Annotated in this window: 43 protein-coding genes and 1 tRNA gene (2 of these 44 running past the window's edge); 20 read left to right on the forward strand and 24 right to left on the reverse strand. The window is 55.7% G+C overall.

Features of this window, described 5'->3' with window-relative positions; genetic code table 11:
* Nucleotides 1-361, reverse strand: partial view of a YccF domain-containing protein gene (locus tag N1030_RS13465; protein WP_265825993.1) — the 5' portion only. It extends 59 nt beyond the left edge of the window; 361 of the gene's 420 nt are visible here — the first part of the coding sequence; it begins with the start codon at nt 359-361; its stop codon lies beyond the left edge, outside the window.
* 496 nt (nt 362-857) lie between these two features.
* Between N1030_RS13465 and N1030_RS13470 the strand changes: the two genes are divergently transcribed.
* From N1030_RS13470 to N1030_RS13485, 4 genes are all read left to right on the forward strand, one after another.
* Nucleotides 858-3,335, forward strand: a complete 2,478-nt coding sequence (locus N1030_RS13470) for an acetate--CoA ligase family protein (RefSeq protein WP_420842813.1) — start codon at nt 858-860, stop codon at nt 3,333-3,335.
* Between the two features lie 195 nt (nt 3,336-3,530).
* Complete coding sequence (locus tag N1030_RS13475; RefSeq protein WP_265825994.1) at nt 3,531-3,944, forward strand: hypothetical protein; 414 nt, start codon at nt 3,531-3,533, stop codon at nt 3,942-3,944.
* A gap of 450 nt (nt 3,945-4,394) precedes the next feature.
* Entirely contained in the window at nt 4,395-5,744 is a 1,350-nt protein-coding gene (gene gdhA, locus N1030_RS13480) for an NADP-specific glutamate dehydrogenase (protein ID WP_265825995.1), read from the forward strand.
* Nucleotides 5,745-6,051: 307 nt separating this feature from the next.
* Nucleotides 6,052-6,127: transfer RNA gene (locus N1030_RS13485), tRNA-Ala, on the forward strand.
* A 142-nt stretch (nt 6,128-6,269) separates the two neighbouring features.
* Here N1030_RS13485 and N1030_RS13490 read toward each other — a convergent pair.
* Nucleotides 6,270-6,848, reverse strand: a complete 579-nt coding sequence (locus tag N1030_RS13490) for a hypothetical protein (protein WP_265825996.1) — start codon at nt 6,846-6,848, stop codon at nt 6,270-6,272.
* Nucleotides 6,849-6,924: 76 nt separating this feature from the next.
* The gene (locus N1030_RS13495) at nt 6,925-8,811 is read right to left on the reverse strand and encodes an alkaline phosphatase family protein (RefSeq protein ID WP_265825997.1); all 1,887 of its coding nucleotides are present in this window, start codon (nt 8,809-8,811) and stop codon (nt 6,925-6,927) included.
* 667 nt (nt 8,812-9,478) lie between these two features.
* On the opposite strand from N1030_RS13495, the gene N1030_RS13500 reads away from it, so the two are divergent.
* Complete coding sequence (locus N1030_RS13500) at nt 9,479-11,032, forward strand: BCCT family transporter (RefSeq protein WP_265825998.1); 1,554 nt, start codon at nt 9,479-9,481, stop codon at nt 11,030-11,032.
* A gap of 364 nt (nt 11,033-11,396) precedes the next feature.
* Here the strand turns inward: N1030_RS13500 and N1030_RS13505 are convergent, their stop codons facing one another.
* Complete coding sequence (locus tag N1030_RS13505) at nt 11,397-12,905, reverse strand: sigma-54 interaction domain-containing protein (protein WP_265825999.1); 1,509 nt, start codon at nt 12,903-12,905, stop codon at nt 11,397-11,399.
* A gap of 397 nt (nt 12,906-13,302) precedes the next feature.
* Between N1030_RS13505 and N1030_RS13510 the strand changes: the two genes are divergently transcribed.
* From N1030_RS13510 to N1030_RS13530, 5 genes are all read left to right on the forward strand, one after another.
* The gene (locus tag N1030_RS13510) at nt 13,303-13,728 is read left to right on the forward strand and encodes an OsmC family protein (protein WP_265826000.1); all 426 of its coding nucleotides are present in this window, start codon (nt 13,303-13,305) and stop codon (nt 13,726-13,728) included.
* A gap of 32 nt (nt 13,729-13,760) precedes the next feature.
* Complete coding sequence (gene lpdA, locus N1030_RS13515; RefSeq protein WP_265826001.1) at nt 13,761-15,179, forward strand: dihydrolipoyl dehydrogenase; 1,419 nt, start codon at nt 13,761-13,763, stop codon at nt 15,177-15,179.
* A gap of 36 nt (nt 15,180-15,215) precedes the next feature.
* Nucleotides 15,216-15,605: a glycine cleavage system protein GcvH gene (gene gcvH / locus N1030_RS13520; protein WP_265826002.1), complete on the forward strand. Its 390-nt coding sequence runs from the start codon at nt 15,216-15,218 to the stop codon at nt 15,603-15,605.
* A gap of 498 nt (nt 15,606-16,103) precedes the next feature.
* Nucleotides 16,104-17,069 carry a DMT family transporter gene (locus tag N1030_RS13525; protein WP_265826003.1) on the forward strand — a complete coding sequence of 322 codons (966 nt, stop codon included), beginning with the start codon at nt 16,104-16,106 and terminating at the stop codon, nt 17,067-17,069.
* 16 nt (nt 17,070-17,085) lie between these two features.
* Nucleotides 17,086-17,904: a YitT family protein gene (locus tag N1030_RS13530; RefSeq protein ID WP_265826004.1), complete on the forward strand. Its 819-nt coding sequence runs from the start codon at nt 17,086-17,088 to the stop codon at nt 17,902-17,904.
* Between the two features lie 85 nt (nt 17,905-17,989).
* Here the strand turns inward: N1030_RS13530 and N1030_RS13535 are convergent, their stop codons facing one another.
* Together N1030_RS13535 and N1030_RS13540 are read right to left on the reverse strand one after the other, a co-directional pair.
* Complete coding sequence (locus N1030_RS13535; RefSeq protein WP_265826005.1) at nt 17,990-19,072, reverse strand: MerR family transcriptional regulator; 1,083 nt, start codon at nt 19,070-19,072, stop codon at nt 17,990-17,992.
* 481 nt (nt 19,073-19,553) lie between these two features.
* Entirely contained in the window at nt 19,554-21,167 is a 1,614-nt protein-coding gene (locus N1030_RS13540) for a glycosyltransferase (protein WP_265826006.1), read from the reverse strand.
* Between the two features lie 667 nt (nt 21,168-21,834).
* Here N1030_RS13540 and N1030_RS13545 point away from each other — a divergent pair.
* The 4 genes from N1030_RS13545 to N1030_RS13560 all read left to right on the forward strand — a co-directional run bounded on the left by N1030_RS13545 (nt 21,835) and on the right by N1030_RS13560 (nt 25,341).
* Nucleotides 21,835-21,981 (forward strand): hypothetical protein, encoded by a 147-nt coding sequence (locus tag N1030_RS13545; protein ID WP_265826007.1) that lies wholly within the window; start codon nt 21,835-21,837, stop codon nt 21,979-21,981.
* A gap of 109 nt (nt 21,982-22,090) precedes the next feature.
* Entirely contained in the window at nt 22,091-22,216 is a 126-nt protein-coding gene (locus tag N1030_RS13550; RefSeq protein WP_265826008.1) for a hypothetical protein, read from the forward strand.
* Between the two features lie 300 nt (nt 22,217-22,516).
* On the forward strand, nt 22,517-24,613 hold the full coding sequence (locus N1030_RS13555) for an acyltransferase family protein (protein WP_265826009.1): 2,097 nt from the start codon (nt 22,517-22,519) through the stop codon (nt 24,611-24,613).
* A 122-nt stretch (nt 24,614-24,735) separates the two neighbouring features.
* Nucleotides 24,736-25,341: a tetratricopeptide repeat protein gene (locus N1030_RS13560; protein ID WP_265826010.1), complete on the forward strand. Its 606-nt coding sequence runs from the start codon at nt 24,736-24,738 to the stop codon at nt 25,339-25,341.
* 363 nt (nt 25,342-25,704) lie between these two features.
* Here the strand turns inward: N1030_RS13560 and N1030_RS13565 are convergent, their stop codons facing one another.
* The 3 genes from N1030_RS13565 to N1030_RS13575 form a co-directional block, all read right to left on the reverse strand.
* On the reverse strand, nt 25,705-27,141 hold the full coding sequence (locus N1030_RS13565; RefSeq protein WP_265826011.1) for an HD-GYP domain-containing protein: 1,437 nt from the start codon (nt 27,139-27,141) through the stop codon (nt 25,705-25,707).
* Nucleotides 27,142-27,369: 228 nt separating this feature from the next.
* The gene (locus N1030_RS13570; protein WP_265826012.1) at nt 27,370-27,903 is read right to left on the reverse strand and encodes a cyclic nucleotide-binding domain-containing protein; all 534 of its coding nucleotides are present in this window, start codon (nt 27,901-27,903) and stop codon (nt 27,370-27,372) included.
* The gene (locus N1030_RS13575) at nt 27,878-30,397 is read right to left on the reverse strand and encodes an ABC transporter ATP-binding protein/permease (RefSeq protein ID WP_265826013.1); all 2,520 of its coding nucleotides are present in this window, start codon (nt 30,395-30,397) and stop codon (nt 27,878-27,880) included. Before N1030_RS13575 ends, N1030_RS13570 begins: the two co-directional genes overlap by 26 nt.
* 132 nt (nt 30,398-30,529) lie before the next feature.
* Here N1030_RS13575 and N1030_RS13580 point away from each other — a divergent pair, with 132 nt between their 5' ends.
* From N1030_RS13580 to N1030_RS13590, 3 genes are read left to right on the forward strand one after another with little or no spacing between them, the layout of a single operon-like run.
* A complete protein-coding gene (locus tag N1030_RS13580; protein ID WP_265826014.1) occupies nt 30,530-32,776 on the forward strand; it encodes a SpoIIE family protein phosphatase in 2,247 nt (748 codons plus the stop codon).
* Nucleotides 32,777-32,804: 28 nt separating this feature from the next.
* On the forward strand, nt 32,805-33,233 hold the full coding sequence (locus N1030_RS13585) for an ATP-binding protein (protein WP_265826015.1): 429 nt from the start codon (nt 32,805-32,807) through the stop codon (nt 33,231-33,233).
* A complete protein-coding gene (locus N1030_RS13590; RefSeq protein WP_265826016.1) occupies nt 33,224-33,556 on the forward strand; it encodes an STAS domain-containing protein in 333 nt (110 codons plus the stop codon). The genes N1030_RS13585 and N1030_RS13590 overlap by 10 nt, the downstream gene beginning before the upstream one ends.
* 81 nt (nt 33,557-33,637) lie before the next feature.
* Here the strand turns inward: N1030_RS13590 and N1030_RS13595 are convergent, their stop codons facing one another.
* From N1030_RS13595 to N1030_RS13660, 14 genes are all read right to left on the reverse strand, one after another.
* Nucleotides 33,638-35,593: a peptide transporter gene (locus N1030_RS13595; RefSeq protein WP_265826017.1), complete on the reverse strand. Its 1,956-nt coding sequence runs from the start codon at nt 35,591-35,593 to the stop codon at nt 33,638-33,640.
* A 35-nt stretch (nt 35,594-35,628) separates the two neighbouring features.
* Nucleotides 35,629-37,605 (reverse strand): DUF6785 family protein, encoded by a 1,977-nt coding sequence (locus N1030_RS13600; RefSeq protein WP_265826018.1) that lies wholly within the window; start codon nt 37,603-37,605, stop codon nt 35,629-35,631.
* On the reverse strand, nt 37,602-42,773 hold the full coding sequence (locus N1030_RS13605) for an FtsX-like permease family protein (protein ID WP_265826019.1): 5,172 nt from the start codon (nt 42,771-42,773) through the stop codon (nt 37,602-37,604). The genes N1030_RS13600 and N1030_RS13605 overlap by 4 nt, the downstream gene beginning before the upstream one ends.
* A complete protein-coding gene (locus tag N1030_RS13610) occupies nt 42,770-43,555 on the reverse strand; it encodes an ABC transporter ATP-binding protein (RefSeq protein ID WP_265826020.1) in 786 nt (261 codons plus the stop codon). Before N1030_RS13610 ends, N1030_RS13605 begins: the two co-directional genes overlap by 4 nt.
* Before the next feature lie 25 nt (nt 43,556-43,580).
* The gene (locus N1030_RS13615; protein ID WP_265826021.1) at nt 43,581-44,435 is read right to left on the reverse strand and encodes a class I SAM-dependent methyltransferase; all 855 of its coding nucleotides are present in this window, start codon (nt 44,433-44,435) and stop codon (nt 43,581-43,583) included.
* A gap of 85 nt (nt 44,436-44,520) precedes the next feature.
* The gene (locus tag N1030_RS13620; protein ID WP_265826022.1) at nt 44,521-45,252 is read right to left on the reverse strand and encodes an ABC transporter permease; all 732 of its coding nucleotides are present in this window, start codon (nt 45,250-45,252) and stop codon (nt 44,521-44,523) included.
* A gap of 82 nt (nt 45,253-45,334) precedes the next feature.
* The gene (locus tag N1030_RS13625) at nt 45,335-46,126 is read right to left on the reverse strand and encodes a polysaccharide deacetylase family protein (protein ID WP_265826023.1); all 792 of its coding nucleotides are present in this window, start codon (nt 46,124-46,126) and stop codon (nt 45,335-45,337) included.
* Nucleotides 46,123-47,361: a glycosyltransferase family protein gene (locus N1030_RS13630; RefSeq protein WP_265826024.1), complete on the reverse strand. Its 1,239-nt coding sequence runs from the start codon at nt 47,359-47,361 to the stop codon at nt 46,123-46,125. Before N1030_RS13630 ends, N1030_RS13625 begins: the two co-directional genes overlap by 4 nt.
* A complete protein-coding gene (locus tag N1030_RS13635) occupies nt 47,361-47,981 on the reverse strand; it encodes a histidine phosphatase family protein (RefSeq protein WP_265826025.1) in 621 nt (206 codons plus the stop codon). Before N1030_RS13635 ends, N1030_RS13630 begins: the two co-directional genes overlap by 1 nt.
* Complete coding sequence (locus N1030_RS13640) at nt 47,978-49,126, reverse strand: glycosyltransferase family 4 protein (protein ID WP_265826026.1); 1,149 nt, start codon at nt 49,124-49,126, stop codon at nt 47,978-47,980. The genes N1030_RS13635 and N1030_RS13640 overlap by 4 nt, the downstream gene beginning before the upstream one ends.
* A gap of 32 nt (nt 49,127-49,158) precedes the next feature.
* Complete coding sequence (locus N1030_RS13645; RefSeq protein WP_265826027.1) at nt 49,159-50,421, reverse strand: glycosyltransferase; 1,263 nt, start codon at nt 50,419-50,421, stop codon at nt 49,159-49,161.
* 3 nt (nt 50,422-50,424) lie between these two features.
* Entirely contained in the window at nt 50,425-51,609 is a 1,185-nt protein-coding gene (locus N1030_RS13650; RefSeq protein ID WP_265826028.1) for a glycosyltransferase family protein, read from the reverse strand.
* 218 nt (nt 51,610-51,827) lie between these two features.
* A complete protein-coding gene (locus tag N1030_RS13655; protein WP_265826029.1) occupies nt 51,828-52,943 on the reverse strand; it encodes a radical SAM protein in 1,116 nt (371 codons plus the stop codon).
* A 132-nt stretch (nt 52,944-53,075) separates the two neighbouring features.
* On the reverse strand, nt 53,076-54,551 hold the full coding sequence (locus tag N1030_RS13660; protein WP_265826030.1) for a PP2C family protein-serine/threonine phosphatase: 1,476 nt from the start codon (nt 54,549-54,551) through the stop codon (nt 53,076-53,078).
* 177 nt (nt 54,552-54,728) lie between these two features.
* On the opposite strand from N1030_RS13660, the gene N1030_RS13665 reads away from it, so the two are divergent.
* The 3 genes from N1030_RS13665 to N1030_RS13675 all read left to right on the forward strand — a co-directional run bounded on the left by N1030_RS13665 (nt 54,729) and on the right by N1030_RS13675 (nt 56,746).
* On the forward strand, nt 54,729-55,376 hold the full coding sequence (locus N1030_RS13665; protein WP_265826031.1) for a hypothetical protein: 648 nt from the start codon (nt 54,729-54,731) through the stop codon (nt 55,374-55,376).
* A 75-nt stretch (nt 55,377-55,451) separates the two neighbouring features.
* Nucleotides 55,452-55,847, forward strand: a complete 396-nt coding sequence (locus tag N1030_RS13670; RefSeq protein ID WP_265826032.1) for a PqqD family protein — start codon at nt 55,452-55,454, stop codon at nt 55,845-55,847.
* On the forward strand, nt 55,847-56,746 hold the full coding sequence (locus N1030_RS13675) for a hypothetical protein (protein ID WP_265826033.1): 900 nt from the start codon (nt 55,847-55,849) through the stop codon (nt 56,744-56,746). Before N1030_RS13670 ends, N1030_RS13675 begins: the two co-directional genes overlap by 1 nt.
* A gap of 498 nt (nt 56,747-57,244) precedes the next feature.
* On the opposite strand, the gene N1030_RS13685 is transcribed toward N1030_RS13675, so the two are convergent.
* Nucleotides 57,245-57,671 carry the 3' portion of an acyltransferase gene (locus N1030_RS13685; RefSeq protein WP_265826034.1) on the reverse strand. It continues 161 nt past the right edge of the window, so 427 of the gene's 588 nt are visible here — the last part of the coding sequence; the start codon falls outside the window, past its right edge; it ends in the stop codon at nt 57,245-57,247.

A 57,671-nucleotide genomic window follows, 5' to 3' on the forward strand; every position in this document is an offset into this window, starting at 1 on the left:
AGATGGCCGCCAGCTTGAGATGCTGGAAGCCGAAGGGAATGCCGATGATGGTGATGAAGTTCAGCAGGGCCGCAAACAGGTGACCTATGGCCAGCCAGATTCCGCCGAAGATGAACCAGACCACGTTGCCGAGCAGCCCGAGTGCGCCGGTGCCGATGTCGTCACGGCCGGTAATGTACTCGCGCCGCACCACTTCCTTGCCGAAAGGCCAGAAGGCGAAGGTGCCGATGACAAAGCAGGCCTTGGCCCACGGAATGCCTATGATGCTGATCAGCATGATCAGACCGGCAAAGTACCAGCCTATGCCCATCCACAGGCCGCCAAGAATGAACCAGAGAATATTCAGTAATAACCGTATCATGTATTCGCTCGTGAAAAAGGTTTGCTGCGGAGGGCCAGGTTCTGACGGTCTGCCATGGATTGATGGCCGGACAGATCGCCGCATGACCGGAAGAGGCGCTGTTGCCCCGCAGTGCGTTGTGTAAAAAGTATCGGTCCTTACCGGCTATGGCAAGAGAAACGCTATGGTCCGGTATAGGGGTGGTGCTGCGTTGCTCTTCAAAGTCGGGGTGGGTGTCTGAAGAGATGTGGCAGCGGAGCAGGTTTCACGTTACAAGAAGTGGAGAAAACGGGACAGCGTTGTGATACTGTCGGGAGTAGCCCGTTATTATGCCGTGAGTACCTCAGGCAGCGTGTGTATCCCGTTCATTGAGGTGCATGCAGGGGAAGCCCTTCAGCGCTTGTCCGTGCCTCTGATCCGTACGGATAATGAGAGCAGCGAGGCAGGGGGGCACCTGCGCAAGCGTATCTGAATAAACAATACTGCGTCCATATGACGCAATGACAGGAAAATCGTGATGTGGGGAAAATCCGTATTCGCCCAGCGTTGGGATGAGCGTCTGCGCAAGGTGCAGACCAATGTTGATCTGCCGAGCATGGAAGGCGTTCTCCGTCGTGCGGCGGACGAAGGCCGCTCTGCCCTGTTCGAGCACGAGGTCTACCAGTTCCTGAAGCATCTGGGGTCTGAAACGCCCCCGCGCACCCTGCTGCTGCCCGTCACGGCCATGCCGGACGACGAGGAGCTGATGAGCATGCCCGGCGACAAGGTGGTGCTGAAGATCGTTTCGCCCACCATCGTGCACAAGACCGAGGTGGTCGGCGTGCGCATTGTGCCCAAGGAGCCGGACAAGATCCGCGCCACCTGCCGCAGAATGCTCTATGAGGTGTCCGAGAAGTACGCGACGCTCATCGAGCGGCATCCGGCCAGCGCGCCGGAAAAGTACCGCGGTCTTTCCGGCGATGCCCTGCTCACCGCCATTTCCCTTGATATCGTGGGTGTGCTGCTGGTGCAGTTCATGCCGCCGGACAGCGACGCCTTTGGCAACGAGCTTATCGTGGGCCTGCGCAATACCCGGGAGTTCGGTATGGTGCTTACCGCTGGCTTGGGCGGCACGGATACCGAGCTCTATGCCGAACATTTCCGCAAGGATCGTGCGCTGGTTTCCGCAGCCACGGCCAATCTGGACGGCATCACGTTTTTCGAACTGTTCTCGCGCACCGTTTCCTACAAGAAGCTGGCGGGACTCACCCGCAGCCAGCCCCGCATGGTCACGGACGAGCAGCTGGTGGAGTGCTTTTCCGCACTGATCAAGGTGGCCAACCACTTCTCGCCGCATAATCCTGATGCGCCCTTTGTCATCGACGAGCTGGAAGTGAACCCCTTCGCCTTCAGCGACTACCGCATGGTGCCGCTGGACGGCCTGTGCGCCTTCTCCGAGCCCAAGGCGGCGGGCGTGCCGCGTCCCATCGCAAAGATAGACGCCCTGCTGCACCCCAAGAGCATCGGCATTATCGGCGTATCACCCACGCGCATGAACTTCGGGCGTATCATCCTCAATAATATCCTCAAGGCGGGATTCCCAGCCGAAAACATGTGCTGCATCCATCCCTCTGCGGAGAGCGTGGACGGCGTGCGCTGCGTTTCCGGTCTGGACAGGCTGGAGAAGCCGCTGGACTTCTTCGTGGTGGCTGTGGGCGCGGATATGGTGCCCGATCTGGTGGACCAGATCGTGGAGCGCAATGCCGCGCAGTCTGTGCTGCTCATCCCCGGCGGGCTGGGCGAGACCGAAGAGAGCCGCGAACGCGCCGAGGAGATCATTGCCAAGATCGCTGCGGCGCACACCACGGAATCCGGCGGTCCCGTGTTCTGCGGCGGCAACTCCATGGGCATCATTTCGCATCCCGGCAAGTATGACACGTGGTTCCTGTCGGAAGAGAAGCTGCCCAAGCAGCGCGGCACCTATCATCGCAACATGGCCTTCATCAGCCAGAGCGGCGCGTTCATGGGCACCCGCGTGAGCCAGTGGCCCTCGCTGGACCCTGCGTATCTTGTCTCCGTGGGCAACCAGACGGACCTGACGCTGGGCGATTTCATGGCCTATTTCAAGGACAGGCCGGACGTGGACGTCATCGGCGTGTATGCCGAGGGCTTCAACGATCTGGACGGTCTTGCCTTTGCGCGGTCTGTGCGCGCTGCCGTGGACGCGGGCAAGGAGGTTGTCTTTTACAAGGCCGGACGCACGCCCGAAGGACGCCTTGCGACCTCGGGGCATACGGCATCGCTGGCCGGAGACTACACCGTGTGCGAAGCCTGCCTGACGCAGGCGGGTGCCATGGTTGCCAAGAATATCGGACAGTTTGAAGACTTGTTGCGGCTGGCCTCGCGCCTGCACGGCAAGCCCATTGCGGGCAACCGCATTGCGGGCTTCTCCAGCGCGGGGTTTGAGGCCGTGGGCATTGCGGACTATGTGCAGACCGACGATTACCAGATGCAACTGGCGGAGTTCTCTCCCGCCACGCAGGAGCAGCTGACCGAGCTGGTGCGCCGCAAGCGTCTGGAAAGCCTCGTGACCGTGAAGAATCCTCTGGATATCAATCCCGGAGCCGATGACGAGGTGTTTGCCTCGGTCATCCGTCTGCTGGACAAGGACTCCCGCGTAGATGCGGTGGTGGCCGGTCTTGTGCCCATTACGCCCGCCATGCATTCGCTTATCGCGCCTGCGGCCTGCGGCGTGAAGCCGGACGGCGACCTGCCGGACTCCTCCTGCGATTGCAACACGCCGGATAAGGCCCGTATCGTGGACGAGCTTGCCGCAATGTGCTCAAGCCTCAAGAAGCCGCTGGTGCTGGTGGTGGACGGCGGTCGTATCTTCGATCCCTTCAAGGATGCGCTGGAAGCCCTTGGCTACCCCGTGTTCCGCTGCGTGGACAGGGCCATGGAGTCTCTCTCGCTGTACATCAAGGCGCGGCTGACCACGGCGCTGGGGAGACGGTAGGCAGCTTCTCACACGTCTCGGGCTGATTGATCTTGCGCCCCGCCGGAAAATGTCCGGCGGGGCTTTTTTTCTGCGATTCTCAGTACATAATTGTCGAGGGTGATTGTGCGAACCTGTTCTTGCTGCTAATTGTTACGGTATCTGTGTGCAGGTATTGGCAGTTTTCTGCCCATCATATCACCCAAGGAGCTTCAGATGCTGTTGCACCGCTTTGTATCCGTTGTCGTCGTCGCGTTGTTGCTTGCGGTTATTGTTCCGAATCTTGCGCACGCCACAAAGGCGGAAGACAAGACCATGACCAAGGAAGTGCTGAACGAGGCCGAGGCAAAGTTTGATGCCTTTGAGGCCATAGCCAAGGAATGGAAGAAGGCTCCGCAGGGCAGCGCCGAGGCTGACGTGCTTGTGCAGAAGGGCTCGGACGCCCTGGCTGTGCTGGAAAGCTATGTTCAGGAAAAGCTGGCCGTGTTCGAGTCCCGCGAGGCGTGGTACGCCCAGCAGGGCAAGGACTACAAGCAGGGGCTGGACTTCATGAAGAACAACATCAAAAAGCTCAAGGGCTACCTTGATGCTGCCAAGGATACGGAGTTCTATCAGAACCTGAATCCGTAGCAGGCAGGCATGGCGCAAACCACAGGGGGCGCGGAGGTTCTCTCCGCGCCCTTTCTGCGTATTGATGGCCAGGGGTGACGTTGTGCTGTAGTGCGGAACAATGGTTCCGTTTTCTGAACACACCGGCTCTGCGTAATGTCCGTGGAGCCTATGGCCTCTTGTCTGCGGCTAGGTTTGAACTGCCCGCAGGCCTCGGTGCGTAGCTGCGAAAGGTACTACAAACTGTGACAGCAATGCTAAATTCGGATAGAGTGTGTAGTGGTGCGCTCCGCCGTTTTGCACAAATTTAGTAATAACGCTTAAATTCCTGAACTTTTCATCAGTCCCTATTCCATAACTTTCAAAAATGGGGCAGGGTGAGGGCTACATATTTTTTGAACGCACAGTACGACCCCGTTGCCGATCGTATTGCCGCAATCTGTCTGTGTCTACTGCAAGGAGCTATATTGTATGGAGATTCTTGAACTCATCAAGGCGAGGGACCCGCAGGAACGGGAGTTTCATCAGGCCGTGAGCGAGGTGGTGGAATCCATCAAGCCCGTGCTTGACCGCAATCCCGAATACCGCAGCGCCAACATTGTGGAGCGCATTGTGGAACCCGAGCGGGTCATCATGTTCCGCGTGCCGTGGGTGGATGATCAGGGGCAGGTGCACGTGAACCGCGGTTTCCGTGTGGAAATGAACAGCGCCATCGGTCCCTACAAGGGCGGGCTGCGTTTTCACCCTTCGGTGAACCTCGGCATTCTGAAGTTCCTCGCGTTCGAACAGATTTTCAAGAACGCCCTCACCACGCTGCCCATGGGCGGCGGCAAGGGTGGGTCGGACTTTGATCCCAAGGGCAAGACGCCCATGGAGATCCAGCGTTTCTGTCAGAGTTTCATGATCGAACTTTCCCGCCATATCGGCCCGAACACCGACGTTCCCGCCGGTGACATCGGCGTGGGCGCGCGTGAAATTGGCTATATGTTCGGCATGTACAAGAAGCTGCGCAACGAGTTTACCGGCGTGCTTACCGGTAAGCGCCTGAACTGGGGTGGCAGCCTTATCCGTCCGGAAGCCACCGGCTATGGCGCGGTCTACTTTGCGGCGGAAATGCTCAACGTGGACGGCAAGACGCTGGAAGGCACCACCAGCCTTGTTTCCGGCTCCGGCAACGTGGCCCAGTTCACCATGGAAAAGCTGCTTGAGCTTGGCAGCAAGCCCGTGACCTTCTCCGATTCTTCCGGCTACATCTACGACGAAAAGGGCGTGGATCGCGAGAAGCTGGAATTCATCATGCATCTGAAGAACGTGCGTTTCGGCCGTGTGAAGGAGTACGCGGAGCGGTACCCCGAAGCCGTGTATACGCCTCTGGATCCCTCGCTGGATTACAATCCCCTGTGGAACCACAAGGCCGACTGTGCCTTCCCAAGTGCCACCCAGAACGAGATCAACGGCAAGGACGCCGCCAACCTTGTGAAGAACGGTGTGCGCGTGGTTTCCGAAGGCGCGAACATGCCTACCACCCCCGATGGCGTGGATATCTTCCTCGACTCCCATCTGCTTTATGGCCCCGGCAAGGCGGCCAACGCGGGCGGCGTGTCCGTTTCTGGTCTGGAAATGACCCAGAACTCCATGCGTATGGCATGGACCCGTGAGGAAGTGGACCAGCGTCTGCAGATCATCATGCACACCATCCACAAGATGTGCCTTGATACCGCAGAGCAGTACGGCACTCCGCGCAACTACGTGAACGGCGCGAACATCGCCGGTTTCGTGAAGGTGGCGGACGCCATGCTCGATCATGGCGTTGTCGGCTAACATGTTCATGCACCAGACTGTCAGGCCCCGCCGGAAACGGCGGGGCTTTTTATTTAAGGCCGAGGCCTGTGACAGGGTGATGCCCTGTGCAGCCCCATGGTTCGTGGTGTCCGCCCCGCAACAGGCTGGTTCTGTTGCACGTTTGTTCAGTTAAAGCTCGTGTTATGCCGTATTGTGCGGATTGATCCCCTGCGCTGGCCCCGTATCCGTGATCGTGCCGCGCCACTAAAAAGAAAAAACATGCATGTTTTGATTTTTTCCTGTTGACATCGGAGGGCCTCTTCGCTAGTTACCTCTTCCACAGCGTGGGGCTGTAGCTCAGTTGGGAGAGCGCTTGAATGGCATTCAAGAGGTCATCGGTTCAATCCCGTTCAGCTCCACCACGCAAGCAAAAGCGGTTAGGTTTAACACCTAACCGCTTTTTTCGTTGTGGGTAACAGGGATGGTTAGCCGACTCCAGTTGTTACATGCCAAAAGAAAAGCGGGGCCGGGCCCCGCTTTTCATGTGCTGCAGCAGTAAGCGCATTATGCGCAGTCGTGCTTATCCCACGGTTCACGGTTGTCGCGAGCCAGAGCACCTTCCATGCGTATGAGCGCTTCTTTCAGCTTGGTGGTTTCGTCCAGCTTCATGTTGGGGCTTTTCAGTGCCTGGTACAGAATGGCACCGCAGCATTCGGTAGTGATGGGGAAGTCGGTGATGTAAGCCAGTGTGGGAACGATGTCCTTGGCGCAGGCGGCGCGTGCAACAGCGCCGGCCTTGGTGTTGATGCCGGAACCCTGCAGAACCAGAGCACCCTTGGCGACAACGGCGATGACGGTCTTGCGGTCTGCGGCGTCAACGATGGTTGCCAGCGCTGCGTCCAGAGCTGCAGTGTCTGCATTACCAAGGTCGATAAGACCCAGCGCCACGCCGCCTTCAATGGCAGCTGCAACGTCCTGAGGCTGCAGGGCGGTAACGGTCTCAGGAGCAACAGCAGCGTCGATTACGTCGCCAGCTGCGAAGTTTGCGAACTGTGCGCCCTTCTTGAGCAGCTTTTCAATGGAGGAGCCTGCGCCCAGTTCGGCGGCAGGTGCAAGTACGATAAGAGCTTTCTTCTCGGCCATGATGATATCCTTGCAGGTATGTGCAGATGTGCCCCGTGCGGCAGCAATGTGAGTGCCGCACGGAGCGCGGTGATGTTTACTTTACCAGGTTGGGATCTTCCATGATCTGGTACATGATGCCGCCTTCGGCATCGTCCGGAATGGGGTTGCCCGTGGCGTAGCAGATGGTAGGTACGATATCGGCCAGCCAGCGGGGACGTTCGTACTTGAAGTTCTTCTTGATGTTGGGGCCCTTGAACAGAAGGATGTTCTTGAGGCTGCCACACCCGGATTCGCCGGTGGGGAATCCATAGCCGTGTTCTGCCATGTATTCGGGCTTCAGTGCGTAGACAACGTCGCCAGCCTGAGCGCCGCCCATGCCGAAGACAGTGGCATCTTCTCTGCGTACCGCCAGCAGCACAGGACGTTCGCCGGTTTCAGGATGCTTGAAGTCGAGCAGGGCGTCGATGATCTGATCGCGCACCTTTTCATAATCTTCAGCTTCTACAATGCCGCCGGGATACTTGTCCTTCAGGTTTACGTACACGAACATGTAGCGCTGGGGCACAGCCACGGACTTGGAAACGTCCAGCACGTAGTTGTAGCCTTCGGACTCTTCGTAGATTTCCCAGTAATTGTCAGAATTCTTGGGTTCGTAGTGGCACAGACCCTTGGCCTTCAAGGCTTCGGCCGTATTCAGGATGGGGCCGATGGGGGTGGCGCCGTGGTCGGAGCACAGGCACACGAGAGTCTCGTCGCCGAAGATTTCCATCATCTTGCCGAGCATGCGGTCTTCGATCTGGTAGATCTTGCGTTCCATGTCGTAGGCACGATTGCGAACTTCTTCGTCCTTGCTGTCCATGTCGCCCAGCCAACCGTGGTAGAACCAGTCGATGGGGTGGGAGTGCATGTAGAAAAGATCCCAGTCGGCATTGGCCTTGAGCAGGCTGGAGGCGACGCGCACAAGCCAGTCGGAATGGAACTGGGCCAGTTCAACAACGCTGTCCATGTCGAGGATGCCGTGCATGAAGCCCACAAGGCCGATGTCGTTGGCGATGACGTCTTCGGAGAAGTCGATGTCGGCAGCGGCTTCGGCAGGAGCGATGAATCCACGGTGGCCGGAAATGCCGGTAACATACAGCTTGAACTCTTCAGCATCATCGGAAAGGTTGATGAGCTTGCAACGGAAGGTGCCCTTTTCGTTGCGGCCGTCTTCCTTGACCGTGAAGTCATGAACCACGGGGCCGCTCCACTGCCCTGCAGTGATGGTGAAGAAGGCCTTGGAGTAGTCCTTTTCGGGGCACAGGGCGAAGGTGTCAAAACCGTCGTCGCCGCTTTCCCAGCACAGGCCGTACCAGGTTTGGTTTTCCAACGGGAACATGGATTCCTTGAAGGGCATGTCCACGACGAATTCCAGCGGCTCATCGCATTCGGGCAGGTTTTGCCAGCCGCGGGCCTTGTCGAAGCTTGCCTGCACGCCCATGGGGAAGAAGTCGTTGGAGATGACGCTTTCGGAAGCAAGGAACTCGCGGTGCGCGTTGCCTTCTTCCATCCAGCGGGTTTCCGCAGGAGAAATGCCTTCGCCCATCACCATGACGCCATTCTTCATTTTGCTGGGCCATGCCATGGGGTAGTTCACCACGATGCACTTCTTGCCATCCTTGTCCCAGCGATCCCAGATGGTCTGCGCGGTCAGGATTTCAGAACCGAATGCCTGTACGGTTTGCTTGTGCTCGAGGCTTCTGCCTTCAACGTAGTAATAATAGTCTTCCACACCGTGGGTGCGGGGATAGGCACCGGTGCAGATGGTTGCCCAAGAAGGCGGGGTTACCGTAGGGAGGTTGTAACCCTCAGTCATATAGCTGCCCGTTTCCATGAACTTCTTGAAGTTGGGCAGAGCACCTTCGGCAACGAGTGCCTCAAGGCGCTTGGGAATGGCGCAGTCAAAGCCCAGAAGGGCCGCGCGCTTAGCTTTGACAGTCATGAATTGACTCCTGTGTGATTATGAGAAGCGTCTGAGCGCAGGTCCAGCTGGCTGCATAATTACAAAAACAGTGCCACACTTGTTTCTTCAATGTTTTCGATGGAATGAGTGTGTTTGGCGGAAGGGTGGCAAGCTATGGCGACAACCCTGTCCCCATATGTCTGAGCGGTATTTCACAAGGCAGGCAGTCTTCTGTTAATATGATACGGTCACTGTTGTGGCTGCCATGGAGAGACTATGCGTATGCGACACAGGGGCGACAGTTATGACGCCTTTGCGCTCCGTGGGCTGGGCGCGGGACTGGTTGCGGGGGGATAAGGGATGAAGGGAGGCGCTGGAATGGATGGAGCAGGAGGCGGCAATCCGGATTTCTGTGTCCGAAAGATCGGACACAGCGACAGCGCTGACGTGCGACAGTTCCCGCAAGCGAAGGGATTGAGGTTCCTGTTCAGGGAAAACTATTGCAGGATAGTGGGTTACGTGTTTTTTGTGAAAAACGGCACAAATTCTGCTTATTGCCAGCTCATGGATAGTCTGATGCGCTCGTCCAGCTGAGCAAAACGGAGTACTATGCAGCCGAAACACACGGTACCGGCAGGGTTTTTGCCCTGTCGTAGCCTGAAACGGACAGCCCCCCTGAACATCCCAATTTGAGGAGCTGACACGTATGTCTACGAATCATAACGGTGAAGAAGCGAATCTTCGTCCGGATAAATACATTCTCATTCCCGCTACCGCGGTACTTATTGCAATTATCGCCTGCTCCATTCTGTTCACGGAAGCTTGTGAACAGTTTTTGAAGACTACTTATGCCGCTTTTACGCACACCACCGGCACTTGGTACCTTTGGGTGACTTTGCTGATGATACTGCTTTCCGGCTACTTCATTTTCAGTAGGTACGGCGAAATCAAGTTCGGTGAAGCGGATGAAAAACCTGAGTTCAACAACTATTCATGGATCGCAATGATGTTCTGTTCCGGCGTTGCCGGTGCAGTCATGTTCTGGTCCATTGCCGAACCGCTCTACAATCTGGCTTATCCTCCCATGTTTGCAGAGCCCCTTTCTCGCCAGTCCTATGAATGGGCCATGTCCTATGTGCTGTTACACTGGGGACCTGTTACCTGGCCCTGGTACATGGTGACTGCACTGCCCATCTGCTACATGTTCTACAAGCGCAAGAAGCCGGTTCTGCGCATCAGCTCTGCTGCTGAGCCTGTTCTTGGCGAGAAGACCAACGGCGGCATCGGCAAGGCAATTGAAGTGTTCTTCATTATCGGTCTCATGTTTTCCAACGCCGCGGTCATGGGCGTTTCCGTGCCGATTGTGAACCATGCTCTTGCAGTTACGTTGGGTATTGAACCGTCCTTCACGCTGGAACTGATTATCCTGGGTATCAGCGCTGTTATCTTCACTGCCTCGGTTTCTCTCGGCCTGAAGAAGGGCATCAAGCTGCTTTCCGATGCCAACGTGATCATCGCGCTGCTGATGGTTGCATTCTGCTTCGTAACCGGCCCGACGGTTTTCATTGTCGATAACTTCACCAGTTCTTTCGGACATATGCTGAATAATTTCTTCGGCATGATTTTCTGGACTGATCCCTACACCTCCGGTTCCTTTCCGCAGGACTGGACCATTTTCTACGCTCTGTGGATGGCTTCCTACGGTCCCTTCATGGGCCTGTTCATTGCGCGAATCTCCCGTGGACGTACTGTTCGTCAGGTTGTTGCCATGGGCCTTGCAGGCGGCATTGCCGGCTCGTACATGATTCACGCTGTGTTCGGTGGCTACACCCTCTTTGCACAGCTGAACGGCATTGTTGATGCCGTGGGTGTGCTCAACGCCAGCGGCGGCCCTGCTGCGTTGGTTTCCGTGCTGCAGTCTCTGCCCGCCGGTGCCGTTGTGCTCGTCGGCTACTGCGTATTTTCCACCATCTTTCTTGCAACCAGTGTAGACTCATGCGCCTATGTCATCTCCTGTGCGGCAACTACCAAGCTGACCCTTGGTGCTGAACCCACCCGCGGTCACCGCTTCTACTGGGCGGCTGTTCAGGCCGGTCTTGCTCTTGCTGCCATTACCATGGGCGGTTTGGGGCCGGTTCGCGTGTTTGCAAACTTCTCCGGTGCGTTGATGCTTATTCCCATCGCGCTTGTGGTTGTCTCGTGGTTCAAGATGGTCCGCGAGGACAAGGCGCTTGAGAATATTTGCAAAGAAAGCAAATAGCAGAAGTTTGACGAGTCGATAGAGAACTGTTCCGGCTGCGGAGCTGTTCCCTGCCGCCGGAAATTCCGTATGGTTGGAGCCTGTCTGTTATCAGATCGGTGGTGTGACCCGGAACGCTGAACAGGAATCAGCTTTCTGTACAGTGTGGATGAAGGTGCAGAAAGCGTTTCTTAGCATACCCCGCATGGGCGCGGTGCCCGCTGGCCATGAGGGAGAATGTGTACAGCTGTTTCGACATGCTAATGTGATTCGCTGCTGAAAATAGGCCGGCATGGCGCATAGTGCGTCATGCCGGCCTTGTTCATTTTGAGTGAGGGGTAAACCGTTCCTGTTCCGGTTGGCATGCAGGTCGGGTTGGAGCTGATCAGTTCGCGTTATGTCGGCCGATGTTGTATTTTTTTAGTTTGCGCTGAAGAGTGCGAATGGTAACGCCGAGCATGTCTGCAGTTTTCCCCTTTTTCCAGTTGTTTTGCTCGAGGGCAAAGAGGATTCGCTGCATTTCAATCTTGCTCTTGGCATCAGAAAGGGAGCCGTCAGCCGGCGGTGCAGGGGTATAGACTTGACCCGGTGTATCTGCAGAGCTGGTTTGCACAGCATCATTGGTCTTCGTAGGGGTTGAAGCGCTGTGCTCTTCCTGCGGGGTAAGCGGCGCAAAGTCGAAGATGTCGGGACAGGGGGTTTCCGATGCGAGAACCAGTTCGCCAAAGGCCCAGTAGTTTTCCAGCGTGTTTTGCAATTCACGCACGTTGCCGGGCCAGCTGTATTTTACAAGGCGCTGCATGACGTTTCTGGGGACGGGCTTGGTAATTCCCTTCTTGCGGGCATAGTCGGCCACAAGCAGGGGGATGTCTGAACGGCGCTCCCGCAAGGGCGGCAGGACAATGGGCAACACGTGAATGCGGTAGTAGAAGTCGGCCCGCATGGCCTTTTTCTTCACCAGTTCGCTTAAATTCTGGTTTGTTGCTGAAACAAGACGGAAATTGGATGTCCTGACATCGTTCGAGCCGACCGGCGTATAGGATTTGCCCTCAAGCGCACGGAGCAGTTTAACCTGCAGGTTCAAGGGCAAGTCGGCTATTTCGTCGAGAAAGAGGGTGCCGTCATCTGCAGCAGCCAGATATCCTGGGCGATTGGTGGTGGCGCCGGAGAAGGCCCCTTTGACATGGCCGAAGAACTCGCTTTCCAGCAACTGTTCCGGAATGGCCGCACAGTTAACCGGAATATATCTGCCCTTTACGCTGGCCATCTCATGGATGGTCTGTGCGGCAAGGTCTTTGCCTACGCCTGTTTCGCCATACAGAATGACACTCATGTTGGTTTTGGCAGCCTTGAGCAGCAGGCTGTATACTTTCTGCATGGCCTCACTGGTGCCGACTATGCGATTGAGTCCCCCTGTGCTGGTAACAGACGTACGTAGCAGCGTGTTTTCCTGTCTCAGTTTATGTTCGCGAGCTTTCTGTGCGGTGACGTCCATCATGATCCCTTCAAGGTAGATGCACTTTCCAGCCTCATCAAACACCCCTTCGCCTTGGTCCCATATCCAGCGAATCTCATCAGAGGGTAGGCGAACCCTGTAGTAGGTTTCGTAACTCTTCCGTTCCTTGATGGCTTCATGGATGATTGTGCGCATCAGGGCCAGATCTTCCTCATGCGTCATGCGTTCAACCGTATTGGTCGGGTTGCTCATCACCTCTTCAACGGTCATATCCAGGATCTTCTTGCACCCTTTGCTGGTAAAGATCATCCGGTATTCGTAGCTGCGCTCGACAACGCAGCGATAGGCCATGCCCGGAAGATGGTTGAGCAGTCTCGTGTGACTGGCTTCAATCTCGTTCAGGCGCTGTTGTAGAATCTCGTATGCTTTTCTTTCCATGCCTACTTCTCTGTTCTTTGGTCTGACCAGAAGGATGCATATAGCGCGCCGTTTTGCGGACATTTCTGTCCTGTTATGTAACGGCTTGAAATTGTGCAGTTTGGTGTTGAGCAGAGGCGTGGGAGTGTGCGCAGGAAGGAATTGGGATCGAAAAAAGGCGACATGGGTGTCGCGGCACTGCTCGGTGCGACGCATGCATGACTGTCTGATTCCGTCTCCAATCCTGCATGCGACATGCGTGTCGCTCTCTATGGAGATTCAATAAGTGCAAGTCAAGAAGAATAATCACTTCTCCTATTAACATGCTGTTTTTATTGAATCTGAATTGCTTGGTATGGACTATGCTTTTAAGGCCCGAATGGACGGCTTGTCCAAATAATTACGAGGGAGAGCTCAAATGGCCCAAGTCATTGTTTCATACGACCGCGAAGGCGAAAAGCAGACTATTCACACCGGCTCCAAGATTCTTGGTGATCTGGATATCAAATACGATGGCGTGCCGGAAGACGAACGCGGCGGTACTGCAAAGCAGCTGCTGGCTTCTTCCGCCCTGTATTGTTTCTGCGGTGCGCTGGGCAAGGCGCTGGAAACCCGCGGGGCAAAGTACGAGCGCATCACCGGTACCGCTACGCTTGAGACCGGCGTGGATGATAAAAAGCGTGCCCGTGTGGTGGGTATAGCTCTGGCCGTGACCGTGTACATGGACGAAGAGTTCGAGTTCATCTTTGACCGTGTGGAAAAGATTATGCAGCAGGGATGTCTGGTTACTGCCTCTCTGCATGAGGCCTTTCCCATCACCTACAAGCTATATCACGAATTTTAACCGGCTCGCCGCCTCAGCAAACAGGAGAAGCAATGCCATCTATTACGATCATTGGTGCGGGCCCGGGCGGCCACATCGCCGCGTTTGACGCTGCCCGTCGGGGGGCAGCTGTCACGCTGGTCGAGAAAGGCGAAGTGGGGGGAACCTGTCTGAACACAGGCTGCATTCCCACCAAGACCATCAAGGCTTCGGCAGAAGCGCTTGAGACTGCCGGGCGTCTTGCCGAGTTTGGCATCCGTACAGGTGTGGAATCCGTTGGATATCAGGCAGATATGCCGGCCATTGTTGCGCGCAAGGAGCGGGTACGCAAAATTCTGTGTGGTGGTCTGGAAAAGACTTGTGCCGCCCTTAAAATCCGGCTTGTGCGTGGTGCCGCAGAATTGGGGGCCAACCGCAGCGTGCTGGTGCACACGGAAGAAGGAACTGAACAGATACATAGTGATGCCGTCATCATCGCTACGGGGTCCAAAATCCTCGATCTGCCTTCACTTCCTGTGGACCACAAACATATCATCAACAGCGACGATGCGCTGAATCTGGACCACGTTCCCGCCCGTATGATCATCGTGGGCGGCGGGGTTATCGGTTGCGAGCTGGCCTTCATCTACCGCGCTTTCGGTGCGGAGGTAACCATAATTGAAGGTCTGAATCGTCTGTTGCCCATTCCCTCCGTGGATGAAGAGATGAGCCGCCTGCTGCTGCGGGAGGCCAAGAAGCATGGCATTCGCGTGGAACTGGCACGCACTGTGAAGCAGGCAACGGTTGAGAATGGTGTCGTGCAGTGTGTTCTCAGTCCTTCTCCCTTCGTGGAAGGCGTTACCGGTCCTGATGCTACGGTTGAGACGGATATGGTGCTTGTGGCCGTGGGGCGTTCTCCCAATACTGAAGGACTCAAGCTGGCAGAAGCTGGTGTGGAAACTGACAACCGCGGCTGGATCAAGGCTGACTTGAGAATGCGCACCTCCGTGGAAGGGGTTTACGCCATTGGTGACGCGCTCGGACCTGCGCGTATCATGCTGGCGCATGTGGCTTCCGCAGAAGGTCTTTGTGCCGTTGCAAACTGCTTTGGCGAAGAAAGAGAGCTGGACTACAATGTGATTCCGGCCGGTATCTTCACTTCTCCCGAAATGGGGACTGTGGGGCTTTCTGAAACGGAAGCTGCACAGGCCGGCATCGAGTTTCGCTCTCAGGTTTTCCAGTTCCGGGAACTGGGCAAGGCGCAGGCCATGGGCGAACTGCCGGGGTTATTCAAGCTGATCTGCGAAAAGGAAAGCGGCAAGATCATCGGTGCCCACATTGCAGGGGCGCACGCAACCGACCTTATAGCGGAAGCGGCGCTTGCCATGGAAAAAGGCCTCACTGCAGCCGATCTGGCCCACACCATCCATGCGCACCCCACGTTGGCCGAAGGGCTCTACGAGGCCGCAGAAGGATGGCTGAGAGGCCGTTAATCCATTCCCCCTATTGAGTACAGCAAAGGAACCATCATGAGCGAACTTACCTATCCTGAAGATATTCTCTATCACGCCGAGCACACCTGGGTGCGTATTGCGGATGACAATACCGCCGTTGTGGGTATTACCGATTTTGCCCAGGACCAGTTGGGAGAAGTGGCCTTTGTGGACCTGCCTTCCGTTGGTTCTGCTTTTGCCGCAGGCGATGAATTCGGCACAGTTGAGTCAATCAAGGCTGTCAGCAGTCTCCATATGCCTGTTTCCGGCACGGTTACTGCTGTGAATGAAGCCCTTGGCAGTGATCCGTCGCATGTGAATACCTCCCCTTATGGTGAAGGCTGGATGCTGCGCATTACTGTTGCGGCAGATGCCGACCGTTCCCACTTGATGAATGATCAGGATTATGCCGGGCAGCTCAAGTAGCTGGGCGGTTTCCGAACGATACTCCCAAGACTGAGGTCCCCCGTCCCTCCGGGTGGGACGGCCTTGCGCCAGAGCGGCTTCCTGTGCAGGAAGCCGCTTTCGTTTTGTCAGCTTCTGGGAACGGTCCGCGGTGTCGTGTTTTGCTGGGGGCAAACGTAACTCGCTTGAATAGTGATCTCTCTTTGGCTGTCGCTGCGACAATGGTGTCGCCTTTTGAATCGCCCCAGAGATTTTTTCAGGCATAATTCCATTAATAACAGATAGATGCGTGTTTGGCGCGACATGTGCTCTATGCCGGTTGGCCCGCAGGGACGTGCGCTTGTGCAGAAGTGCAGCGCGGACCGTAGAGGGCCGGAGCAGGTAGGAGTGTGCACTGTGCGCATTCCCTGTGGTGGTCTGCTTCATTGTTCACTACCCCCGCATGGGGCCAAGCCGGTATTCTGCCGGAACGGGCAGCGCCTGACGTCGGAAAGTCACGTAGACCCGTAGGATTAGTTTATGCACTGGAATACATTTAAGACGACGCAGTTTGCAGGCTACCTTTTTATCATTCTCAGTATCATTAACTGGAGCGGCAATTTTGTTGCTTCGCGGGGTATGGCCGACATGGGTAGCCCGGGGGCGCTCAACTTGTTGCGGTGGGGGCTTGCCACAGTGCTTTTTGCTCCTTTCGGCATTCGCGCCCTGTGGCGGGAGCGGGCCGAGGTTTTGCGACTTTTCATGCCGCTTTCAGTGATTGCGCTTTCAGGTATTTCTCTCTTTGATACCTTGATCTTCTTGGCCGGCCATACCTCTGAAGCCTTGAATATGTCCCTGATTTCGACGCTGTCTCCATTGTTGACGGCTCTGACGGCACAATGCTTTCTGCGGCAGCGGTTTCACGGCAGGATGTATGTGGGGATAGCCGTAAGCTTTCTGGGGGTCTGTCTGCTGGTAACCAATGGCAATCTTCTGCGGCTGGGATCAATGGAATTCGCAGCGGGAGATATCATCATTCTGGCTACGGCTTTGATGAGCGCCATTTATAATCACACCATCAAACTGGTTGCCGACAGGATAAGTCAGGCTACGCTGCTGATGGCTAGTTGTTTGCTGGGAACAATCTATTTGGTGCCGGTGGTGTTATGGGAAGGCGGTGGCAGTTTCAACTTGCCCGATATGACTTCCACACTTATCTGGTCACTGTTATATCTGGCGATATTTGCATCCCTTCTCTGTTACCTGCTGTGGAACATGGCTGTGCAGGTGCTGGGGGCAACCAAGACCGCCATGTTTTACTATACCCTGCCGCCCGTCAGTGGATTTGCGGCATGGGTGGTGCTTGGCGAACCGGTGGGTATGGACCAGCTTCTCAGCGGTGCAATTATTCTTGCTGGCATACTCATCGCGCTTTATGCTGAAAAGCCCAAATGGTTGAAGGTAAGGTTGGCAACTCATGAGCAGCTTGCTGAGAACGCTGAGTAATTCTTTGGTGTGGAACATGTTTTTGCTGATGCTTGGAGCCTTTGTCTTCATCGTCGGCTACAATGGCATTGCCGCGCACTATAATTTTGTTCCGGGTGCGCTTTACGGTCTTGCCGTGGTGGCAAACGATGCTGTGTCCGCAGTGTCGCTTGCCAAGTGGTATCTCATGTTTAACGTACCGTTGTTTGCGGCGGCGTGGACTGGGGTGAGTAAGCGTTTTTTCTTCCTCAACCTTTTGACCATGGGTGCCATTGCATTGATGACATCTCATGTGCAGCTTGATCTGGGTATACGGGACGGTATGAACGCGGCAATTGCCGCAGGTGCACTCATGGGAGCAGGTAGCGGAATTATCCTTCGGTCATATGGCGGGGGAGGTGGCCTTGATGTGCTTGCCGTCATCCTGAACCGCAAATACGGCGTTCGCTTTGGGGTGTTCTACTTTGCTGTTAATGGTGCCGTGATGCTGTTTGCCCTCTCCCGCTACTCTTCTGATACGATAGTTTCCTCCCTTGTCATGCTGTTCATCAGTTCCATTGTCACTGAATACGTATTGTCGTTGTTCAACCAGCGTAAGGCGGTGCGCGTAATTACCCGAAAGGGAGACGCCATGGTCCGGCAACTGACGGAAACGAGCAAGTTTCACGCTACGGTTATTCCGGCACGGGGCGGGTACTCTGGTGCGCCCATGGACATGGTGTATTCCATAACGGACAACTTGCGGCTGCGGGCTTTGGAAGAAATAATCTTTGCCGTGGACCCCGAGGCCGTGCTGGTGGTGGAGAATACCTTCAGCGTGCTTGGGGGGAGCATTGCCTCCAGAAAGACCTACTGATCAGGTTGAGCAGCAAGAATCTTGAAAGGAAAAGCGGGAGCCGGACTATTTCCGGCTCCCGCTATTTTTTGGGCTATTCCCGTTTTTACCGTTCGACCTTGATAAGGACTTCCGTGACGAACTGTTCGCTATTTCTCGTGGACCAATAGTCGGCTACGTAGCGTTCATAGGACTCATCCGCGAAGGCATATGAGTAGTGTTCCGCCCACTTGAACATCTTTTTGTAGGTTTCCCCGATGTTTTCATGGGGGCCTATGTGATAGCAGCTGGCCATCATGCATTCTCCGAAACTGGTCAGGGATTCGACCGGAGCCGAGTGCAGGGGTTTTTGCAGAATGCGAACATGCTTGGGGTGTTCATCCAGCCTTTTCTTGAGCGATAGGAAATTGATGACAACCGGACCCGTTACTTCAATGTTCAGGCTGTCAATGTAGTTGGTCCACTCAATGTTTATAATGCTACCCTTGAAGTCGTTATTAAATACCTGTTTCTGCTGAACATATTCTGTGGTTTCAATATATTTTATCGAAACCTCCCTGCTGTTGTTGGCCATTACGATCTCTGCTTCGGTAATAAGATCATGCCAGTCTTTTATGGAAATATACTGCTTTTGAATTTCATTTTTAAGTCTCTTAAGTTCTTTTATTTTACTTATAAATGAATGTTTTAATGTGTTGTATGAAGAGTTGGATTCAATTCCTTCGATAAAGAAACGCATTTCATCGAGAGTGAATCCCATCTGTTTGTAATATTTGATGATGGGAACTGTGAGTATGGCGTCGCGCGTGTAGTATCGGTAGTTGTTATGGTCGTGTCGAATTGGAGTTATGAGGTTGATATCATCATAATAACGTAGCGTTTTTTTTGAGACATTGCAGATGCGGCTGACGTCTCCTATGGAATATTTCGCTTTGCAGGTCATGATGTTCCTCTGCTGTGTCAGTAGATGTAGTATGGATAACTGTGCGTACTGATGACATGTGTATGTGATGGAATATTTGCTTGCCTGTTGAGAGGGGGCTGCGTAGCGTCTCTCCCGCTCATAATGTCGCGTTTGTGTATTTGCATAACGTGTTCCAAAAAGTTTTATCAGGGGGAGCGCCACTTGTGAGCATGGCTGCGCCAGCCGTTGGAAATTGTGGCGACAAGATTGCGCGTGAGGCGTCATGGCTTGCCTCTTCTTTCAACAGGTAAGCAGGCATGCAGTGTTTTGTGCTTCGGGCTGCACACGTTCAAGTGCCGTCATGGGAGATGATGAAAAGAGGCTTGCGATAAGAATGATCGCAAGCCTTGTTGTTTGAGAGAGCTGCCAGCCCGTTGGTTATGCGTTTCCTTTGTTTTGCTGTATGGCTGTGGTTGTCGTGGTGTCGAATATTCACAGAATGCTGGTATGCTGCTGACGTCTCGCATGTGTCCGATAAGTTCTTGGTATATATGGGGAGTGGCTGTGCTCTGTCTTAGAAGATGAACAATTAATGGCTGAGTTTGAAAGCTCCCGGTGAGAGTCCAAACAGAGCGCGGAAGCATCTGAATTATTTTTTGGGGGTAGCGTTGCGTGACAATAGAAAGGCCCTGCTTTTTGTGAAGCAGGGCCTGTGACGTTGACGGTTTCGTAAAGCGTGCCGCCTTACAGGAGGCCGTGGATCCTGCTACAATGGGTAATTATTTCGAGTCACTTGCCAGTTTTTGAAAGTGGGCAAGCTGTTTTCAAATCGGTAGTAGAATTTTACATCGTTCCCCAGCGAATTGCCGTATGACGCTCTGGACTGGCTGGCAAAACCTGTGGACCGGTAGTGACAGCAGGTAACCTGCCCAACATAGCGGACTTTGTATCCCAGGAGGCGCAGATCAAGGTGGAAAGCCACATCGTCCAGTTGGCTGGGGGAGAAGCGGATATCGAATTCCGGCAATTTCTCGAGGCATTCCCTGCGGATCAGGTGGCAACAACCCATGATGGAATCAACATCCTTGCGCACATTGTACAATCCGTTGTCCAGGGTGTGCAGTGGAGTGCTCAGGCTTAGTCGGAATAGGCCGGGGCGTGCTATGGAAACGTCGCGATACAGATACTGCAGCGTGTTGTTGCCGGGGTTGGTTACTTTGCACCCTACGGCCCCAATTTGAGGGTCTTCGTCAATTGCTGTCACCAGCGCCGCCAGCCACTCTTTATCAATGGTCACATCGTCATCAAGGAAGGCAACCAGCTCAGTCTTTTCGTCACTCAGGGCGTGCTGGACAATGTAGTTGCGGGCAGCCGGAGCACCGACATTTACAGGGAGTACGATGGACTCCAGCTGAGTTGTCATGAAAAGTGATTTTGCCTCTTCAACAACTTGCTGGCTGTGGTCTGTGCATCCATTAAGCAGCACAATGCAACGAGCCGAACCAATGTTCGAGGCACGCAGGCTGTCGAGTGTTTGTTTCAGCAGGTCTGCTTTGTTGTACGAGTAAATGGCAATGACAATATTTCGCCCGGCAAAGGCATTTGGAATAACTGCAAAGGGCTTGGCAAGTTCGTCTCGAAGAAGCCGGATCGGCTTTTGCGACGGAGCGATTTGTAACGAGGTTTCCAGCAGGGCGCTGGCTGTATCGGTGTCCTTTAATGAAAGGCTGCTTATGGCTAGGGCATTAAGTAGAAATTCATTGTTGCAGTCAGGTACCGGCAGTGTGGGAAGGTAGGTTAGCGCTTCTTCGGCCCTGCCGGCTCTTGCTGCCAAATAGGCGAGGCGTTGCGACCATAGCGGTTTCAGTTCCGCGTGCGGGGTAAAGGATGGGAGCCAGTCATGCGAGCTGTTGCCCTGCTCCAGATCCATTTCATAGAGGGCGATGCCAAGATAAACGTTTCCTGCGTTGGCAGAAAGTTCCCGCAGAAGTCTGGCGCGTGCCTTGTCAGGATTTCCGGCGCTGACAAGCCGTTCCACAGATTGCATAAAGCTGGCGTTGGGGGTCAAATGCGACAAAATTTTAAGGCGCATTTTCAAAGCGGGAGACGGGGCAATCTGCTGCATAACGTTCCCTACGGAAGCGTTGAACGGGTCAATTTTATGCAGGCATTTTACCAGATGGACAAAGCAGGTAATTGCCTCGGAGTGCTTAGCCAGTTTTTCATCGGCAGCAAACCGGTTGAAGAAATACGCGCCCAAAAATTCGTCTAATTCAAAGCAGGAATAATGGGTTTTGTAGTGCTGACAGACCTCATCCAGTGTCAGTGCATTTAGCTCTGGAGAAAGCCCTGGCGGAATATACTGAAAGTCTGTCGTCATACTTGTTTCCTTGACGTGGGGGTTGGCGGGATTGCGTACTGTCTATTTCGTCTGACCCTATCTATTTTTGGGCTGGTTGGCAAAAGGGCGACTTGGCGTAGCAAATATTGATACAAAGGTGTAACTCCCTGCTCAAACTGAACAGGGTGTCGTTTTGTTTCTTAAGCGATTGAAGATAGGGGGGGCACCACTTTTGAGCATAGCTGCGCCAGTCGTTGGAAATGGTGGCGACAAGAGTGCGCTTGAGGGTTGTGGTTTGCCTATTCTTTCAACAGGTAAGCAGGCATGCAGTGTTTTGTGCTTCGGGCTGCACACGTTCAAGTTCCGTCATGGGAGAAAATGAAAAGAGGCTTACGATAAGAATGATCTCAAGCCTTGTTGTTTGAGAGGACTGCCAGCCCGTTGGTTGTGCGTTCCTTCGCAGTTTCTCATAGGAATACCGAAACAAGTCTTTTTGTAGGGTTGCATGGCATTCAAGAGGTCATCGGTTCGATCCCGTTCAGCTCCGCCACGCAAGCAAAAGCGGTTAGGTTTAACACCTAACCGCTTTTTTCGTGTTGTCGAATGTTCACTGAATGTCAGTGCCTACTGGCGAGTCGTGTTTTTCATGTATGTGCTTGGGATCTGTGGGAGCTGGCGATACACCACCACTGAAGGCTGGACATGTATGGATTCCTCCATTGACAGGGGCGACATCCCGGACGCCCTGCGTCTTTTCAGACCGATGTCGGGAGAGGCCGCCATAGTCATCTTTCCGATTATCGTATTCTTTTTCGCATGCAGTGCCGAGATCATTTACGTTCTCATTTCCTAAAGCTACAGCGAGGGGACGCTGCCTTTCAGGATATACCTGCTCCTCCTCCTCCTCCTCCTCCTTCTTCTTCAGTGGCATTATGGTGTCGCTCGGAAAATAAAGACTCATCATGATCCAGACCATCGTTTGTCTGGCTTGTAACGGTACAATCGGCATTGACCTCGTCAAGGCGCTCGGTTACTCGGGTGTAGCCGCAGCAACGGTTCTTACCGTACTGCCCATCGCCATCCCCTGACACTGCGTGATGGTAAAAAAGATAACTGGCACCAAGTTCAAGGACGTCATCCCCCTCACTCGTCTGATTAAGCACTTCCTAGTGTCGTCTTTGCTAGCGATTCCCCTTCTCTCGGTGGGGTACTTCATGCAGGCGCAGCCCCTTACCCGGCTCATCATCTATTCGGCGATCAGTGCACCGTCCGCCTTGCTCTGTTGGAGCAAGCGGGTATAGGACGCATCAAACGCCATAAACAGAATCAGGCAACTCGCGGGAGCAAGATAAACGCCCCGGCTTTGCAGAGAGATAAACAGTACCGACATGTCATCCTTGAAATACAGACCAGAAATTGACGGGCTGCGCGCCATAGCGGTCATGCTTGTCGTCATCTACCACGCAGGAATCACCTTGGGTGGGGTGGATATCTTTCCCGGCGGCTTTCTCGGGGTGGACGTCTTCTTTGTCATTTCGGGCTACCTGATCACAAAGATCATCAACCGCGAACTCGACGCTGGCAACTTCTCGATAATCCGCTTTTATGAACGCCGCGCACGCCGCATCATTCCGGCGCTGACGGCCGTTCTCTTTGTAACAGGCATCCTGTGCTGGCACTTCCTGCCTCCGGAGCCCTTTGTCGAATACGGAAAGAGCCTGCTCTCCACAGTTTCCTTTGTGGCGAACATTTTCTTCTACCTTCAGGACAGCTACTCTGCCGAAGCAAGCAACCTTAAACCGCTGCTACACATGTGGAGTCTGGGTGTTGAAGAGCAGTTCTACCTCTTTTACCCCCTGCTGTTGATGCTCATTGCCAAAATGAAAAAAGGCAACAGGGGCGTATTCATACTCTTCGCCCTCTCTCTTGCCGCCTGCGAATACCTCAGTCATGTCGACAACGATTTCAATTTCTTCATGCTCCCCACGCGTGCGTGGGAACTACTTGCAGGCGGAATGGCGGCCATATATGAAAACGAACTCAAAAGGATGGTCGCCTCGAGGAGTATACGGCACTGGCTGCTGATAGGAGCGCTGCTGACTATAACGCTTTCTTCCATTTTTCTGTCGGAATCGTCGCGTCTGCCCTCCCTGCAAGCCGTATTTTTGGTTGGTTTCACTGCCTGCCTCATCATTTTTGCAGACTCCGCCACCATTGCCGGCAGGATCATAGCCAACCCCGTTGCCGTATTCATAGGTTTACGGTCGTATTCTCTCTATCTGTGGCACCAGCCTCTCTTTGCGGTTAGCAGAACCGCACTGGGCAGAAACCTGCATAACAGCGAATCGCTCGCCCTGATCGGACTCTGCCTGCTCCTTTCCGACCTGAGTTACAGGTTTGTGGAAACGCCGTTCAGAAGTCCAAAGGGGTATTCGCGGAAAAGCATTTTCGTCATCACAGCTGCAAGCTGTCTCGCATCCGTACTGTTCGGAACGGTCATTATCGCCAACAAAGGGCTGGATATGCGCTTCCCCGCCGTGAAGAATTTTCTGGCGGACTATGACTTCGGCTACGATGCCTACAAAAGAGACGGATACCTTTCCCTTGCCAAACAAAGCGGCATAGATACCTCCAAAGCTCCCGCACTGTTCTCCTTCAACAATGCTGAAGGATACACGCTGGTCACCCTGGGCGATTCCCATATACGCACCCTGAACGCCCCCATCATTACGGGGCGAGACAACTTGCCCTATATATCAGCTTTAGCGCCAATGGATGTCAGCAGCGGCCTCTTTGTACTGGGGTTGGATGTTGCACGGGATATAAACGTTCCGCAGCAGACCCTTGGCATTGAGAAGAAGAACGTGGAGCGCCTTGAGCGCATACGCGGCCTGCACAATCCCATAGTCATCATCGGCAGCCGCCTGCCCCTGTATCTTTCCGCAATGCGTTTCGATAACAAGGAAGGGGGAATCGAGGAGGGAGACGATCACTTCGGCATCACCATAGACACGCCATCAGGCAAACGAAGAGCAACCACGGCGGAAGTGGTTGCTGCCATGCGGCAGACCGTGGATCAGCTTCTGAACATGAACTGCAAGGTCATACTGCTCTATCCCATTCCTGAAGCAGGATGGAATGTTCCGGCTAAGATCATGCTGGAAACCCGCAGTCTTTCGGCGGATGCAACCAGAGCCTACCTTTCCGACAAAACAAGAGTGGCAACGCGCTACAGTGTTTTCAAAGATAGAACCCACGAAGCATACGAGGTTCTGAACGCCGTCGGAGATAACGAAAACCTTCTGAGGGTCTTTCCGGAAGACGTATTCTGCGACGGGCAACTCTGCTACAGCTATGGAGAAACAACGTACTACAGAGACGATGACCATCTCTCCTATCAGGGCGCTCAACGTCTGCTTGATCATATCGCCATGAAGATGCAGGGCCAGTGGCCCCGTCTGCAGAGCTATGCCGCAAAAGAATAACTTCCGTCGAATGGTCCGAAGAACCGAGGTCACCTCTTTGGTGGCTCTTGAATACGGGGTGCTTCAGTGGCGTTTATGCGACTAATGCGATCATAATGATAGCTAGATCGAGGGGGTAACGAATGAAAATGAGAACGTGTTTTGCGTTGGTTCTGATAGTGTTGTTGGCAGCATGCGCAGGCCTTAACCCTAATCCCGGAGAGCGTTCAGTTGATATGGCCTGGGTGACGGGAGAATTTGAAAGGGCTTATGCGGAAACGAAACCCAGAGCCGAAGCCGGAGAGCCTTGGGCGCAGCTGCGTCTTGGGATTTTTTATGAAAATGGATGGGGTGTGCCTATTGACGCCAAGATGGCGGAATATTGGTATAAAAAGGCTGCCGCGCAAAAAGCGACGGGCGACTGGGCGGATGGTAATTTAGCTGCAGCCCATGGGCAGGCGGGGTATTTTAATCAGAATAGCGATGCAGTCATCGCCGAGTATAATTTGGCGAATCTCTACTATCGTGGAGAAGGTGGTGTAAAACAGGATCTTGTGACGGCATATGTTCTTATTAAAAATGTATTGTCGCAGAGCAAGGGGGAGTCTGTATTCTTTTGTTGTGAGTTTGACGGAGGGAGATATTTTATTCAGGAACAGTTTCTTAAATTAGATAATGCAATACATATTCAGTTAACTGAAGAGCAGCTAGTGCAGGCAGAGAAGAAAATTAAGGAAATCGAAAAATAGCCTTTCTTTTTCAGATGCTGGAAGATTCCTTCGGGCTTTATGTGCCATCCATTGTCTTAAGCTGCGATCCTTTTATTTGGGATGAACACTCAGGGCACATAGTCTCCGCTGTTCGGTAAAAAAGCATTCACTCAAAAATCATCGATGATTTCAGCGAATACGCAATCCCCACCTTAAATGGCATTCAAGAGGTCATCGGTTCAATCCCGTTCAGCTCCACAACACAAAAAGCGGTCATGTCGAAAGGCATGACCGCTTTTTTGTGTTGTCGAATGCTCGCTGGTATCAGCGGGAGGAGCTGTATGTCAGAGGGGCTGGCGCTTCTGCGGCATTATTGTGGTGTTTTCGTTGTTCAGTGCATTTCTACTGATCTTCAATAAGCCTGAATCGCGCCTGTAGATATGGAGGGGTGATCGGGCAGAACTCGATGGACTCATCTTTGAAAAGGTGTTCCACATCCATAAAGGCCGCTACCACAACCGGATCAAAGTGTTTCCCGGTTTCAGCTTTAATCAGCTCGATTGTTCTCTCGTGAGTCCAGGGTGTCTTGTAGGGTCTTTTGCTGCGCAGAGCATCGTATACATCGGCAAGGGCGACGATTCGTGCGGAAAGCGGGATATTTTCACCGCTTGTGCCGTGGGGGTAGCCGGTACCGTCCCACTTTTCATGATGATAAAGGGCAATGTCTGCAGCTAGAGCCAGATAAGAGTCTTTGCCAAACTCCTTGATAAAGGTTTCGTTACCGAGGTTCAGAATATTTCCGGCAACGGTAGTATGTTGTTTGACAGTTTCAAACTCCTCTTCTGTCAACTTGGCGGGTTTTGACAGAATTTCCACGGGGATGGATGTTTTTCCAATGTCATGAAGAATGGAGGCCAGAGCGATTTCGTTAACGTAGTTTTCTTTGGTGGCTAAGTATGACGCATATGGCCCTTTTTCTTTAAGTCTGGAAGCGATTATGTGTGTTAAATTTTGGATGCGTTTGAGGTGTAAGCCGGTATCTGGATCATAACTTTCTGCGAGAATTGCAAGAGATTGAATGGAAACTTCCTGTGTAACACGAATTTCATGTGTTTTCTTGTCAACCAATTTTTCAAGATTCATATTGATCAATCTGATTTTTTCTTCAGTTAGATCGTTTTTATAACTAATATTCCAAGCTTTTATGAGAACAGAAAAAACAATTGTAAAAATTAATAATGATATCAAAGCGCCAATCAGCGCTTCTTTTATCAAAAGGTTGTCAAGTTCATCTTTTCTAGCTGTAAGATCGTAATAGAGTTCGAATGCACCAATAAATTTTCCTTCGTTGAGTATGGGGATATAAATTTCTGCTACGTCTCTTGAGACTGTTCTACCTTCAAGTGTTTGCTTATCCTTTGTTACAATTTTGGAAAAATTATTTCCATTCGCAACTATAAGATGAAAGTAGTCGTGGGTATTGATCTCGTTAATGTCTTCAGCGTCTGTTGAATATAGTATCTTTCCTTTTTTGTCGAAGATTTTTACTTTTTCCAATCCAAATTCGACTGCAAGGTTTTTGACCATGTTGTCAACACCATGGCGCAGTTCGATTGTATTTTCAGAAGATATTGTAACAAACTTTGAAGCCCAGTAATTAGCTGTCTTTTCTGCTTCTTCTTCAGAGTAGTTTAAGAGTTTTTCGCTGAAGAATGGCAGAACGACGTAGAAACTACGCAAGGGATAGGCAATTGTTGTAATAATGCCAATGAATAAGAGGAGAATGATCTCCGGATGCCTTTTCAGAGTCTTTAGGATGTCTGTGCGTTTATTCTTCATGTGATTATCTTGAACCTAACAGCTGGCAGGTAGGAACGATTCAGTAAAGAGCATTGTTCATGTGTTATAACGTGCATGAATCGTTAGGTCTATGCGCTCATTATGAGTAGGATTCTCTTAGTACCTATTCCCTGTTGCAATCCTTCATGATTTCAGTTTGTTGCGCTGTTTTGATAACGGTTCCGTCAGGATTGTGTTCAGTAAGCAGCATCAATACGTCGGGATTTGTCAAATCAGGCTTATGCTGAGCTCGGTTGTGGATGCGTCGCCTTCCTGCTGTTTTTGCAGGCGCTTTTCTTCCCATGCGATGACCCTGTTGGTCAGCCCTTTCAGGAATTGCGTGGCAATTTCGGGCTTCTGTATAAGGTCGGTCAGAATCTTCTTTCGCGGCAGCACAAGACAGATCGTCGGGGTGGCCGCCCTTGCCGTAAAGAGCCGCCGGACATCGGCAACAAGGGCCATGGCGCCGAAGAACTGCCCTGCCTCTATGCTGCCGCAAGGCACCTTGCCTTCGGGGTCGGCTGCCGTCTTCCTGTAAAGGTGCAGCGTGCCGGAGATGATGATGTAGGCCTTGTCATCCACCTCTTCTTGTCTGAAGAGAGGGTCGTTCGTCTGGTAGCGGATGCGTTTGCACAGATAGGCATAGGCCCGCTGCGACTCCAGCGGCAAAGCGGAGAAGAGCGGAATGTCGCGCAGCAGCTCGAGATTCTTGTCGAATTCGCATTCTACGCAAACGTTATCCTGATTTGTGGATAAGCTCATACAGCGCTCCTCTCTTGTTCAGCAGCTCTTCATAGCCGCCTTGTTCGATGATCTTGCCAGCCTTCAGAACGGCCACCTTGTCATACCCCTTCAGTGTGTCGAGGCGGTGAATAACGGAAATGACGCTCGCCTTGCCCTTCCACTTCTGCTCCAGCAGGTTCTGAATCCGTGCCTGCGATGCGTTGTCCAGGGCTGATGTGGCTTCATCCAGAATGAGTATGGGCGGTTCCTTGAGAAAGGCCCTTGCAAGTGCCACCTTTTGCCGCTGCCCGCCGGAGAGCCTGTCCCCCATGCTGCCGACATCGAACTGCAGCCCTTTCTCCAGCACTTTTTCCAGCGCGTTTTCCAGAATCAGCAGCTGATTGAGCCTCTGCTGCACGCGTTCCTGCGCCCCTGCGCTGTCGGATTTGATGTGACCGTAAATGATGTTGTCCCCCAGCGACAGGGAACCGAGGTAACTGGCACGGCAATAGAAGGTGAAGGCCTCCGGTGCATGGGCTTCCGCATAGCTGCGGAAGGCTTTGCGTACCTCCGGTATGCGCGAGGGCAGGGTGGAGGGCATGGGCACCAGCGTGTGCTCGCTGGGGGTGAAGCGCAATGCCAGCTTGAGCAGCTGGTTGCTTTCTGCTTCCGTAAGCGCAATGGAGGGGGCTTCACCCCGCTGCTTTTCGCGCAGCACCATCTCGTCGACCAGTGAGGCATAGAGTTCAAATTCTTCCTTGCGGATGATGCTGTTCTCGAAGATTTCATCGTTCTCGCCGGACATCTCAATGAGTTCGACGTTGCGTTCCGCCGCATCCCGTCCGATGTTTACCAGCAGATCGAACAGGCTGTATTCGTAGAGGAAGCGCAGAAAGAGCTTGTTTTCAGGCAGGGATTCGAAGGTGAAATCAGGATCGTCCGGAGCGCCGAAAACTATGTTCTCGGCCAGCGAGCTGTAGCGAAGGAATGTGTTTTCCTCAATGAACTCAATGTCATGATCAAGGTCCTCGCCGTGGATCAGCTGGAACTGCTCACGGGCACTGATGATGCTTTGTACCAGTTCCGGCTCATGCTTTGCGTCAACATGTGAGCGCAGGCCGAAACTGAGCACATCGACGAACAGCCCGACCTGCTGCACAACTTCGATGACCCGGTCAAGGCTCGGGCGTTTGGTTTCATCCCATTCTCCGCTTTGCAGCAGTTTGGCATCGCAGGAATAGAGCAGGTTGTCATACAGCGTGCCGTTGAAAATGAACGGATGCTGCGCCACCACGCCCATGTTGCAGGCGATATCCTGCTTGGAAAGAGTGCCCACCTCGTGACCATCCAGTGCGATATGGCCGCTGGTGTACTGTTGCAACTGGGCAATGACCTTTGCCAGCGTGGACTTGCCGCTGCCCGAAAAGCCAACCAGCGCCATATGCTCGCCCGGTCTCACCTGAACGTTCATGTGGTCCAGAAGCCGAATGTTGCCTGCAACCACAAAGGAGACATCCTGCACGTCTATGTTTCCTGCCAGTTTCAGCGGGGGGCGTTCGTGCACGTGGGGTTCGAACTCAGGCTCAATGTCGAAATAATCCATGACCTGCGCGTAGCGCACCTTGCTGTCCTGATAGAGCTGGTAGAACTCCATGAGCTCCTTCCACGGGTCGTAGACCTTTTCGTATGCGGAAAGGAAGGCAACCAGTGCACCAAGGTCGAAGCGGCCCTTGATGGCCATGATGCCGCCCACGATGAAGAGAATGAACGGCCCGAGAGACTGAAAGAAGTTGTTCACAAACTTGATGCCGAATTTCAGAACGTGCAGGCGCATCCCCTGCGTATACAGACGGGAAATGTTGCCGCCGAACTTGCGTCCTTCCAGCAGGAATGAGCCGTTGCCGTGCACCTCGTGAATACCGGATATGGATTCACCCACTGTGCCGCTGGCTTCGCGCAGGGTATTGGTGCGTTGGCGATTGGTTATGTTGTATTTTTTTTGAAGGAAGGGAATGACCACCATCTCCAGCGGGTAGATGCTGATGGAAAGGGCGGCCAGCAGGGGGTTGAGCCAGAACATGTAGCCCGCGAAGGCGATAAAGGTAAGGATGTTGACCAGCGGGGCCGACAAGGCGCTGCCGGTGAAGATGGCCATGGGCTCCAGCTCGGACATGAGGCTGGAAATGACCTGACCCGGAGATGAGCGCCGGAAAAAGTGCAGGGGAAGCGAAAGGACATGCTGAAAGAGCTGCTCGCGTATGGCCAGCAGGGTTTTTTGTCCGATGTAGCCTTGCAGGATGTTGATAACGTATTTGAGGCTGCCAGCCAGAAATACGGCTCCCATGTAAAGCAGACAGTAGAGAACCAACGCTTCCATGTCCTTGAGACCGATGGCCTGGTTGATTATCCTTTTTTGCATTTCCAAAGGGAAAACACGCGCGGCCACGGTAACAAGAATTATGGCTACCAGCAGGATCTGAAGTCTGGTATTCTTGTACCATACCCAGTAATATAAGGACCGTTTTGTGACCATGGTTTATCCTGTCCTTATGAAGAAGATATGCTGTAGTGTAACAGACAGCACTTGCAGGTAAAGAGGAATTCCGTCTCAGAGAGGTCAGGAATGCAGAGTGACAACAGTTCTCCCCGACAGGAAACCATCCACATGGCAGCCAAGAGGGTTCCCTTGCGATGGAAATTCTTTTTTGGGCTTCTTTCGTGTTGTCTGATCCCCATGCTTACAGTCATGCTGCTCGTAGGCAATTTGACCCGGGACGTGAAGTTCAACCTGTTCACGCAAACCCGGGATACCTTGACCGGCCAGGCCAGTCTTGAACTGGTGTACCTCGCCAGCAATTACGCAACGATGCTCAAGCAGGAAGAACTTTCCTGCAGAATTGCCCTGCAGGCTCTTGCGGATGCCGCCGTCAGACATCTGCAGGGCAGCGGAGCAGCCGGCGCGGCACCCGGAAAATGGGACGTCATTTTTGATACCCAGTATGCATCTGAAAAGCCCTTTCCAGCCGGTCTTGCCTTTAATGAGCAATACCTTCCCGCTGTTAATAAAGATGAAAACAGAGATGCCAACGGCATGATGGCTGATGACGTGCAGGGGCATGCCATGGGCATGGACATGCGGCCGGATATGGGAACCGCCTCGGGGTGGGTTTCGTTTTCCGACCTGGCCTTTCACAAGGCCCCGGGTGCCAACGCGGACGCACTGGCGCGCCAGGCCCGCTTGCTGGCTCCTGTTCTGGATAATATCCTCCAGTTATACTCATTATATGGCGGCAAGCTGTTCAGGGTTTATGCCGGCTTTGAAAGTGGCCTGCACATGACTTTTCCCGGACATGGTGATCTGGCTGCCGCGTATGATCCCAGAAAGCGCAACTGGTATACAAAGGCCGTACAGGCTGGCCGCATGGTATGGTCCCTGCCTCTCCGCGACGCCTCCTCGGGGCGTATAACCATAACCGGCTCTGAACCGTTGTATGCTGAGGATGGCACGCTGCTGGGAGTGATGGGAATCGATTTTCTGTGGGAGCAGCTTTTGGGCAGCGGCACGGTTCTGTCCAGCTGGTCGCATGATACGACCCTGCTCATAGCTGTACCCGTGCCGGCTCGGAACGGAACAGACAGTTATTTGGAGATCATTGCCGAGTCCTCCATGGAAGAGAAGGGCATTATGCAAATGGCGGGGAGGCACAGGCGCATGCGATTCTCCGTCAACGCGGAAGAGGATATGCTGCGTGAGGCCATGCAAAAACAGGGGTCAGGTACCCTTGCCATGCCGTGGGAGGGGGTGAATTCACTCTGGGCATGGGCCATGCTGCCTGACAAGAGCGGCTATATCATAGCCATTGTGCCTTCAGACTCAGTCATGCGGGTGCCTAATTCCATCACGGCTGCCCTTGAGCAGGCCTCCGTTACCCAACGGGGTATAGCCAGTGCCTCTGTCCTCTTGACTGCCCTGTTGGCTTTTTTTGCAGCGTTGTTCGCCAGCAATGTCATAACCAGGCCCATGTACCAAATGATCGCTACGGCGCGACGTCTTGCCGCCGGCGACTTTGAAGCAAGGATGGGGCTTCGTACGGGAGATGAGCGCGATACGGTCATAGAGGCATTCAATGATATCGGTCCGCAACTGGCAGAGCTCGTCTCCACGCGACAGGCATTGGGTATTGCTCGTGAGGTGCAGGAGAATCTGTTGCCGCGGGTGAACCCCTTGTTCCCGGGATGGGAGATCGTGGGGGTGAGCCAGTATTGCGATGAAACCGGCGGTGATTTTTTCGATTTCTTCCCGCTTGTCCGCGACGGAGAGAGCGTTCTGACCATCTCCGTGGGCGATGTCTCCGGCCATGGCATCCCTTCGGCGTTGCTCATGACAACGGCACGCGCCCTGATCCGCGGTCAGGCTGAATGCGGCAGCATCTCCCTTGCTGACAGGATAGAGCGGGTGAACCGTATGCTAGCCAAGGATGTGTATGGCTCCGGACGCTTCATGACTTTTTTCGGAATGGAGCTGGTCAAGCGGGCGGATACGGTCTCCTGGGTCAGGGCGGGGCATGATCCGGCAATTGTCTACCATGCTTCGGAGGATGCGTTTTCTTCTCTGGCAGGCAGTGGCCTGCCTTTGGGAGTGCTTGATGACTCGGAGTACGAGGAGCTGGTATCCCACCCCTTGATAAAGGGTGATATCATTCTTATCGGTACTGATGGGATATGGGAAGCACGTCAGCCATCCAGCGGCGAGATGTTCGGCAAGGAACGCGTGCAGCAACTCATGCGGGATTGTGCGGATGCTTCGGCGCAGGAATTGTGCGATGCGCTGCTCAAAGCCCTGCAGGACTGGCGTCAGGGGCATTCATGGAAGGATGACGTAACGCTTGTGGTTGTCAAGAAGACCCGCTAGCGGCGTGAGGATGTGTGAGCTGATGAGCATGGACACCAGAGTTATTACCACGCGGGAAGAGATTGTCTCCGTTCTGACAGAGGTGGAGTCCGTTCTGCGCAATGCCGGAGCATGCGCTGCCGAGGTCTATTCCATAACGCTGGCGCTGGATGAACTGCTGACCAACATGTTCGACCACGGTTTTGATGTGGGAACGGAACATCGCATAGCCATTTCCTATGTACTGAAGGGGCGGTTCTTCGAGTTTTCCACCGTTGATAACGGGCGCAAGTTCAATTGCACAAAGGCAAGGCCGCCTGAGCTTGATGTTCCGTTCAGCGAACGGAAGAAGAAGGTTGGCGGCATTGGAATTCATTTGGTAAAAGAGATGATGGATGTCTTCACCTATCACAGGGAAGGCGACATGAATCATATTGTCGTGGGTAAGCATCTGAAGGAGGAGGCGATATGCAGCTGAATACCATAGCGCTCGGCAACGTAACCGTGCTTGAGATGCGGGAACGGCTGGACGGGCCTAATACGCAGGTGCTTGAAGAGACCGTGCAGTCCCTGATTGCCAACGGCACCAGCAATCTGGTTTTCGATTTCATGGAGCTTGATTATATCAACAGCTCCGGGCTGCGCATTCTGGTTATGGCCTATCAGCGGCTGCGTTCCTCAGGCGGATCCGTGGCGGTCTGCTGTGCGCGTGATTATATTCAGGAAGTGTTTGAGATCTCCGGATATGACAAACTGTTCGGCATGTATCCCACGCGGGAGGACGCAGTTTCAGCCGTGTAGCCCAGTTCCGCACATCTGCCGTCGCGCAGGTGTCGTGATGTGAAAAACCCGCCGTATGGCGGGTTTTTTTATGGATTCAGCCTAGTAGGCCAGACGTCCCAGCGATTTCAGAATGAGCGTGCAGCCCATGGCGAACATGCCGGTCAGCCCCATGCCGCAGGAGAAACCCGCCAGAAGTACGGGCGCATACTGCCGCCAGCGGGGGCCGTATCTCTTGAGGAAGTAGAACCTGCCCAGCAGCGCACCGACAACTTCCAGAATCATACCGTGCGGCGTGGACTGGCCCAGTCCGCGTACAACGCCGTAGACCAGCAGCACTGGCAGCCCCAGGGTGATGAGCACGCTGTACATGGCTACGCCGAGTGCGAGTCCTGCAAAGACTATGGTGCCGTTCAGCGCCTCGTAGAAGAGGGAGGAACCGTCCAGCGTGGCGGTTTGCATGAGCAGCGAGTTCAGGGCCTGCAGGTGCCACAGCTCCTGCGCATAGGGGAAGTTGGAAGACGGCAGCGGTGCGAGCTGCCACAGGAACTGAGAGAAGAAGAGCGAGGCGATCATGACCACGGGGAAGACCACGAATTCGGCCTTGATGATGCCCCTCAGACTGGTGCCCGTCAGTTCGATCTGCCGGAAATGCACGGTGGCCTCCCCGTAGTTGTGAACCGGAATGGGGGCGTACCAGATTTCGATGCCATGGTAGCCGAAGTACTTTGCGCCTGCGATGAAGCCGGCTTCCCGCACCAGCGGCAGCGAGACGAACTGCCCTGCAATGCCTTCCATGCGGGCCGTGATGTAGGAAATGAAGGGCGTGTACACAAAGCCGTAGAGCAGGAAGAATATCCACGGAAAAGACGGCACAAGCCATATGCACAGCCCCACATAGGCCAGCGTGGAGAAAATGTAGATGGCGATGGACAGCCAGAAGTTTATGTCCCCGCGACCGGGGGGCGGATTGAACAGGGCCGAGAAGTCCACGCCCCCGTTGGATTTGACGAAGGAGCGCGCAACGTTCCAGATGCCTATCATGCCGATGGCAAGGCCGAGCCCGATACCGAAGGACATGTAGAAGTCGAAGTTGTTGGCAAACACCGTTTCCACGGTTTCCATGCCCTGATGCCAGCGGTGCAGAACGCCGTGTTCGTACAGAACTGGGTTCAGGATAATGGTGATAATGAGGCCGATAAGCCCGCCCATGACAGCCCAGAAGGGCAGCACCATGCCGATGAAAACCAGCCCGAGGTCAAGCATGATGCCCGTGGCCACGGCAGGAAGAATGACCTCTGTATGTCTGGTCAGTTCCACCCACGGAATGGGAATAAGCCGTATGGGCTGTTCGAAAATCAACCCGGAAACAGCGGGCAGCAGAACATAGATGGCACCGAATGTAAGGCCGATCATGCCGCCGATGGAGAACACGCGCCATTTCCAGCCGGTTTTGCGGTCTTCCGTTGATTCGGCGAGGGCCATGGTGCCCAGCGCGCCTACCGAGGCCATGGGAAAGGGCAGCTTCTCCACGTCGGATGTGATGCGGTACAGGGCATAGCCCAGTCCGAAGTGGTCAATGCGCTGGATGATCTGCGAGCCCACGAGTAGCAGAATGGGGATAAGCCAGTCGCGGTGCAGGAATGTGCGTTCCAGCAGGGATTCCGATCCCGGCTGGGGCGCGACCCATGTGGGGATGAATTCCGTCAGCCCCAGCACCTTGGCCGCATCCGATTGCACAAGGTACTGGTTCCATAGCAGCCCTGAAAAAGGCGATGCGAGCGCGGCACCCGCCATGTAGTAGAGCAGGAAGATTTCCTGCTGCTTGAGCTCGGTGTAGGAACGTTTGGCGACCTCGGCAAAGAGGATGATCGTCACCCAGCGTGCGGCGGGACCGATGCCCTGTCCGATGACCAGTTGCAGATACATGCTGCCGGGCATCATCAGAAAGCCGATGAAAATGGCACCGACAATGGCCTTCCAGTCGAACCCTTCCTCGAAGGTCGTGGGAGGCTTCATCAGGTCCCGATATTCCTGCAGTTCCTTATCCATATACATAACAGGCTCCAGCTCTTGCGTATGGGCGTCCGGTTCTATGGCAGCGGGAAGACGTTGTAGTGTATCGAGCTCAGGTAGCCCGTCACGGCCCAGATGCCGCCCATCAGAATATCTCCGACGATAAGTCCCATGAAGAAGAAGCGTACTTTCCGGTAAAGCGGGGTGCCGCCGTAGTGCAGCACCAGATAGTTGCATAGCCAGCCGATGAGGAAACAGAACCACAGCACGCGCATGCTTTTACTGTAGGCGGCCAGAAAGCCCAGCGGATGCAGCGGCCACCAGTGAAAACGGTAATAGCCCAGCACCAGCAGCAGCATGATGACAGCCCCCAGACCCGCAAAGATGCTGATCCAAAGGTTGGGCCCCACGGGACTGGATATGAGCCGTGCGGCGCTGTCATATACCGAGGCCGTGGACGAAGCCGCCCAGTCTAGCTTGAGGTCGCGTATGCCAACCTTGTGGCAGAGCACCAGCATGGAGGCGAAGGCCGTGCACACGCAGAGCACCAGCAAGATGCCCAGCGCAATGATGAAGCGCCTGCGGTTGTGAATGCCTTCTGCCACCTTGGCACCGTGCACCAGCGTTGGCATGAGTGATTCCTGAATGTCGAGGAACAGCACTTTCTGCATGACAACGCCGGTGACCAGACCGGCTGGCCCCAGAAGACGCGAGCCGAACAGCCCTGTGATGCTGTCCACGGGGCTGGCCGAGAGCATGAACTGCGGCAGGCCGCCCTGTGCAATGAGGCGTGAGGTAACGAGCAGCACTACAAAGAAGGTTGCGGGCAGCAGCACCGATCCTGCCACGGACATGCCGAAGGACAGACACCAGATGCACATTGCGGCCGTCCCGGTCAGAGCCCCCCAGAAGGAGAGACCGGCGGACATGAACTCGCCTGAACGGATGGGGGCAAGGGGGTTGGTCAGTGCGGAACGGGCCACGGAGGCGATATGCGCCCGTGCCAGCCAGAGCATGAAGCAGAAGAAGATGAAATAGGCGCCGATGACCTGCGCTTCCGCAGGGCGGGCAAGGTTGGGACCGAAGGTGATGCCCATGGCGGCTTCCGGTACCTCAAGGCCGAAGACATACAGTACGCCCATGAACAGGGCCCCGAGCAGGTAGAACACCCAGAAGCTGAAGGCGATCTGCCGCGTGGTCAGGAATGCGAAGCCGATGAAGGCGGGAACAATGTAGAGCTTCAGCTTGTGAAAGCCGGAAAAGAGCCCGAATTTGGGGAAGTATTTCCCTGCCAGCATGAGCAGCGGCACTTCCGGTACGGAAGGCAGCTGCTGGTGCAGCCCGTTCAGGCCGTGCAGCATTACGGGAATGGCCACACCCCAGAGCAGGTAGCGGTTGGTGAAAAAGTCGCCCAGTTTGCCGTTGTCGAGCATCTCAGCCATGAGTTGTGGCACTCGCAGCAGGGGGAAGTTGACGCGTTCGTTTTCCACCCACTGCCTGCCGAACAGGTTCACGATACACAGCATGGTGGCATAGGCCAGCAGAATGAAGGCGCTCCACAGGAACAATACCGGCAGCCAAGCGCCCCACGGCACCCGGGTGGCCACCTCGGCCAGCGGCATGCCGCGTCCGTTCGCCACACCGTTGTACAGGGTTTTCACGGCGGCCGGGTCATGCAGGTACCATGCATCCGGCAGATAGGGGGCAAGGGCCTTCACCCAGTTCAGCTCGTCTTTGGCATAGTGCACGGGGGCGGTGATGTTCAGGAAAAAGGTTTCCACAAGCCCTGCGTAGCCTATGCCCGTTCCCACCACCATGAATAGCCAGATGACCAGTTGTTCAAGGCCGTTGATGGCGGGTTTGACCTTGCGCAGGCGCGCATCGATCATGGTGGCGGCAAAAAGGATGAGCGAGAGGGCAAAGGGAGCAAGGGGGAAGTGTCCGCCGCCCAGAGGCGTCCCGGCAAGCCATGCGGTATTGAAGGGGCCTGCGGCGCACAGGCCAAGGGCCAGCACCATGCCCAGCAGCAGAGAGTGGATGCGCAGCCCGTTCATGCGACATCCTCCTTGTGGTCAGGCCCGTCGGCATCGTTGTTCTGTGCCCTGAGCGTATGTTCATGCAGACCATCGGCTGCTGGCACATCGGTCATGACCGAGGCGTTTACGGCATCGCCGATGATCGTCGCCAGCTCGGCTTCATACAGTTGCCGTGCCTCGTCATCCAATGAACGCCATACGAGCAGTTGCTTGCGCAGTCCGTCCAGAAAACGTTTGTTGAGGTTGCGCCAGATCATTTTTTCACCGGCTTCGCGGGTGAGGATGACTTGTATCTGCTTGAATCCCGCATAGGTATCCGAGGGGCAGAAGACCAGTTTGACGGTCTGGCGTACGCCGAAGTCGAAGGGAGCCAGCCACGCCTTCAGGTCCATGAGGAAGCAGACGTCTTCATGAATGAGTTCCTGACCGGATTTGGCGTGAATGCCGTGACCGGGGAGGTCTTCGGGCGGAATGAATGTGCAGGCAAGATTTTCAGTGGAAAAGTCGCCGTGCGAGATGTCCGCGTGGGCGTTGTAGTAATCCATGAGGTAGCCGCCCGCGCAGGCCTGCTCGGCTGTCTTGATGAGGAAGGGCAGGGCCAGAATGATCTTGTCCCCTTCCGGTTCGGGCAGCTTCCATGATCGGGAGACATCCGGAATGGCGATGCGCGATGCGATCTTGGAGGGATAGATGACCGAGATGAGCACCACGGAGATGACGATGAGCATGGCTGCAACACCGGCCGTGGAGGAGTAGTTGGCGGTCATGCCTTCCCAGAGCGGGGTGCCCGCGAAGAGGGCGGCAGCTCCCTGCGCCACAAGGTAGCCGAACACCACGCTGATGACCGCAAAGGCCAGCGCTTCCGCCACGAAGAGGAAGGAGACGTGCGAAGGCGCAAGGCCGATGGAGGTGTATACACCGATTTCGCCCCTGCGTTCATGCACGGAACCGATCATGGTGTTCAACACGATGAGTACGGAAATGGCCAGCGGGATGAGAATGTTGGATATACCCGCATAGCTTGTGGCGTTGCTGGCAAAAAACAGGGCCGTGCCGCGTCCGTCGCCGCGGAAGAGCATGGTGCCCAGCCGGTCGCCCAGTTCCCCGGCAACATGCATCATGCCGCTTGTCATGTCGGGTGTGCCTGCCATGCTTTCTGCCCCGTTTTCCACCATGGGGGATGGTGTTCTGCCGTTGACCGGCGCATGCATTCTCGGGGTGTGCAAGGTGTGCGAAGGATGACCGGCCATGGGACCATGGGGCACGATCCCGCCTTCACCGAGACGGAAGGCCACGCTCTTCAGCGAGCCGCCCGCGGCCAGCAGGGAGGGGGCGGGAACGATGATGGTGTCCTTACTGTTCACATGGACATACCGTGAGTCGTAGCGGAGGATGTCCTCCCCTTCGGCAATGGCTTCGGCCTCCACCTCGCTGAGGCGGGATGCGGATTCGTTGGGGTAGAAAATGGGGGTGATCATCTCGCCGTCGAGATCCGGATGCTCTTCAAGGGCCGCATCGCGGATGATGCCGCGCACGGTGAACTGCTGGCCCCATATGGTCACCGCAGGGGGGGCAGCATCGGGAGATTCCGGCATGCGCACGTCCAGTCTGGCGGCAATGGTTTCCGGAAGGATCACCGCAAAACGGTCTTCGGGGCGCAGCCATTCTCCGGCCATAAGGCCTTGCGGTATGCGCGTTATTGTTCCTTCATGCGGAGGCAGGCCTATCATGGCACGGGCCACGGTGTCCTTGCCGCCGCTATGCAGGGGAATGACCGGTGGGCTGGTCTGTTCGCTGGTTTCATACCAGACCCTCGGGGCGGCCTGTTCAGGGGAGCCGAGCATGTCTTCCATGACCTGCATGGTTTCCGGCGGTAGGGTGGCCCAGCGCAGCTTCTTGATCATGAGGCCGTGGTAGGAGGCGTCGTTCCTGAAGGAAACCCAGCCTTCCTTCCGGATGCTTTTGGCTGCAGTGAAGTTCATGATCGTGAAGGTGAGAATAACCAGCGTGGCGATGGTCAGGGCTGTCCGCACGGGGCGTCTGCGCAGGTTGGAAACGCCGATGACCATGGCCGCCGCAAAGGCCGCCCACTTGCTAATTTCTGAGGATTTCAGATGCAGTGAGCGACGTTGCAGTTCCACCATTTCCCGTTCGAAGCGGAAGAAGATGATCAGCGACACAAGGGTGGAAAGGCCCATGATGAAGAAGGCCAGAATGACCACGCCGGGGCTGTAGGTCAGTTGAAATGCGGGATGCACGGCGTAGATGACGCCAATGGTCGCCAGCAGTACGCCGCAGAAGCCGATGATACGCCGGTGTATGGTCACTGCGCCGATGAGCAGGCGTTCAAGGCAGTAGGCAAAAGGCACGAAGAGGGCAATGTAGAAGAGCACGCCCGTCAGTACGTCGCGCTGGGTGGTATCCACATCGTTGTAAACCAGTGAGGCATAGGCGAGTGCGGAACGGGAGGCTTCGAACATGTCGTCCCAGCGCTTGTCCCGCAGCGCTTCGTCGGCCTTGCGCATGGCTGCTTCGCCCTTGCTGTGCAGGGAGCGGATGCGGTCGTTGATGATGCCGTGTTCCTCAAGGTTGCCGATGCGCGGGGTAAGCAGGTTCCACATGTCCGTGGCGGCGCGGAACTCCGTAAGCGGCACGGTGGGCCATTTGCTGACGGGAAAGCCTTTGCCCATGGGGGACGTGGTGCTGGTGTTCAGCAGAAGCATCTTCTTGCCCAGCACCGTATCGGAGAGGGTGAGCTTGAAGGGTACGTCCGGTTCCAGAAACAGCGTTGCCAGCGTTGAGGAACGGGTATCCATGCGGCTGTACCAGTAGCGAAGCGGCTGGGACTCCGAACGGGCATCTATGATTTCGGAGCGGTACAGGTAGTCCAGCGTTCGCGGTTCCAGCATGTTGAACAGCGTTGTCTGGGTGCAGCCGAACAGCACTAGGTCGGTCTTAGTGATCCGGCGGCCGAGTTTGACGCGGTAGTTGTCCTTGCCGACCTTGGGCTTGTCCACGGCCCAGACGGCAAGCCCCGTGTCCTGATCGAAGCGGAAGGCCTCGATGATGGCTTTATGCACGGTGAAGTTGCGGTTTGCGAGGCCGACAGTCCTGAACGTGCCTGCCGTGTCGACCATGCTGTAAAACGGCTGTTTGCCGAGGAAGGTGAGAACGACCGTGCCCTGTGCAGGCTGATCGGGAAACAGTTCGCCCTGACGCTGCAGGTTGGCCCTGCCCTCCAGAATGGCGAAGCCGGATTGCGGGGCATTGGCGGGCGGAAGGGGCACGGTATCCAGATGGCGTATCATGGCGACGACGCTTTCCGCCTGTCTGCGTGCGTAGGCGAAATTGACACGGGCGGGAATGTCGTTGGGGGTACCCCAGTCTGCGCGCAGGTCGTTCAGGGTGGCCAGACTCGCCATGGGCAACCCTGCAAGAGCCAGCGGTTCGCTGGCAAGGGCCGGTTTATCCGGCAGATAGGATTGCCACGGATGATTTCTGTCGGGACGCAGCGTTGCCTGCCACAGGCTGCCGTTTTTGCCGAGTTGCTTAGCGCCTGCGGCGATGGCGTCGCCTATGGGCGCAAAGAAGCGGGTGCGGTTCACGCTGTCGTTCAGGTCATAGAGCCAGCCGCGTTCAAAGGCTCCGATGCCGTCGCCATGGCTGGAAAGATGCAGGCTGAATCCCGCACGCATGGTCATGCCATCCAGCGTCTGCCGCAGGGTGATGTTTGATTCCGCCACACCAAGCTGCTGGATGGCGTCTTCAAGAATGGCGGCCTGCGTCCGGCGGGTCTGCCCCAGCATGGGCTGCAGAGTTGCCCGCTCCGTGGCGTCCATGGTTGACGGATTGTGTTGCGGTGTCGCCACCCAGACAAGGTTTCTGAGTGTGAGGCGCCGTTTGCTAAGCTCGGCTATACGGGCACTGTCACGCTCAGACTGGGCGGCAAGGCGCAGGCGCATGAGTTCTGTGGTTAGTTGGTCCATGACCGTTTTGACTGTGGCATGGAGGGCGGTGCGCAGGCGTTCGGCATCACCCGAGTTCACGGCTTCCTGCGACTCGCTGACGGCGAGAGGATCAGGCAGATCCAGCACGGCAAGAGTGCGTTGGGCATCATCCCTGCGCTCGATGAACCGCTGCTGCAATTGTTTGAATTCCTTGTCGCTGCCCGTCAGGGTCCACGTCAGGGCCCGGGAACCGGCAACGGACTGCGCATGGCCGGAAGAGGCCAGCAGCAGGACGGAGCGCTTGGGCGGTGTGGCCGCAAGGGACTGTGCCAGATGCAGCAGGCTGGCTACGGAGACGGCCTCGTCCGCGCCGGGAGAACGGCCCGGTACAAAGGCCGTTGAGTCGTAGAAGGCCTGCACCAGCATGTATTCACCATACGAGGTGGGGTCCGTGCCCGGAATGAAGGCCCAGACGTTCTGCGCCGTGGTGTTGGTCCAGGTGGTCCGGGAATGCAGTTCCACCAGCGGCCTGCGATCGTTGAGAATTTCCAGCGGCCCGAAGATCTCTTCGGCCTGCGCGACCGACATCCAGAATCGCGGAAAGGCGATGGGAGTCTGCTCGGACTTGTTGTTGAAAAGATAGCGTTGCGGAGCATCGTTCTCATTGCTGCCGTCAATGAAGATGACGGCTCCGGCCCCCAGCATGGCCGCGTTTATCCAGTTCTTTCCGGAAGCAAGATCCATGAGGACCACGGCTCCGGCCACGTCCATGCCGTTGAATTCTCGCAAGGCGCCGCTACCGGCATAGAGAGCCCTGCCGGTGAGTCCCTCCGGTCTGATGGTGCCTGTGGCAAGGGCATTCATGCGCAGCGGGTGCAGGGCATGCGGAACGGCCAGTGGTTCTTCCGGAAGGAGTATGCTGCTGCCTTCGTGCAACTGCACGGGAACGGTGAAGCTCTGGCGGCCTGTCTGCACCTTCTCATGATGCGCCATGCCACCGGAAAAAGCCGTTTCGAGGGCCCGCTCGATAAGCTCCGCGGCAAGCTCCGCGCCTGCCGTACCGGTGGACCGGTCTTCCAGAAAGGCCAGTGCCCGCACGGTCTGCTCCACATCAAGCCGCTCCACAGCCTGCGCAGGCGCTGCGCAGAGGCTGCCCAGACACATCAGACAGAGCAGAGCGGTCAGAACCGTTCTGCCAAGCGCGGGGTGCGGGGCATATGTGAAGCGGCCTCTGGTCATGACGGGGTACCGCCTGTGCTGTCCGGAGGTTGCTGTTCCTGTTCCGGCTCCTTTTCGCCGATGGCGCCGATGGAGATATTCAGTTCGTCGCGGTGTTCAATACGGTCCACGCGTCCGTCCTGCACCCAGACCACGCGGTCGGAGACATTGAGCATCTTGTAGTCGTGGGTCGCGGAAATGACGGTTACTCCGCGCTGCTTGCTCAACTGCTTGAGCAGGTAGATCACTTCTTCGCCGGTGCTGAGGTCAAGGTTGCCCGTGGGTTCATCCGCAAGGATGATGGCCGGATCGTTGGCAAGGGCGCGGGCAATGGCCACACGTTGTTGCTGCCCGCCGGAGAGTTCCAGCGGCTTGTGCTGGTGGCGTTTTTCCAGCCCCACGAGCTTGAGCAGTTCCAGCCCCTTCTGGGTGGCGTCCTCGCTGTTCATACCGGCAAAGGTCATGGGCAGGGTCACGTTTTCCAGCGCGGTCATGACCGGAATGATGTTGAAGGTCTGGAAGATGTAGCCGATCTTGCGGTTGCGCAGCCACGCCAGTTCGTAGGCATCCAGCTGCGAGATATCCACTTCGTCGATGAAGACCTTGCCTTCAGTGGGTTTATCCAGTCCGCCGATCATGTTGAAGAGGGTGGACTTGCCGGAACCGGATGGGCCCATGATGGAGATATACTCACCCGCGTAGACCTCAAGGTCTACGCCCTTGAGCGCTTCCACATCGATCTTGCCCATGCGGAAGGTTTTCCGCACGCCTACGACCCGTACTATGGTGCGTCCGTGTTCCATTACTTGCTCTCTTTGCTGTACGTTGTTAACCGGCAGGCGGCAGCCTGCGCCCGCGGAGGCTGACTTCGAAGGATGATTGCGGCGTCATGGCAAACGATCTGTGCTGCGTGTTCAGGGGCTCCCGTGTGAACAGGGCGCACAACGTGTTGGAAACATGGCAAAGGTTGCCGCGCAGTTCCTCGGGACATCCGTCCAGTATGCCCGCATACACGGGCCAGCGCACCCGTTCCGGTGACTCGGCATAATCGTGCCAGACAATGACGGAGCGTTCGTCGCGCAGCAGCTTGAACACATTCCGCGTGTCCTGCCTGACCGCGGCCGAATGGTGATCGCCGTCCACGAAAATGAGGTCGAACTTTCGGTCAAGCGAGGCGAAATCAAAGGTCTGCGTGTCGCAGTCGATGCATTCGATGTTGGGGGTAGCTGCCATTCTGTTTATGAAAAAGCCGTCCTGCCCGATCATGGTCCGGTCAAAACCGGTTTGGTGCATCTGTTCCGGCGAAAGGCTGAGCGATACGGCCGAGCGTGAGACTGAGGCCACGTTGACCAGAGACTCGGCCCGCCATCTGCCGATTTCCAGATAGTCGCAATGCTCGAAGCGCTGTGCCAGCTGTTTGAGCAGGGCCACATCCATGGGGGTGGCCGATGCCTCCAGCATGGCGAAGGGGGTCACGGTTTCCTCGAACTCCGGAAACAGGTCCAGTATATCCACTTGCGGCAGGCCTTTTGCGAGAGCAGGGGAGGCCGCATATCGTTCCGCCACGTAGGTTTCCCAGTAGCGGGCAGCAAACCTGTCCCGATGAATGGCCTTGAGCGCCTTGACCGGCTTGCGCAACAGGTAGCCCAGCGCAGCAAGAAGGCGTTGGTTTTGTGTGTGCATGGCAGGCTCCGTATGGCACTCCGCAGTGGCGGAGATGGAATCGTCAGTTTATGGTATCGTTGGTCGTCACGCCTGTTGGAAGTCCCTAGTGTTCTGCCTTGATGGCGATAATGGGCCGCATGCGCGCGGCCAGAAGCGCCGGATAAAAAACACCGATCAGGCTGAGCGTGACGCCTGCACCAACGGATTGGGCCAGTGACAGAAGCACAGCCTGCCACTGCAGTCCCGCAAAGGCCGTAAACCCGAAACTGAAAGCACCTCCGGCAAGGGCAAAAACGAGTCCCAGCAGGGCGCCTGCAAGAGCGCCCGCAAACCCCATCATGCCTGCCTCCAGCAGAAAAAGGCGTAGAATCATGCCGTCCAGTGCCCCAAGGCATTTGTAGACGCCGATTTCACGGAAGCGCTCTGTCACGGACATGAACTGGGCATTGAGTATGCCCACCGTGCAGACCAGCATGGAAAGAATGACAATCCAGCGTTCCTTGGCCCCGGCGGATACGGTGCCCGCTTCCTCGTTCACCACATAGCCCGCTTTGACCAACTGGCGGACCATGGGGTTCATGCTGGAAATCATGCCGCTTCTGTGCCCCTGCGCATGGGCGGCCTGCGTGTAGATGCCGGTGGCGATATCCAGATTGACGAGCACGTAGGCCAGAAACGAGACCGCAAGCATGAGGCTGCCCACCGTGATGAGCGAGCGGAAGAAGCGCACCTTCAGGCTCTTGAAAGCTATTTCAAGGGATTTGGAGAAGGGCAGCACGATCTGCCGCCGTATTTCGCCGCGCCGTATCTGTGCGTCGCTGTTCATGTTCTGCATGGCATTCGCTTCCTGTTCTGCTGTATGCAGCCCCGGTGCAATGAAGACTCCGGCATTTTTCCGGTATGGGGATATGGGGCAATTATGCCATATCCTCATGCATATGAACAAGGCTAAGGCTGTTGTTTTGTGCGAGCTGAGACAGCAGGGTGTCCAGAAAGGCAACTGCATTGGCGTTCATGCGTTGATGATGGAGCATGATGCCGCAGGAGCCGCTTGCAAGTGCCCGCGTTAGTTCATCAAGAAAGGCTTTCCAACCTTCTGCCGGGGTTTCTTCCCGTCTGGTGTGCAGGTCCACGTTGACGCCGACATCCGTAAATCCTGCGGGCGCAGGGGGGCGGGCTCCGGTGGTTCGGGAAATGCCGCAGTATCCCTGCTCCTTCAGGATATGCAGAGTGTCGGCGTCCACCCTGTTCCACGGCGGGGTAAACAGGGGAACGAGCTCTTCTCCCATGATGGAGGCGAGGCGCTGTCTGCCCCGTATGATGTCCTGTTTCTTGGCGGCGTGGGGGCGGGAGGGGCCGAACTCATATTTGCGGCCCTCCGGCTCGTGGTTGCAGTGCCGCCAGCCGTGCTGGTGCCAGCACCACAAATCCTGTCTGCCGCCGAGTTGTTCTTGCATGGCGGTCCATCGGGACGCCGTCAGCCATACGGGCACGGTGGCAAGTCCCAGCGGAACGCCATGGCGCATGAAGGCATCGGTCATGGCAAAAAAGAGAGCCGAGGGAACGCCTATGTCGTCGGCACGGAAAAACATCGCAGGGGTGCCGTCGCAGGCTTGGATGCCGCTGGCGATGGCTTGCTCCAGCCTGTGGGGCAGATCACCAGGCTGTTGCGTCCAGAGTGCGGAGACATAGGGGCGAGTGGCAATCATGCACGCCCTCCGGCATGCCTCTGCGCATTGCGGGGTTCGGCCGGTGCAAAAAGCTGCTCGATAAACGCGGCTGTGCGTTGTGCCCCGTTCAGGTCAACCTGCACGGGGGCAGGCCTGTCTTTTCTTTGCAAGGCATCACGCATGCGGGCGGCCAGAGTGGACGGGGCAAGGTCTTCCTGCTCCAGTACGCTCAGCGCTCCCCGCGCTGCAAGGCGTTCCGAGCGCATGCGCTGTTCCCTGTTCTGGTCAAAGGGTTGCACCAGTCCGTATGTGCCGGCTGCCAGCAGATTCATGGTGGTGTTGTAGCCTGCCATGCTGACGGAAAGGTCCGCTGCGCACAGGTACTGCATGAAGTTGTCGGTAAATTCGTCCAGCGCTATGTGCGACACGTCTTTTGCCGCCTGTTTCAGCAGGTTCTTCTGGAGCTGGTCCATGAAGGGGCCGGTGAAGACCTGCAGTCTGTGGGGCAGACTGGATGCCAGCTCGCATGAGGCGAGTATGGTTGCCTTGAGCAGGTCGTATCCCACACTGCCGCTTCCTGCGCTGGCCACGATGTAGGGCATGTCGCCGGACAGGTTCTGCGTGTTACGGAAGGCGGCACCATATTCTTTTTCCTTTTCGGGCAGCGGGGTTACATAGCCTGTGTCCAGCACCGGCACGGCGATATCTGCCGTGCGGGCAAAGGTCTCTTCCAGCCGCACCACGTGCGGGTCCGTATGGACAAGCACTCCGTGGAAAAGCGGGTTGAGTATGGAAAGTACCCGGTTTTCGTAGGCCTCCTGATTGTCTTTTTCCACCAGAATGTCCCTGAGGCTGCACAGGCACTTCATGGCCCCGAATTCACCGTTGCGTGCCCGCTCCAACACGGGAAGCAGTTCGAAACCGAACTGTTTGCGGCCGAAAGGAAACAGCTCCACCAGAAAAATATGCGGTCGGACCTGCTCAACAATCGTCAGCAGGCGGTTCGCACGGTTGGTGCGGATGCGGTCCAGTTCCTTTTCCGGATCTATCTCGCCGGGTTCGTAGCCGCCCATGCAGACAAAACGGGAAAAGTCCTTGTCCATCATGAGCGGGGGCAGTTCCTCGTGCCGGACATGGGGGGGCAGGGAAGCCCCGACAGGCATGCCGCCGGTAACGAGCGTGACCTCATGGTCGCGGAGGGCCTTGTCTATCTCCAGACTGCGGAAGAAGTGGCCCATGCCGAGAACATGCTGGCAGTAGTGGAGAATGCGCATTACAGGGCTCCGTTGAGTTCGATGATGGAGAAGCGGCCTTCGGCGCAACGGATGCGATGTAGGCCGTACTTGCCCGGAAGTTGGGGCTGTTCCGGCGATTCCGCCCGCCCTGCCTGTGACTCGGCGAGAAAGGCGGCGATGGCTTTGATGCAGCCAAGGTGCGTGACAACGAGAATGCGCTCATCAGGGTGTTGCGCTGCGCAATCGCGTAACGCATCCATGGTCCGTTGCAGCAGGGCAAGGCGGCTTTCCCCTCCGGTGGGGGTGAAGTGCCAGCCTGCGGCTTCCTGACGCTCCACTTCTCCCCGTTCGTCCGCACGCAGTTGTTTGACGGTACGGCCCACCCAACTGCCCCAGTCCTGTTCGCGCAGACGCGGATCTGCGCTTATGGGCAGCGTGCCGAGGCGGTTGTTTATGATGGCGGCGGTATCCATGGAGCGTTTCAGGTCGCTGCACAGAATGCGGGTCCAGCCGTGCTGCGCAAGCGATGCGGCCCATGCTTCAGCCTGCCTGATGCCGGCTGCCGAGAGGGCCGTGTCTGTCTGGCCCTGTATGCGCTTTTCTGCGTTCCATGTGGTTTGGCCGTGTCGTATCAGGCCGAAATCAGTAACGTACGTCATCGGGTGTTTTCCCGTGTTGCAGGCGAAGAAGTGTTCAGCATGTCGAACATGCGCTTTTCAACCATGCCGTAGTTGGCGTTCAGGTCATGGTGAGCGAGTACATGTTTGCGGGCCGCCTCCCCCATGGTCGTGCGGGTCTGTCTATTGTCTGCCAGCAGGCCGATGGCACGGGCAAAGGCTTCGCCATCGTATGAGGGGGTGATGAAACCGGTTTTTCCGTGTTCCACCATCTGGGGCGCGCCGTCATGGTCCCATGCCACGACGGGCAGGCCGCAGCACTGTGCTTCCAGATAGACCATGCCGAGCCCTTCATTGATGCCGGGAAAGGCAAACAGGTCAGCGGCGCTGTAGGCACCGTACAGGTTCCACCTGTCGACCATGCCGAGGAAAAGGCTGCGGGAGGGCAGAAGCTCCCCGGCCATTGCTTCGAGCCGTTCCCGTTCCGTTCCGTCTCCGGCCACAACGAGCATGATGTCCCTGCCCTGACGGGCGAGTGCTGCGCAGGCGGTAATGACGTGTTCCACACCTTCCGCCTTCACGCCGGGTCTGAGCATGGCGGCGGTCATGACTATCGTTCGGCCTTGCGCCTGCCATTCGGCCCGCAGGGTTTCTCGTTGCTCAGCGTTGAAACTGAACCGCTCGGTCCGTATCCCCGGCGGCACAAAGGTGATGCGGTTCTCCGGCAGCAGGGAGAGCAGGGGCGTCAGATCGCGTTGCTTGTTGGTGAAAACGTGATCGGCCGTTTTCAGCGCATGCACGTTCAGGCAATAGCCGGGGCGGGTGTTCCACGTTTCCCTGCGTCCGGGACTGTGGGCACCGGCAAAGATGACATAGGGAATGCCCATGCGGCGGGCCATGGGGCCGAACAGGTCCGGCGCCCTGTAATAACTGTGGTAGGTGAACCACAGGTCGGGGCGCAGGCCGTTGCCGCTGTCGCACAATCTGCGGACGGCGCTGCGGGCGCGCAGATAGGCGGGCCATCTGGCGGGCTGCTTCCATATCCAGTCCGTTGAGAGGTGCGGCACCGTTGCCGGACTATGGCCATGTCCGGCGAAGTAGTCGAAAAGATCCTGCGCAATGGTCACGTCCCCGGAGGTGCGGGGATGATTCAGCGGTTTGAAGGGAGTGCAGAATGCCATGCGCATGATCGTGTTCCTCGGAGCGGAGAGCCGGAGCCTCAGTTGGCGGAGCGGGGTACGTCGTTGTCGGCGAAAATGTCGCCCAGCCTGCCGATGAGTACGCTGTTGTCAAAGACCTCGTGCACTTTGTCGCGGGCGGCCGGAATGACACGCCGACGCAGTTCCGCGTCCGTCAGTATGCTGCGGATGCCTTCGGCAATGGCCTCAACGTCGCGGCTGGGAACAAGCATGCCGGTCACCCTGTCCTCCACAAGTTCGGGGACGCCGGAAACGTTGGTGGACACGACGGGAACGCCCATGGCCATGGATTCCGCAATAACGTTGGGAATGCCGTCGCGATCACCGTCCTTTGCTTCCATGCAGGCCAGCACGAAAGCCTGGGCCGTGCGGAAATATTCCAGTACCTGGTCATGCGCAATTGTGCCGGTGAACTCCACCTCATTGTCCAGTCCCAGCTTGTCGACCAGCTGTTTGAGCTGTTTGCGGTCTGCGCCGTCGCCTATGAGGGCGTAGCGGAAATCCAGCCCCTCCTTTTTCAGCAGTGCGAGGGCGTGCAGAATGTCCGGCAACCCCTTTTTTTCCACAAAGCGGGCCACCGTCATGATGCGGTAGGGCGGCTCGGCGGGCTGTTGTTCCCGCAGGGCGGCTGCGCCATTGAAAAGCGAAAGGTCAATGCCGTGGTAGATTTTATGAATATGTTCCGGACGTTCGGTCAGGGTGTCGAGAAATAGCTTGTTGTATCCCGTGCAGGTCACTGCGAAGCGGGCAAGTGCCAGTTTTTCGCGGATGCGTTCGGGTGCCTGTGTGTAGATGTCCTTGGCGTGGGCTGTAAAACTGAACGGAATGTCCAGAAATAGTGCGCCATACAGTGCGACCGTGGTTGGCGTGTGGGCAAAGTGGGCATGCAGGTGCGCCACCTCCAGTCCTTGCGCCTTGTTGGCCAGAAAACAACCTTGCATGAAATGTTTTAGCCACGTGTGCTTTTTGGGCGCTCCGGCGAAGCGCGAGCCCAGCATGCGCAGTCCCCTGGTGAAGCGTCTGGGGTGCGAGCAGGCGTAGGCCAGAGTGTTCCAGACAAGCGCGGGCAGTCCCCAGAGCATGGATTCCGGAAGATAGGTGACCCTGGCCTGTATGTCCCTGACGGATTCATGGGTGAAATTCTCGCGCGGCTTGCGCATGGAGAAAATGTGCACGGCAAAACCGTTTTTCTCCAAGCCTCGTATCTCATTGGATATGAACGTCTCGGAGATGCGGGGGTAGCCTTTGAGCACCATACCGAGACGTTTGGTCTGTTCGGGCATTCGTTATTCCTTGCGAAACGCTGAGAGTCGGGAGCGCATGACGTCGAGTCCGGTCATGGGGAAGTCCTTGATGGCCTCGGAATAGGATTGGGGAGCCTCAAGCAGGGCATCGATTTTTCTTCTGAGCGCTGCAGGTTCCAGCATATCCCACTTGAGATAATCGGCCAGTCCGGCTTTCTTGAGCACTTTGGCGCGGATGAGCTGCTCCTGTCTTGGGCTTTCCCGTGGTATGATGAGCGAAACCTTCTTGAGGGACAGGATCTCGCACACCGTGTTGTAGCCGCCCATGCTGACGATGACGTCTGCCGTGGCGATGATCTTTTCCATGCGTTTCTGGAAGGTGGAAAAGGCCACGCCGCATTTGCGTGCCCGCGCAGCGAGTTCGTCCTGCTGGGCCGAAGGAGCGAAGGGGCCGGAAATCAGGAGCGAGCGGAACGGTACGGAGCCGTTCTCTTCAATCATCCGCAGATAGCAGTCCAGCATCTGGTAGCCGTCGCCGCCGCCTCCGGCGGTTACGACCACAAGCTTGGCGGTGTCCGGCTTGCCGTTGCCTCCAAGCTGCTTCACGTTGAACTTGCCGGTGGGAATGCTGCGGGGAATGTAGCCGGTGAAGATGCATTTTTCGGCGATATTGTCCGGAAATCCGTATTCCTTGATGGGGTCGTAGAAGGACTGGTTGCCGTATATCCAGACTTCGGAATACAGCTCATCCAGCACGTTGAAGTAGTTTTTTTGAACCCATTCCTCGTTGGTGGATTTCGCATCATCCAGAATATCCCTGAGGCCCAGAATGACCTTGGTCCTTGGGCGGGATGTGCGGAACCATTCCAGTATGGGGCGCACCTCTCCCTTCAGGCCCACAGGCACCTTATCCACAATGAACATGCTGGGGTCGAAGGCTTTGGCAGTGGCGGTGATGATTTCCTGCCGGATGTCCAACGCGTGCTGGGGGTTAACCTTGATGGAATGTGGCGTGTAAATCGTGTTGGACTGCTTGATCATGCCGGGAATCCGCACGAAATCTATGCCCGTGGGGAAGGCGAACCGGCCTACAATGGGGGAACCCGTCAGGATGAGTATGTTGACGTCCGTATCCAGCAGATGGCGGGCTATGGCCATGGTTCTGCGGATGTGACCCAGTCCGTATGTGTCGTGCGAGTACATCAGGATATTGAAAGTGTCTGGCATGGGGGAATCCTCTGGGTATCATGGCCGCAATGCAGACGTTTGCGAGCAGAAGGTGGGGGCCACGAAATAATACTGCTTACGTGTTCTGTAACACAGTCTGATAGAAAAAACATAACGAATATCGTTATAATGTAGGGGCTTTGAGTGAATGCGTTACTGCAAGCAAAACAGGATGCGGCAGGTGGATGCATTGGCAACAGACGTGCTGTGAATCTGCTTCAGCCAGCTGTCTTGTCCGGCGCGACAATGTCGCAGTATTCGAGAGCATCGGCTGTGCAGGTTGCCGATGACAGACAGTCCGTGTTGCGGCCATAGAGGGCGATGTGCGGATGTTGCGCGCGGGCTTTGGCGAAAAGCTCTCTGGCGCGTTCTGTATCTCCCGCGATTGCGGCGAGTACCCCGAGATTGTTCAGCGCCGCAGAATGTGTGGGATCATGATCTGTGGCATGTGAGAAAGCTTGGCGTGCGGCATTCAGGTTGCCGGTCACGACATTGCGCATTCCTTCGACAAACTGTTCCTGCGCTTCAGTCATCTGTACGTAATGCACACCCTGACAGGGACACCGGTCCACCTTGCAGGGTGTCAGCCCTTTTTCGAGCTGCACATTTCCGCCTACCGAGCCCATGTCCGTCCGGTCTCCAGGGCAGCGGAAAACAGTGCCGTCCGGCTCGAGGCGCAGAAAGGTGTAGCCCCCGTGGCACGGCACTCCCCTGAAATTGAAGACCATTTTGGTTCCGGCCTCCGTGTATTCCGAGAAGATGGCCTTGGCTTCGTCATTGTAGGCTTCGGGATATTTGCGCCCGTCTATGCGTCCCTTGAAAGGGCGCGGCACGATGGTCACGCCTTGCGCGGCGAGGAATTCCCTGTCTTCAAGGAATTGCTTTGTCAGTGACGGGTGCACCACGTAATTGACGATGATGGGGAAGCCCCTCTCCTTCAGGGTGTGATAGTTGCGTATGAAGGCGTCTACGCCTTTGCGTTTGCGGCGCTCTTCAATGTGCAGCGAGGCGTAGATGTCATGCACCCGTTTGGGGTCAATGGTCTGCGCAAATTCTGCGATTCTGGAGCTGACGCTCAGATTGGTGTCCACACCGATGATGTGACGTTCTGTTAATCTTGCGCAGATATTGACGAAGTCAGGGTAGATGAACGGTTCGCCTCCGGTCAGTCCCACCAGCCACTCCCCGCCTTGGGCGTCCATGAAATTCAGCAGCTTCTCGATGGGGAGCGTTTCTGTGACCGGGGAATTGTCATGGGGGAAATAGCAATAGTGGCAACTGAAGTTGCACTTTCTGGTCATGTTCCAGATGATGTGGCGTGTGGGCGCTGTCATATGCATTCCTGATGATGGAGAGGTGTCATTTCGGAAAGCGGCGTGAACAAATTCCGGACGAATGACCAGAGTATCACAGGCTGCGTAACAACGGCAATGCTCTTGATAATTGCTGACTCGGTTAAGGAAAGATTACATAAACTTGAGGAGTACGAGAGTGATGTCGTCCAGTTGTTGCGCCTTGCCGCGAAAGTGCGAGAGTGCGTTGGTGACGGCGTCTGCGATCTCCTGCGCGGGGTCTCCGGCATGCTTCCGTATGATGGCTTTGACCCGCTCCTTACCGAAAAGCGCCCCATGATCGTTCATGGTTTCCCATATTCCGTCGGTGCCGATGAAGATGATGTCACCCGTCAGAAAAGTCCGGCAGCACTGTTCTTCATACTCCGTATCTTCCAGAACGCCCAAGGGCAGGCCTGCTGAGTGCAAGTCCGAGATTTCGCCTGACTCCGCATTGTAGACGAGCGCAGGGTCGTGCCCTGCGGATGCCCAGTGTATTTCCTTGCTCACTTCATCGAGCTGCAGGGCATACAGCGTGACAAAGCGCCCCGTGCCATAGTTGTCCTTGGCCAGCAGCCTGTTCGCTCCTGTCAGGAGGGAGGCTGGCGTTGCCGCTGCTTCCGCCTGCATTCTCAAATAGGCCCGGGCTGAAGCCATGAGCAGGGCGGCTCCGATGCCATGCCCTGTGACGTCGCCTACCACGATGCTGATCTGGCTGGGGCGTTGGGCTCCTCCCTTCAGAAAATCGAAGAAGTCTCCGCCGGTTTCATCGCTGAACAGGCTCTGAAAGGCGATGTCCACATCGGCTATCTCTGGCTTTGCCACAGGGATGAGAGTCTGTTGTATCTGCTGGGCAATCTGCATGCCTTCCATGAGTCTGAGTCTGTCACGCAGGGCATCAATCATGAGGTTGGTATGGCCGGCAATGAAGCCGAATTCGTCCCGCGTGGAAACGGGAACATATCTGTTCATATCGCCGTCGCTTACGTGCTTCAGCACGGAAGTCTGGGTTTTGAAGAGCAGCCGCAAGTTGCGGGCGTAAGAATAGATGAGGTTTATGACATAGAGGAGCAGCACGCCCATGACGAACGAAATCTCCATGAAGATGCTGCGTTTGAGCGTGCCGATGTTGGCGGCGGTGGCCCCTGCGGTGTTCAGCCAGTATATGTCGCGGTAAATGATCAGGATGACGATGGCGCTTACAGTCAGGGTGACAAGTGAGGCGAGCATGAAGAATTTGTGCGTAAGCGGGGAGAACCGTTGCGGGGGTGTCAGGAGGGCATCGCCTGAATGCAGGGCGGCAATGATGCCCGCATGTTCCGTCTCCAGCGCAAGATCCAAGGCGGTGAACAGGCCGAGCGTGATGGCGCCCAGCACCAGCTTCAGGCCGCTTTGTGCAAAGGGAAAACCAAAGGCGATGTAGTTGTAGAGGGCCATGACTATTCCGGCCGCAACGAACAGTCCGAAATCGAGCCGGACCTGTCTGCGGGAACGGTCCATGGGGAGCGATGAGGCAAGGATGTGCGAAAAGATGGCGGCACGGATGCCGTAGGCTGCGGCCAGCGGTATGGCTATGATGACGGCAAGCTGCCAGACTGGCAGCGAATCCATGAGCGGTCAGACTCTTCCGCCGTAAACCGAGAGTACCGCAGCGGCAATGAAATAAAGCAGTATGGCACGCATGGAAAGGCCTCGTTTCAGGTGAAAGTACTGCAATAGTGTACATTCCCAGTAACAGGTATTATACCAGTATAGCCATCAACTCAAAAGAAACAGGGTGAGATTATCATGAAGTTGTTCCCCCTTGTTGCGCATGCGGTTCCATATAGGAGCCTGTTCATTGCTGTTGCGGCTATTTTGGTGCTGCTTGGCGGTACTGTTGCGGCCGAAGCCGGACTTCCCAAAACATTGGCGAATATTACGTTGGGCGATCCTGTCACGAAATATGAGCCCATGATCATCGCGGGTTCCAAGGCACAGAACCGGGATATACAGTTCCTGAACGAAATGGATCTTGAACCTGCCGTCATTCCCGGAGTGCGGGGGGTGAGCATTGCCACGGGTAACAGCAGTCCCGAAGAGCGTGTGATCGTGGTGAAGTTGAAGTTCATAGACAGGAGTAAGGCTCTGTTTGATGCTCTGGAAGAGGAGTATCGCAACGCCTTTGGCGAGCCGCAGACGTGGCTTGGCGATGCTTTTCATAACGTCATTGCGTGGCAGTGGACGTTGACTGAAGGGGATGAAGAGGTTGAAATTGTTCTGACCTATAGTAAGGATCCTGAATTGCGTCCGGGGGTTTCCGTCAAATTCGTGCTGCGCTCAGAGTGGAAGAGGGAACTTGATCGATATGCAAAGAAAAGCCAGACGCATGTGAAAGTGCCGTACATGAAGGGAAGATATACCAGGGAAAATCTGGCCCCCTTCGTTCCCCGCTGAAGATCTTCGCAGACATTTCTCGCTCTTGTAACTTTTGAACCGCTTAAACGACCAGCCAGGTGAACCTGATTGCCCATGAAAAACGGCTTTCCCGACACTGAACAGCTGCCCACCATGCACGAGGCTCTCTCGTGCATCCCCGTCCGCAATAGCGTTGTGGAGGAGTCTGTTGATGACAACGGACTGGTTCTGTTGCGCTACCCGCTCGCCTACAAGCCGTGGTTCGGCAAGCTGGCTGGCTTGTTCGGGTCATCACCGCAGGCTTTGGAAAAGCGTCTGCAGCTGGATGAACTGGGGAGCTTCTGCTGGCGGCTTATGAACGATACCCGTTCTGTCAGGGAGATAATAGCCTGTTTCAGGGAGCATTATTCCCTGCAGGAAAGCGAGGCGCGTGATTCCGTCAGCGCCTTTGTCCGCGAATTGGGACGGCGGGGGATCATTATTGTTACGGCTCCGGAGGATGTTCGTTGATGTTGAGCTATGATGCTTCGAATACCTTTGATTATGAGCTGCTTGCCCGGCAGCTCGGCCCGGATTTCCGTGAACGCGATGTTGTGATCGGAGCCTATTTTTCCGGCAGGGAGCATCCCCAGCATAAGGTGCGTGTGCAGGTGGAATCGTTCGACTATGTCGCCGGATGGCTGATGAGTGCGGCCCGTCTCGGGTTGCATGTCCTGCTGCTGCACGACGGGCTGAGCGACAAGTTCATGCAGCGCTGCCATTTCTTTTTTGATGAACAGCGTCGAGGCAAGGGGAGCCTGCTGTTTGTCCGTTGTTCTCTGGGGCCTTTCACCGTTGCGGATGAACGTTTTCTGGTGGCCTGCGCTCTGCTGGAGCGCTTTCCCTGCCGCAGCGTGTTTATTGTGGATGTGTCTGATGCCTGGTTCGGCATGAACCCTGCCAAGCTGTTGCGGAAGAGATGCCTCTGGCAATATCTGGATACTTCCCGATTGCTGGCTGTCCGTAGCCTTTCGGACCTGCTGGCGTGGATTCGGACGCAGAAGCGTCACTGGGAACAGCGCAAGGAATACAATTTGTTCATGGGCGGGGAAGTCCGCAACATCGGGGAGAATCCGTGGATGCTTAAACACATCCGCAAGGTCTATGGCGCTCCCTTGCCCGAGCTTGGCGACAAGCCTTTGCTCAACTGCGGCATTGTGGGCGGGACGTGCGACACTGTGCTTGCCCTGCTGCAGGCCGTGCGGCGGGAAATGCTGGCCAACGGGGTGCTGGATACATTGAACGACATGGCCGTGTTTAACCGCTGCGTGTATGCTGATCCGCAACTTATTCCCTACACTAACGGCGTGCTCAACAGTCCGTGGAAAACGTGGGCCAAGTCCGGCAGGCACGTTGTCTTTCATAAGTAGCTGAGTCGCTAGATAAATGTAAAAGGGGACGCGCGCTGTTGGGTGTGCGTCCCTTGGTTTTGTTGTATGGGTGTGAGTGCGGTGTTGCAATGAGAATCGGAGCTGAAGACCCCCTGCCGGCAAAAGTCGCCCCTTTTCCGTACGCATATCTTATTGGAATGCCGGGACAGGTATTTCCATGGGGCTGCATGGCACTGAAGAGAGCGTCGGTTCAATCCCGTTCAGTTCCATAGAGGTGGTCTCGGCTCTTCGGACCATCTGGTGGTGAAACCAAAGTGGACGGTTGCGCAAATCACGCCGTCCGGTGGGTTCAAGCTGCCGAAGGGAGCCCACCGGACTGTGCTTAAGGCGTTGGAGACAGCTCGGACTAAAGAACAGGAAATGGCCCTGAAGAAACTGGAAGAACGAAGTCTGGTCACAGTTACGGCATTCCGGGTCAAGGAACTGTTGGCCCATTGAGAAGTCCACATCAAACCTCTAAGAACCAAAAAAGAATGGCTATGCGATTCTTTTTGTTTGTGTCAGCCCTCCCGTATCCGCGTGAGTGTAGCTCTTGGCGCAAGCGGGACAGGCTAGTGAATCCCCAAGCTTTTCACCGCATTCGCACACCCAGCCTCGTACTCTGGCTGGATTTCCAAAAACCAGTGCATAAGCTGGAATATCTTTCGTAACAACAGAGCCTGCACCGACCATGGCATATGCACCGATGGTAACACCGCAAACGATGGTGCAATTTGCGCCAAGCGATGCTCCTTCGCAGACCCGGGTGTTACGGGCTTCGTCCATACGGTAAACGTGTGCTCTAGGATTAAAAACGTTGGTGAATACCATTGATGGTCCACAAAAAACGTTGTCTTCCAATGTAACACCTTTGTAGATGCTAACATTGTTTTGTATCTTGCAGCCATTGCCAACCGTTACATCC

It is taken from the genome of Desulfovibrio mangrovi (genome assembly GCF_026230175.1).
Classification (GTDB): domain Bacteria; phylum Desulfobacterota; class Desulfovibrionia; order Desulfovibrionales; family Desulfovibrionaceae; genus Halodesulfovibrio; species Halodesulfovibrio mangrovi.

Coding starts and splice junctions, on each gene's coding strand:
- N1030_RS13470 (WP_420842813.1), top strand. CDS start 858: ATGTGGGGAAAATCCGTATTCGCCCAGCGTTGGGATGAGCGTCTGCGC.
- N1030_RS13475 (WP_265825994.1), top strand. CDS start 3,531: ATGCTGTTGCACCGCTTTGTATCCGTTGTCGTCGTCGCGTTGTTGCTT.
- gdhA (WP_265825995.1), top strand. CDS start 4,395: ATGGAGATTCTTGAACTCATCAAGGCGAGGGACCCGCAGGAACGGGAG.
- N1030_RS13490 (WP_265825996.1), bottom strand. CDS start 6,848: ATGGCCGAGAAGAAAGCTCTTATCGTACTTGCACCTGCCGCCGAACTG.
- N1030_RS13495 (WP_265825997.1), bottom strand. CDS start 8,811: ATGACTGTCAAAGCTAAGCGCGCGGCCCTTCTGGGCTTTGACTGCGCC.
- N1030_RS13500 (WP_265825998.1), top strand. CDS start 9,479: ATGTCTACGAATCATAACGGTGAAGAAGCGAATCTTCGTCCGGATAAA.
- N1030_RS13505 (WP_265825999.1), bottom strand. CDS start 12,905: ATGGAAAGAAAAGCATACGAGATTCTACAACAGCGCCTGAACGAGATT.
- N1030_RS13510 (WP_265826000.1), top strand. CDS start 13,303: ATGGCCCAAGTCATTGTTTCATACGACCGCGAAGGCGAAAAGCAGACT.
- lpdA (WP_265826001.1), top strand. CDS start 13,761: ATGCCATCTATTACGATCATTGGTGCGGGCCCGGGCGGCCACATCGCC.
- gcvH (WP_265826002.1), top strand. CDS start 15,216: ATGAGCGAACTTACCTATCCTGAAGATATTCTCTATCACGCCGAGCAC.
- N1030_RS13525 (WP_265826003.1), top strand. CDS start 16,104: ATGCACTGGAATACATTTAAGACGACGCAGTTTGCAGGCTACCTTTTT.
- N1030_RS13530 (WP_265826004.1), top strand. CDS start 17,086: ATGTTTTTGCTGATGCTTGGAGCCTTTGTCTTCATCGTCGGCTACAAT.
- N1030_RS13535 (WP_265826005.1), bottom strand. CDS start 19,072: ATGACGCCTCACGCGCAATCTTGTCGCCACAATTTCCAACGGCTGGCG.
- N1030_RS13540 (WP_265826006.1), bottom strand. CDS start 21,167: ATGACGACAGACTTTCAGTATATTCCGCCAGGGCTTTCTCCAGAGCTA.
- N1030_RS13545 (WP_265826007.1), top strand. CDS start 21,835: ATGGATTCCTCCATTGACAGGGGCGACATCCCGGACGCCCTGCGTCTT.
- N1030_RS13550 (WP_265826008.1), top strand. CDS start 22,091: ATGATCCAGACCATCGTTTGTCTGGCTTGTAACGGTACAATCGGCATT.
- N1030_RS13555 (WP_265826009.1), top strand. CDS start 22,517: ATGTCATCCTTGAAATACAGACCAGAAATTGACGGGCTGCGCGCCATA.
- N1030_RS13560 (WP_265826010.1), top strand. CDS start 24,736: ATGAAAATGAGAACGTGTTTTGCGTTGGTTCTGATAGTGTTGTTGGCA.
- N1030_RS13565 (WP_265826011.1), bottom strand. CDS start 27,141: ATGAAGAATAAACGCACAGACATCCTAAAGACTCTGAAAAGGCATCCG.
- N1030_RS13570 (WP_265826012.1), bottom strand. CDS start 27,903: ATGAGCTTATCCACAAATCAGGATAACGTTTGCGTAGAATGCGAATTC.
- N1030_RS13575 (WP_265826013.1), bottom strand. CDS start 30,397: ATGGTCACAAAACGGTCCTTATATTACTGGGTATGGTACAAGAATACC.
- N1030_RS13580 (WP_265826014.1), top strand. CDS start 30,530: ATGGCAGCCAAGAGGGTTCCCTTGCGATGGAAATTCTTTTTTGGGCTT.
- N1030_RS13585 (WP_265826015.1), top strand. CDS start 32,805: ATGGACACCAGAGTTATTACCACGCGGGAAGAGATTGTCTCCGTTCTG.
- N1030_RS13590 (WP_265826016.1), top strand. CDS start 33,224: ATGCAGCTGAATACCATAGCGCTCGGCAACGTAACCGTGCTTGAGATG.
- N1030_RS13595 (WP_265826017.1), bottom strand. CDS start 35,593: ATGTATATGGATAAGGAACTGCAGGAATATCGGGACCTGATGAAGCCT.
- N1030_RS13600 (WP_265826018.1), bottom strand. CDS start 37,605: ATGAACGGGCTGCGCATCCACTCTCTGCTGCTGGGCATGGTGCTGGCC.
- N1030_RS13605 (WP_265826019.1), bottom strand. CDS start 42,773: ATGACCAGAGGCCGCTTCACATATGCCCCGCACCCCGCGCTTGGCAGA.
- N1030_RS13610 (WP_265826020.1), bottom strand. CDS start 43,555: ATGGAACACGGACGCACCATAGTACGGGTCGTAGGCGTGCGGAAAACC.
- N1030_RS13615 (WP_265826021.1), bottom strand. CDS start 44,435: ATGCACACACAAAACCAACGCCTTCTTGCTGCGCTGGGCTACCTGTTG.
- N1030_RS13620 (WP_265826022.1), bottom strand. CDS start 45,252: ATGCAGAACATGAACAGCGACGCACAGATACGGCGCGGCGAAATACGG.
- N1030_RS13625 (WP_265826023.1), bottom strand. CDS start 46,126: ATGATTGCCACTCGCCCCTATGTCTCCGCACTCTGGACGCAACAGCCT.
- N1030_RS13630 (WP_265826024.1), bottom strand. CDS start 47,361: ATGCGCATTCTCCACTACTGCCAGCATGTTCTCGGCATGGGCCACTTC.
- N1030_RS13635 (WP_265826025.1), bottom strand. CDS start 47,981: ATGACGTACGTTACTGATTTCGGCCTGATACGACACGGCCAAACCACA.
- N1030_RS13640 (WP_265826026.1), bottom strand. CDS start 49,126: ATGCGCATGGCATTCTGCACTCCCTTCAAACCGCTGAATCATCCCCGC.
- N1030_RS13645 (WP_265826027.1), bottom strand. CDS start 50,421: ATGCCCGAACAGACCAAACGTCTCGGTATGGTGCTCAAAGGCTACCCC.
- N1030_RS13650 (WP_265826028.1), bottom strand. CDS start 51,609: ATGCCAGACACTTTCAATATCCTGATGTACTCGCACGACACATACGGA.
- N1030_RS13655 (WP_265826029.1), bottom strand. CDS start 52,943: ATGACAGCGCCCACACGCCACATCATCTGGAACATGACCAGAAAGTGC.
- N1030_RS13660 (WP_265826030.1), bottom strand. CDS start 54,551: ATGGATTCGCTGCCAGTCTGGCAGCTTGCCGTCATCATAGCCATACCG.
- N1030_RS13665 (WP_265826031.1), top strand. CDS start 54,729: ATGAAGTTGTTCCCCCTTGTTGCGCATGCGGTTCCATATAGGAGCCTG.
- N1030_RS13670 (WP_265826032.1), top strand. CDS start 55,452: ATGAAAAACGGCTTTCCCGACACTGAACAGCTGCCCACCATGCACGAG.
- N1030_RS13675 (WP_265826033.1), top strand. CDS start 55,847: ATGTTGAGCTATGATGCTTCGAATACCTTTGATTATGAGCTGCTTGCC.